This window comes from Flavobacterium sp. Arc3, from assembly GCF_041431375.1.
GTDB lineage: Bacteria > Bacteroidota > Bacteroidia > Flavobacteriales > Flavobacteriaceae > Flavobacterium.
The window spans coordinates 115,344-173,014 of the sequence record NZ_JASMRI010000005.1 but is presented as its reverse complement, the minus strand read 5'-3'; the positions used below and the strand labels follow the sequence as shown (position 1 = coordinate 173,014).

Genomic DNA, 57,671 nt, shown 5'->3' with positions numbered 1-57,671 from the left:
TACGCCATCACAGTCAAAAATAATGCACTTGTATTTCATATTATCGGGTATTTATATTTTTTTTTGCTTCATCGGTCAGTAATTCTTGCGTCGATATGTAACCCCATGAAACTCCTACGGCATACATCGCTGCATTATGCAAGGTTTGAATTTGAATCAATATTTGACTAAGCAATACCCTAGTAGTAATTAAAGCGAAAAGATACATTCCCTTTAATTTTTTGAAATTTAGATTTTCGGTAGACTGCTTAATTTTGTTTTTCATAATGAAAGCAAATTATACTAGCTATATTAATTCTATAGTCTCTACTTTCTTGTATAATAATGAATGCTTAATTAGTATTACAATCCAATGGCCTCTTTTATCAGTTGAAGGTTTGTAGCAGAATAGCTGATTTTTAAGGCTTGCTGATGTCCTTTTTCAGACATTTTATTCCAAGTTTTAAGAATGATATTTTTTAGTTTTTCAGCATCGTGTTTTTCAACAAAAGGCTCTAAGTAATAGTCCATGAAAACTAAACAAATCACATCTTCCAGCAATTGGGTTTCTTCGTCTTTTTTAAGTTGCTTTTTTTCAATCAAGAAGGAAACTCTGGCGATAAAATCCTCATCGTATCCTACTTTTTCTAAAATTGCAGCTGTAGTTTGAGCATGAAATTTTTTCAAATCTCCCCTCCATGTTAAATAACCCACACGATCCATCGGGTAGGAGTCTCGCGCGATTTTCCAACGGCAGATGTGTTGTGCTTTTGCCGCAATTTGAACTGCCTCAGAAGCATTTGGTTCAAACTCCATTAGTTTAGTATACATTCTGTTTGAATATAATAATTCTTTTGGATGGCTTTCTGATTGAAATATTTCACTATTTGGATCTTGTCCGTTTTGAACATCAATTAATTCACTAGCGTCAAAAAAGGCTGTTTTTGTCATTTTGAAAGTTATATTATCAAAGGTACATATTTATTCTAAAATGCCTACGAATACCTCGTTTTCAACAATTTTAACGAGATATGTTGCAATTTGTTTTTCATTGTATTTAAAACAACTTCCTCTATTGGATAGGGAATCTGTCATTTTTCCTGCTTTGAACTAAACCGTAACTGATTATAATTATAGGGTTTAATATTTGTCGCTATTGTTTTTTATGATTGTGTTTTTTATTTGCAAGTCGGAATCTATTAATAATTGACAGCTAAATACTAATGTCTTAGTTTAGCCCCTTAATAGTTCGGAGTTTTATTTTAAATTTTGAATTCGTTTATATTTCCAAGATTTTGGTATTTTCTGATCTCTCAGTGAAATAGACTCTATACTGTCCTATTTAATAATAATTTACAAAATTATTGAAGCGATCCATTAGTCCTGGTTTCTCAATATCCTCTTTGCACTCACAGAAGAAAGTATCAAGTAGTTTTTACACTTCAAGTTCTAATGTTTCTGCGATTCCTAGATAATCATTGATTACATGGGTTTTTCTGATAATGGAATATGTAAGACGTATAATTGGGAATTTATAGGTGGGGTTTTTATAAATAAGTAATTCAAATTTTCTTATTCGGGACTATAAAAAAATTTATTTATCGAATTTTTAGTAACCAGGCGAACATCTTCTCAAAGGCGATTTCTCTAACTGGTTTTGGAGATAGAAATATATCATGCAGCGCATTATCTATTTGCATTAGGGTTACCTCATCGCCAAGCGTGACTCCAACTCTTTTTATATCTTCAATATTTAATACAGTATCTCTAGACATCGCTACTTCTGAGAAAGTACTAATCTTTTTGGAACTAGAAGAATGCATAACAAGAATAGGTACTTTGATGTTAGAGTGTGCTAGTTTTTTTTGTGCGCTACTTATCGCGACCACCCATTTAAAATAGGTAGGGAATCCTTTTATCGGTTTCCATTCGAGGTTATAATCCCACTCTCCATGATAGCTTTTATTTACACTTTGTGCATACACGGGTGGTAATGCACCTTCAATTTTGGCATACGGAGCAATAGTCGAAATGATTTTTGAACCCCAATAGCTGAAGAACTTCTCAAATTTAGATTGATAAAAGTCAAGAAATGGTGAATTTAGAATAAGAGCGCTTATAAGGTTTCTTTCAGCGCCACTATTCATGTAACTGCTTGCTGTCAACCCCCCGGTGGAATGGCCTAACAGGTAAATAGGTTCTTTACTAAGGTCATGAATCTCACGGATTGCAATTGATATTTCCTCAAAGTATTCTTCAATGTCTTTGCAGAAATTAGGGTGCTGGTGTTTCAAAAGTGATCGGCCGTATTTTCTAAGATCAAGGGCATAAAAATCAAAGTTGTTTTCATTGAATTTTTCAGCCACATGGGCGTGAAAGAAATAGTCGTTATAACCATGTATGTACAATACACTCTTTCTATTACCTAAATTGTGTTTTGAAGAAATTAATGTAGCAATGGCTTCTCCATCGTAATCAGGAGCTAGTTCTATGGTTTGAAAAGTAAAGTCTCTATCTAGATTCATGTCTGCTTTATTAAAATGATTAGCATTGTGTTTAATGCTTTAGAACTGGGTAATAATGGGTGTGAGTTGACAGTTTTTTTACTGGATTTATTTAATCCATCTTCTCCTTTTAAAATAAATTAAAGCGATTACAAAACTAATTACCATTAGTCCTATTGCTGCTGGATAACCATATTCCCATTCTAACTCAGGCATATATTTAAAGTTCATTCCGTATACTCCCGCAATTAGTGCTGGTAAAGAGATACATACGGTTATAATGGTCAATGTTCTAAATATTTTATTTTGTTCTAAATCAATTTTACTGTTTATATTGTCCTCTAAGTCATCAAGCCTTTCAAAATTAAATTGAATATGGTCTGAAATCACGGCAATATCATCTAGTTCTAAGTTGATTTTAGTTGTTATCGTCTTCAACTCAAATTTACTTTGTATCAGTAAATGAAGTATTCTTTGGAAATTACTTATCGATTCTTTTATCAATAGATTATTGAAGTTAAGTATCATTATTAAATCTAAGTCTTTTTCACTATACTCTTTTGAGTTTAAAATGTTCTCATAAAAACGCTTGATCTTTCTGGATATTATTTCAGTCAAATCGGCATAATAATCTGATATTATTCCAATTTGAAAAACAAAATGTTCTAAATGAGAACTAAAATGGATACTCGTGAAATCATATCTCGTTTTGGTTAGTTTTAAAAAATCGCTATCAATGTTTGAGGATAAAAAATAAAATACTACTTCTTTTTTTATGATTATAAATATTTCTTCCTCTTTAAAAAGAGTCTCCGAATTGTATTTGGGGATTGAAAAATTAAAAGATAGTTGATCATATGATTTTAGGTAATGGGAACTTATTTCGATATCCTCTTTTTGCTTAAAAATCGATATGTTGATTCCAAATTTCTCAGAAACCTCATTTAATATTTTGTCAGTATAATCAATAATCCGAATGTTAAATAAATCGATCGCTTCAATATCAATTTCGCTAACGTGATCGAACTTTTTTACTTCATTTGTCTTTAAATATAATTCTATCATAAATTTTACAATTATTATATGAACTTCAGGGCTGTTACTTATTATGTTCTATTTATTTTGTCCTGAAGTAGAGTGGGTATTTAAGTCCCATATAATTTCGTCTTTACGAATATATGAATTAATATGATAAAATTAGTAAAATGCCTGATCTTGCTAGATGAGACCGTGATACTAATTTATTCATATCAGAAATTGATTAAACTTTTACAGCGTACTCAAGCTAATGGTAGTTGTAGAATAAATAGTATATCTTTAGGACTTATTAAACTGATGTCAATATTATGAAAAGTAGAATAGTTAAAACCCGAATATTAGAAGCTTGTATAGAAAAGCAAAATGAATTGATTGATAATTTTAAGAAGCGAGAAGCTGAAATGAATGACGATACATTCAGCCAAAATGAATCTGCCAGCCAAAGTGAAGATCGCAGGGCCGGTAAATATGAATTGTTGAAAGCCATCGGTGACGAACTTGCTTTTGCGCAAGAAGAATTAACGTACCTGAATAATCTGGATGTCACAAAAGAAAAGACAGTTGTTTTACCCGGAGCAGTTGTTGTTACTGAGCAATTCGTTTTTTTTATTGGTGTATCTAGTGAAAAAGTAGAAGTTGATGGAGAAACAGTTTTTGGTATTTCAACCAAAGCGCCTATTTATGCAAACATGAGAGGTTTAGAAAAAGGAAGTACCTTTCAATTTAATGAAACAAATTATGTGATTGAAGACGTATACTAATGCGTAAAAGTTGCAGAAGTGCTATGTTAAATAGCACAGAATTTTTTATTTTCCTTTTAGTAGTTAAAAGATAAAATCGTATTATTTAGACAATAAGAATTTTTAAAAAAAAAACAGCCTTTAGTCCAATCAGGATTAAAGGCTGTTTTTGGTTATAAGATGTGCAAATCTCCCACAATTTAGTAAAGAGAAAAGCCGTTGTATTCTTATATTGTAATAAGGGACTAAAAGTAGTACCCGATATTCATATTGAAACGTACTTCCCAATTAGCATTGTCTGTTCCGTTTGCCAATGCGTTTTTCCAAACTGGACCTAGCCAAGGTTGATCTCTACCTGCCGCTACATCAAAGTAAGTATAAACATTACCGGCAGAAACTAAAACACCAGTGACATTCATAGCCGAATCTTTAAAATCAGAGTTTATTTTTTCCAAGTACCCATAATCATTATAGAATTGTAAACTTGATACTGGACCCCATTTTACAGGTACTGTATATTGTACTCCTAAAGTATAGGTGTTTCCTTCCGCTGCAACCAAATATGGGGCACCGTAAGCTGTCATCGCAATAATTTCGTCGCTTTCTCCGTTCGGGTTTTTAGGGCTTTTTTTGTAGGTTGACACCTGAGCTTTTACTCCAAAACGTTTGTACTTTAATTCATAATGCAATGCCGCTGCATAATGTGATCCCATTTCTTGGGTATCTAAATTATACAATCCGCCATATTGTACCGAAGTACCTATTTTATGATTGATACTGTCGTTTCCTATTGTATAGTTAAGTTTTCCATTAACTTGGTTCGTTTCTTTATTTCGTAAATCTAAAATTCCATCACCATCTAAATCAATAGAAGCAACATCATAAGAGTAGCGACTATCTGAAACATCAGAATTGCTGCCAAATTTTAACTCTTCTGCATTTTTGAAAAAAGCCAAAGCATAATTCCATTTTTTATCAGTATGCGTGAACTTAACACCCATGTCATGATCGTCTTCTAGACCTATATAATAATTGATACTAAAAAACCAGTTGTTTGAATTGTAAGTAGTAATACCAAAAGGTACTTGAGTAAGTCCTACTTGAATCTCATTTTTAGCATCAAAATCATAAGCTAACCAACCCTGTTTTAGCATTCCGCCACCAAAACCCTCTGAATACAAACGATATTCAGCATTTAGTTTGATTCCTTTATATTTGGCTTTAGCATTAATGCGAAATACATCATAGCCAAAATCACCACCACGTTTTTTTTGTCCTTCTTTCCAAGAAGATAAATTATAATTGAATCGTAAAGCACCACCTATGGTTACTTCAGGTTTGTCTTGCGCATAAATAGCTCCGGTCGATAATAGCATTAGGCTAAGTATCAAAGTGATTTTTAAATACATAAAATGTTTTTTGGGAATTAGAAAAAGTGAAAAATTAAAGGAATACGAGTAAAAAACGATTTTTTTATGATGAAATTCGCTTCCCAGGCGAGCAACAAAATAAGGATGAAACGTCTGACAATTCATTTTGCATGAGTTGTCTTATAATCCTGAATTTTCATTTTACAAAGTTATAAAAATATTATAACTAACCTATTTTAATCGCAACAATCTATTTTCTAGGTATTTAGTAATGGAAGTGCATCTTGTAGGAAATTAGATCTGCATCTCTTCTGCCTTACTTTTGATCAAGGCAAGTTGTAATTGAAACTTAAACAAGCCTCTTCTAGTTGTGGTTTGTCTTGGGCATGAATAGCTTTAGTGAAAATAAAGTAAGGCCAATTATCAAGATAATTTTTGAAAACGGGTGGATTATAGTTTAGTAGATTTTTTATTCTGAAAAGTGTATTTTTGAAAAATATAATGTAGCCTGATACATAGCTGGAATAGAAGAAAGCTAAAAAATTAAAAGCTATTGTCAGGATTAGTATTTCTATTCGTCATATTGTGTATGAATTTGGATCGTAAACATTCTTCGTCGACAGCAATTCTCCTTTTTGCCCAAAGCAATAAGGTGGAAAGTGCTTTAAAACCAATTGCTTATAAAAAAAAGCAGAATGATTTACTGTGGCAAAAAATGAATGAAAGAGTTTTGACACTGGTTCAAAAAACGAAACTCCCTTATTTTATTTCTAATGAAAATGCACAACAAGGTGATTCGTTTGGAGATAAGTTAAGTCACGCTATTCAATCCGTTTTAGATAAAGGGTATGATAAAGTTATCGTTTTAGGAAATGATAGTCCGGGATTACGGTTGCCTCATTTGCAAGAAGCTTTTAAAGAATTACAAGTTAAAAATTTAGTACTTGGACCTGATTTTAAAGGCGGTACTTACTTGATGGGAATAGCAAGAGTTTCTTTTAACAAGGAGGCTTTCGCCAAAATTGATTGGCAAACACCCAAAGTATTAGAACAATTACAAGCGCTTTATTTGGATGAAGATTTAGCAATCATGGCTCCTTTAGCCGATTGTAATACTAAAAGTGATTTTGAGAAATTACTGCAAGACCTTCCATTTTATAGTACTTTTAAAAGTGTCTTAGCCTCACTTCTTTACTACGTGCTTTCTACATACTCGTTTTTACAACACAGTTATACGAATGCGGTTGTTGGAATTAATTTTAATAAAGGCTCTCCCGTTTTGGAGTAGTTTTCTAGCTTTTATTTTAAAATTATTATCCAAAACCATATTTTAATGAAACAATTTTTCCTGCTTTTATTATTGAGTGTCACCACATTTGCTGTCGCTCAAGAGGACTTGTCCGTCTCAATAATCGATTTTAATACACAAAAACCTGTTGGTGATTTGGAGGTACTATTAATAAATAGTTCTCGTAATAGTAGTCTACAACAAATTTCTAATAGTCAAGGGAAAGTTACTTTTAGAGGAATTCCTGCCTTAGATGGTTACCAAGTTATTTTTAAAGGAACAGCCGTATATGCTGCTCAAAAATCAGAATTAATTAGTGTACGTTCAAATCAAGCGCCAAATGTCACCTTGGTTTTAGCCCCAAAAGAATCCAACGAGTTGAATGAAGTTGTAATTACTAAAGGAGCTACTGCAAGAATTAATCGCCGGGATGCCGAAGTTTCATTCGAAATGAAAGCTGCTGAGATTCAAGAGATCCCAGTTGAAGGTCGGGATATTACGAGAGTCTTATTTCGTTTGCCCAATGTTTCACAAGCGACAGGCTTTTTTCCTGAATCGGCTAATGTGAGTATTAACGGCGCAAGTTCGCAATATACTTCATACTTAATTGATGGCTTAGACAATAACGAACGATTTCTAGGTGGACAAAAATTTGCTATTCCGTCTGGATTTGTAAAAGACGTTACGGTTTTAACTAGTAATTTTTCGGCTGAATATGGCTTGACAGGGAGCGGTATAATCAACATTACACCTCGTTCTGGATCTAATGAAACTACTGGAGAAGTGTTCTTTATTACAAGACCTGGACCATCCATTGATGGAAAATCTAGTTTTGCTCAGAGAGATTTATCAGGTAACCAAGTTAAGAATGGCTTTGCTCGTTATCAAGCAGGTGCAGGAATTGGGGGTGCTTTCGCAAAAGACAAAACCTTCTATTATTTTAATTTTGAACACACGACAGACATAAAAGACAATTTATTAAATGTACCCGAATTAGGAGTTTCAGAATCAGTAAGAGGAACGAATACATTTGATTATTTTTCGGCTAAAATTGACCAGATTTGGAATCCTAATTTTAACTCGTCCTTGCGTGCAAACGTTGGCGTGATTGATGTTGAAAGACAAGGTGGCGGACTCGATGGCGGTTCTACTTTTAAGTCAGCAGGAAACACACAGCAACGCAATAGCATTTTATTGGCTTTAAAAAACAGTTATAAATTTGGTAATTTTTCTGGCGAGACTAATTTTCAGTACAGCCGTTTTAGATGGAATTATGCAAAGCCATTTAATCCAAATAGTTCGCAAGTAACGGTTTTAGGCGTCAATGATGAAACATTAGGTGTTATTGGAAATCCAGGTTATGTTTTTGATGCGATTGAAAATACGATTCAGTTGCAACAAAAAGTCAAATATTACATAGAGAATCATACTATTAAAGCAGGTGTGAATTTTATTAGAGGGGATCACCAATTATTTGGAGGAGGAAATCCAGTAGGTAATTACCGTGTGAAATTAAACCAAAGCCAAATAGATATCATTAAAAATAGTGAGGTAGGAGATGCTATAAATGTAAATGATATTCCACTTGATACGCGAGTATTGAATTATAATGTCGAATTGCGCCCTGCTTCTTTTGGAACTAATCAAGATATTTACTCCGCTTATGTAGAGGATTTGTGGTCAGTTACAAATCGATTGAATCTTACTTTAGGGTTGCGTTATGACTATGATAATTTATCAAAAGGAGGTAGCGATAAAGGAGATTACAATAACCTAGCACCGCGATTTAATTTCAATTATAAATTGGATAATTCAAGTAGTTTACGTGGTGGATACGGAATCTCATACGACAAAGTGAACTATGCCGTTTATAGCGATGCTTTGCAGCAAAACACGACTTCTCAAAGCTATAAATTGCAATTAGAAGAGTTGAAAAGATTAGGGATTTTACCCGCTAATACTAATATTGACCGAATTACATACAACGGAAATTTAATAGCTTCGCTTTCTGGAGTGAATTATTTAGAAGGGCCGTCTGCAGCAGATTTACAAGGACAAAGAGAGAATATATTTTCGAATGAACGCAGAATTTTAAACCCTAACGGATATAAAAATGCGTATTCTCATGAGTTTGCTCTGGGGTACCAATTGCAATTATCGGACGAAAGATTGTTTTTTGTAGATGTGGTTCACAATAGAGGAGAGAACTTAACGCGCTTGCGTAACTTAAATGCGGCTGCTGAATATCCTATTGATCCTAATAATGTAGTGATAAGATCTCCCGCTGAAGCCGATGCTTCTCGACCTATTCCTATTACTAACGGAGGTGCTACTATAAACGGACAAAGGGTTACCGGAATTGCTAGAAGTGTTATTGTAAGTGAAAATGAAGGGAAGTCTAGGTATTATGCCATGAGTTTTAATTACCAAAAAGCAAGAGGTGCTGATGATTACTCGTACCGATTGAATTATACCTTGTCATCAAGTAAAAATGACACGGACGGAATCAACTTTAGAGCTTCTGATGGGAATAATTATGCAAATGAATGGGGACCGTCTGTAAATGATAGAACACATAATATTAACGGAATTTACAGCTACTATCCTTTTCCAGGAACGACGGTTACACTAGCTGGTTTACTGCAAAGTGGACAGCCTATTAACAGAATTCCACTTGGTTTTGGAACTACTGATTTGAATGGTGATGGCGCGAGTTTCTCAGATGCATATCAAGGAAACAGTGATCGCTTTCCGGGAGAGAGTAGAAATAATGATCGTTTGCCGTGGAGCACTACATTTGACTTAGGAATCCAACACCAATTTGCGATTACTGAAAATAATAAAATAGAAATACGAGCTGATATCTTTAATGTATTGAATGCCGAAAATTTAAGTGGATATAGTAATAATGCGACTCAAAGTAACCAAATTCAAGGTGGCTCAAGTGCCAGCGGATTGTTTACACAAAGAAACGCTTCGCCACCAAGACAATTCCAGTTTGGGGTTCGTTATTTATTCTAATAAAAAGTAATATCCTGCGAGTGATAAGCTTTGCAGGATGTTTTTAATTTGCGTTAGGGATAGGAGTGGTATATCCCGATTTAATAAAACAAGGTTTTTTAGCTGTAGTTTTTATTTAGCGGGAATATAACGGATGGCCCGACCCTTGTGGTAACGCCCAAATAAAATAAAAAATATGTTTATACTAAATGCAAATGAGCCAAAAGAATTGGCTGCTTATTTACACCAACAAAAATGGTTAGAGAATGACGAAACGGTTGTTTCTATATCAAAACCAGGCGATGGAAATATGAATTGTGTATTGCGGATAGAAACCGCTGCGGGCTCTTTTATCATCAAGCAATCCAGAGGCTATGTAGAGAAATATCCACAGGTTCTGGCGCCTGCAAATCGTGTACTTACCGAAGGTGCTTTTTATGAAAAAATAGCCAGTTCTAAGGAAGTACAAGATATAATGCCTAAGCTTTTAGGTATTGATGCAGTGAATAATTTGATTGCTTTAGAGGATTTAGGTAAGTCAAATGACTATACGGTTTTGTATGATTTAAAGCAAAAAATGCAAGTAGGAGAGTTACAACAGTTGGTGAATTATTTGAATGGTTTGCACCAAAGTTTTCAGAAAACGGTTATTGATGATGAACTGGCAAATACAGAAATGCGTACCTTAAACTATGAACATATTTTTGAATATCCTTTTAGGGAAGAAAATGGTTTTGATTTAGATCAAGTTCAAGAGGGTTTGCAAGCAGTAGCGAAGCCTTATAAAAAAGATTTAGAACTGAAATATAAAATTGAGAGATTAGGGTCTTTATACCTGTCAAAAGGGAAATACTTATTGCAAGGTGATTTTTACCCAGGCAGTTGGTTAAAAGCCGCTGATGGCATTAAAATTATCGATCCTGAGTTTTGTTTTTATGGCTTACGGGAGTTTGATCTAGGAGTTTTTATAGCACATATGTATTTGACCCAGCAAAAGGAATCAGCTATTGCTTTTATAAAAGAAAACTACTATTCTTTTGAGGAATTAAACACGACCATTTTAAATGGCTTTATAGGTACTGAAATCATGCGTAGATTAATAGGTTTAGCGCAATTGCCTTTGAAAATGGAATTGAAAACCAAAGAAGACTTATTAGCTTTTGCCAGAGTTTTAATTTTAAAATAAAACAATTATGAAACATAAAATACTGCTTTTTGCATTACTGCTTACGGCAGCAGTGCAGGCACAAACTAAAGTATGGTTTGATACAGACCTAATGATTGGAATGCCTGATAAGACGCCACGTGAGGTAGATGACGGAATCACATTGATTATGGCGTTGAAGCAACCTCAAATCGAAATTGTAGGAATCAGCTCGATTACTTATGTTGATTATAGCTATAACGTGATTAATAAAATCCTAAAATGGCATAACAAAGGCGCTGCAATTCCAGTATATAAAGGATCTCCAAAAGCAGATGACTTGGGTGTTGAAAATGATGGAACTAGGGCGTTATATGCCGCTTTAAAGAAAGAGAAGTTGACGATTTTGGCCTTAGGGCCCATGACTAATATTGCAACTTTGATTCAGAATCATCCCGATATTATTCCGCAGATAGAGAAAATTTCGATTTGTGCGGCTAGAACTCCAGGGCTGCCTTTTAACCCAGGAAACGGAAAGCTAAATGTTTTTGATTACAACTATGAGTTTGATTATAAATCTATGGACGTCGTTCTGAATTCATCTATACCGCTGGTTTTTGCGGGTTATGAACCAAGTTCTTACACTTTCATTGGTAATATTGATTTGGCTGGTTTAGATCAAAATGAAGAAGCTGATAAATGGTTGTTTAATGTAGTTCAGCCGTGGATGGAGAAAAATGAGAAGTTTTTTGGTGTGCGAGGATTTATTCCTTTTGACTGTTCGACTTTAGGAGTGATTACCCACCCAGAATATTTTACGTACTATAAAGACATACCCATTAAAGTAAATTATAAAAAGAACGATGCCTTAGAAGTACAGCCAAATGTTCCTTTTAAAAATTTCTTAGAGGTATCGTATAAATATAAATCCAAGAAGAAAGTGGATTATGCGATTAGAGCGTTACAAGGTTTTGAAGAGAAAATATTAGAAACGTTAAGTGTAAAAAACTAACAAAACTTTAAGGTTTGTTTCAAAACTAAATCTAGAAATCAAACGTATCTTACAATAGATAGAATTATGAAATGCAGAAGCCTAGTAGAGCTAGTAAAATCCATAATGATATTGAAGTTAAATAGATTAGATAAAACAAATAAATACAGCAAATGAAAATTAAATTAGCAAGTTACGTAGTCGTGTTGTTTACAATTTTAAGTTGTAATGCACAAACAAAGAAATTGTCTTTAGAACCGAATAATGGGAAAGCAGTTGCTGTTTTTGCCGAGGGTTGTTTCTGGTGTAGTGAACACGTTTTTGAAGCTGTAGTAGGAGTAGACGAGGCAGTATCTGGGTATTCTGGAGGATCAATGAAAAATCCTTCTTATGAGCAAGTGGGGTCCAATAAAACAGGACACGCGGAGTCAGTAGCAGTTTTTTATGATCCTAGTAAAGTTTCTTATAAAGAATTAGTAGATGTGTTTTTTGCATCACAGGATCCTACAACGCCTAACCAACAAGGACCAGACAAAGGTTCATCATATCGTTCTATTGCCTTTTACAAAAACGCAGCAGAGAAAAAGATAATTCAAGACAAGATCAAGGAGCTTACCGCCAATAAAGTTTTTGCTAATCCAATTGTTACAGAGGTGAAGCCAGTTATGGACTTTTATGAAGCGGAGGATTATCACCAGGATTATGTAAAAAATAATCCCAATCAGCCTTATGTGAAAGGGGTGTCAGTACCACGATACAACAAGTTCAAAAAAACATATAAAGGAAAATTAAAACCTAATCATTAAAATTATGAAACGATACCAACAACTCTTACTACTACCCGTAATTGCGTTTAGCTTTATGGCGTGTATGAAAGCAAATAAAAGTGATGAAACAATTGCGTCAACTGAGACAGCAATTCAACAACAACCGTTTTTGTCGCTGGCAGATACCTCGTTGAAGAAAGTGGTAAAAACGGATGCCGAATGGAAAAAGGTACTTACGGACAATCAGTATAACATTTTGCGTAAAAAAGGAACAGAGCGTCCTTTTCAAAATGAATTTAATGACAATCATAAAAAAGGAAATTATTTTTGTGCCGCTTGTCAATTACCTCTGTTTTCCTCTAAAACAAAATTCAATTCAGGTACAGGATGGCCTAGTTTTTATGATGTAATTAACCCCAATAGGGTTAAAGAAGTAGTCGATAAAAGTTTAGGAATGGTACGCGGAGAAATTGTATGTGCCCGTTGTGAAGGACATCTAGGACACCTTTTTGATGATGGACCTAGCCCTACAGGATTGAGATACTGCATGAATTCAGCTTCGATGTTATTCCAAGAGTCAAAATAAATTGTGGTTAATTATTTAGTTCAAAAAAAGGGCGTTAGTTTTATTTAAAACTAACGCCCTTTTTGGGTTTTATAATTTTACTATATTATCGATAAGCTAGAACTAATTTTTCTGCCATTGCTAAAATATCAGTAGCTTCAAAATCAGGCTCTTTGGATAATGCATATAATGATTGTCCTTCACGAGCAATAAATGCAGTTGCTAAACCAGCGTGTGAGGCACCTGCTAAATCCCAACCATGTGCTGCAATCATTAGCATTTCTTCTGGTTTTACATTTAGTTTTTTTGCTGCCCATAAATAGGTTTCTGCTGCAGGTTTGTATTTTGCTATAGCATCAATGCTTAAAGCTTGCTCAAAATAATCAGTTAAATTAGAGTTTTCTAACTGTTCTTTTAAAGCACTGTCAGGAGAGTTGGTTAAGGTTATTAGTCGGAAACCATTTTCTTTTAAAAGTTGCAAGCCTTTGATTACATCGGGATAGGTTTGCAATGATTTAATAATTGATAATGTTTTTTTGATTTCGTCTTCAGTTACTTTTTTATGCATTGATGTTGCGGCCATATCAAGTGTTGCAGCGGCTATTGTGGTAAAATTATGGTATTCATTAATGCTGTTTGAAACGGTGGAATAATGCAATAACATTCCAAACCAGATTCGGAATCCTTGCTCTTCATTCAGGAGTGAATTGACTGCTTTTTTCAAAGGAGTCATATCGAGTAAAGTCTCATTTACGTCAAAAACTAATAGGGGTTTGTTTTTTTGTATTGTCATGTTTCTAATTTTAAATTATTCGTACCATTTTTTTATGGTCTCTAGGGCAGGTTTGTCCTGAGGTGTGTAATCAACACTATTTTTTTTCTCTTTATGATAATCATCGGCATACCATTTCCAGGCAAATCCTCCTGCAAACCAAGATTTTTGAGTTAAGGTTTGAAATAAGGATTCATAGGCATTGGCTTGTGCCAAATCATTAATGTTAGTTTGATTTTCAGTCCAAGGCTCTTTGGCCGCTTGATCTGAATTTCTATAGCCAAACTCTGTAAAGAGTATTTTCTTGTTTATTTTGGCTTGAAGCTTTTCCATTTTTACAATGTGTTGCTCCCAAGCTTTATTAAGATCAGCCACTGCAGGTGTAGCAGCATCAGACAAAGGGAAATAAGCATCAATGCCAATGTAATCCAACTCATTCCAAAAAGGGACTTTGTCAAAATCATCCCAGTTTGCGGCATAGGTTAGTTTTCCGGTATATATTTTTTTAATTTTTCGGATTAATTGAAACCAATATTCAGGTCGTTTTGCAACCGAATTTCCTAGTTCAGTACCAAAACAAAAGAGTTCTATGTTTTCGTTTTGCGCTAGTTGAGCAAAGTCAAGAATATATTTTTCATAATCAGACTCCCATTTTTGCCATTCGGCATCAGTTGAAAAATTTAAGTTACCGGTATAAAAGTTATGGTTTACCCAAAGATGAGGTTTTAGCATTACAGTCATTTTATAATCATGGGCTAGTTGATTACTGGCGGAAATTCCTTCTGTTCTTTCGCCCCACCATTGTCTTTTGTTATTATAGTGTACAGAGGCATTTTCGACATCAACAAAAGCGTATGGTATTATAGATATCGAATTAATATGATAGGCTTTCAACTCCTCAAAAGTCGTGTTTTTTAATTCTTTAATAGGTGCGACCAAGTTCATTCCCTTGTATTCTAATTTTGCTAGTGGTGATTTCTCGGAAGCAGAATTAAAAGGATAAAATGAATATCCGCTACCAATTATGAGTAAAAATGCGGCGAGTATAAAAAAGGTTTTCTTCATAATCGTAAAGTTAATTATTAAAAATGCGGATACTAACTTCTACGCAAAATTTAAGGTTTTTTTGAGACTCTAAGGCATTCTCATAAATTTATTTTATCTCAGCTTTAGTACCTTGAATAGTATATTTTTAATTTTTTTACTGTGTCACTTGATTTAATAACACTAATTTTTTCTGCCACATTTTTGTAATGCGTTTTAAAATACTTGCCTTCATTAAACGACCTAAAAATGTATACTCAAGATACAAGCTCAAACTTACTTCAGTGGTATTTAAATCTATGCTATGTAATTTTACGAGGTAATAGAATTTTTTAATAAAAATCATTCCTTCGGTTTTTTCGCCATAAATCAAGCTGTCTTTTGAAGGCCTGCTAATTGTTTTAAACTTTAAAGTCCCTAACTTTAAAACACAATTGTGTTCTGTACCCACACGATTGACTTCATTTTCATTAAAATCAATTCTTTCAATTTCTTTATCCCAGATATGACGGTATTTTAATTCACTTACGTAACGGTGAATCTTTTGAATGTTTGCACTAAATGTTTTATTTATTACAGCATCAGGAATGGTAATATCCTCATTTTTCTCTGCTTCTTTCTGTGATTCTTCTTCTACTTTGAGTTTGATATTGTCTAAAACTTTGTAGTAATAATTTAAATTCTGTAGATCATATATCTCCGTTTTTTTTGTCCAATTTTTCCCTGCGGTATCCTGATATAACGTATGCATATTCTCAGTAAATAAAATATATTCTTTAACAGGGACTTGATTTTTTAATAATCTATGAATCTGTATTACTTCTTTACCATAGGGTTTAATGATGTTTTTAACTTTTATCATCGTTAGTTCGCCATAATGGACAAGAAATTTAAGGTCTAAATCGATAGTAGTTTTGCAGGAACCACAATTACAAATTCGTTTGGTATCATACTCTTTTGTGTGTTTATGAAATTCTTCCAACATTGTTTTTGTTTGTCCCAGTAACTCTTCATAGCTAGGAATTTTAGTACTGAACATGAACAAGGCATCACCTTCGATTTCTACGAGTTGCAGGTTGAGCGTATTGTTGTCAAGTAACAGTTCTAGCAATTCAGCTATTATATGGACGCTATGCTCTATTTCTGTATCATTTACAAATTGTGAAAAGCCACTAATGTCTGGCATAAAATAAAGAGCTTCTGCCATGTTTTATTTTATTAATTTGAAGTTAAAGAGTAGTAATTTAAGATTTTATTTACTTGCATTATCCTTTTTTAACTAAATATTTTGAAAGCAAAATGCAATATTTGTTTAACTTTTTTAGTTACAATTTTTTGTTTGTGTTCTGCAATAATTTTTTGATTGATCCTTGTCGCTACAGGATAAGGATATACTTTATTGACTATTGTATTAATAGATAGTCCAGCAGTATTAGCCAAAATCAATTCTTGAATTAGTTCTCCAGCTTTTGGAGCTATCATAGTTCCCCCTAAGATCTTTTCTTTTTGAAACCAGTTTCCTTTACTGATGTACAATTGAAGTTGTCCGTATTGATAATCATCGACTATGGCACGATCATCTTGACTAAAGCTTTGCTTTAATTTTTCGTAGCTAATATTCTGTTTTTTAAGTTCTTTCTCAGCGATACCAAAAGTGGCTAACTCCGGATCTGTAAAGGTTACCCAAGACATGTGTTTATTATTTAGTTTCTTTTTTAATGGAGAAAATAAATTATTAATGATTAACCTGCCATGCTGTTCTGCAGCGTGAGAAAATTGTAGTTTACCTGCTACATCACCGCAAAGCAATACGTTTTTGTTAGAGGTTTGCAAGTAATCATCTACCTTGATTCTGTTATTTTTGACAACGATTTCCGCTTTTTCTAAGTCTAAATTTTCAATGTTTAATTGTCTACCAATAGCAACAAAAACAGCATCAAATTCTATGGGAGTTATTTTTCCATCATTATTTTTAATAAACCCTTTATTAGCAGATTCAAAATAGGTAATTTCTGAATTAAAGTGAAACTCCATTCCTGATTTTTCTAATCTCTTAGTCAAGATAGTAGTTAAATCTGGATCATCATGTTGTAAAATAGTGTTGCCATGATGTACAACCGTTATTGTAGCACCTAATTTCTGGAATGCCTGAGCCATTTCAATTCCTATTGGTCCTCCGCCAATAAATAAGAGTCTTTGTGGGAACTCTTTTATTTTGAAGATACTTTGATTATCATAATATTTGACCATTTCTATGCCCGGAATGTTTAGTTTTCTAGGTCTAGATCCCGTAGCCAAAATTATTTTTTTAGCGGTGTAGTTTACGCCATTAACGGCAACTTCATTTTTCCCTGTGAATTTTGCACTACCTATAGCAATATCAAAACCTTCTTTTTCAAAGTGCGGTTTATTTTCATGTGCTCGTATGACTTCTTGGCTGTCATAAATGTATTTCACTATTTTTTCTAAATCAACTTCTTGAGTTATTTGAAGTCCAAATTCACTCGCTTTTCTAGCATTACCAACAATATTTGCAACATGAATTAATGCTTTGCTGGGCACACAGCCATCATTAAGACAGTCCCCTCCAATTTGATGTTCTGTTTTTGAAATCATCAGTACTTTAAAACCAAGCTTCACCATAAATCCGCCTACGCTTAGTCCACCAGATCCAGCTCCTATTATTATTAGATCGTATTTTTTCATGTTGTATTGCTTTAATATTTGTTAACGCTTAGTAATAATTTGTTCTATAAATATCTTTTAGACCAAGCAGCAATCATTAATCCAACAAATTCTGAATCTTCTTTATCGCTCAATAAATGATCTGCCTTGTCTAATGAAATAAATGATTTTGGGTGTTTTGCCGCTTTATAAATTTTGGCGGCGTTGTCAATTTCTACCGTTTGATCAATAGGTGAGTGAAAAATCATTATTGGAACATTTAAATTTGCAATGGCAACTTCGATTTTCTGACTTTTGATATCATTTAGAAAATGTTCTTTTATTTTGAATGGCCTTCCGCCAATAGATAATTCAGCAATGCCATTTTCTATAATCTCTGAAACGCTATCGCTGAATAAATGCGAAATATGAGAAGGGTTAGCAGGAGCACCAATCGTTACAATAGCTTTAATAGAAGGTATTTGATGCTTAGCAAAAAGTACAGCGGCGCCACCGAGTGAATGTCCAATTAATATGGAAGGAGCTTCATAATTACTTTTTAAAAAATCAGCAGCAGCATTTAAATCATCTACATTACTCGTGAAATTAGTGTCTTCAAAATCGCCTTCACTTTCGCCTAATCCAGTAAAATCGAATCTAAAAACGGCAATTCCTTTACTATTTAAAGCTTTTCCTATATTTCTAACTGCCGTTAGATTTTTGTTGCAGGTAAAGCAATGGGCAAAAATGGCATACCCCAATGGTTTTTCATTTGGCAGCTCTAATAATGCCGCCAAATGTTGTCCTTGACTATTTTTAAATTTTATTTTTTCACTCATCTTTTTCTAATTTTTTTGTTGGGTTTTTATTTTTTCAAGTATTCTTTGATTCCAAAACTTGCTACAACACCTTCACCAGTAGCGGCAGCAACTTGTGCAATGGCTCCAAATCTACAATCACCAGCAGCAAAAATCCCAGGAACACTTGTTTGATTTAATCCTTTAGTTAAAACATGACCGCTTTGAGAAAGATTGATCAATCCTTCAAAAGGTTTTGTATTGGGTATTAACCCTATAAATACAAAAACACCATGGGCTATTATTTCTCCATCATTTCCAGTCTTATTATCGGTGTAAATCATTTTTTCAAAACTGCCGCTTTCGTTTGCTATAAATGCTTTTGGAGATTTATTCAAATAGATTTCGATGTTTGGAAAGGATTCTAATTTCTCGGTATATATTTCATTTGCTGAAAATTGTTCACTTCGATGAATAATGCTCACTTTTTTACAAAATCCAGCTAAAAACATGCCTTCTTCTAAGGCGCTATTTCCACCACCAATTACAATTACTTCTTTGTCACGATAGAAAGCACCGTCACAAGTAGCACAAAAGTGAATACCAGAACCAATAAGTTCCTCTTCTCCAGCTATACCAAGAATTCGATACGTACTTCCTGTTGCTATGACAATAGATTTTGCCCGATATTCTTGTGTTTTAGTAAAGACTTTAAAAAAGTTTTGTACTTTTTCTATATTCACTATTTCCTCACCAGTTTCAATTTTTGCCCCTAATGTTTCGGCTTGGTCTGCCATTCGATCCATTAAGTCAGGTCCAGAAACTTCCTTGAAACCAGGGTAGTTTTCTATTTTTTTAGTTATAAAAGCATTACCACCTATATTTTTCTTTTCGAGTATGATACTATCAAATCGATCTCTTTGCGCATAAATAGCTGTAGTAAGTCCCGCTGCTCCTCCACCTACGATAAGCACATCATAAACTCGGGTATCAGCTACTTTATCTATTTCTAACAATGTCATAAGGGTCGCATTGTCAGGATTAGAATAGGCTTCCTCGTTGAACAAAATGGTAGGGATAATTCTTTTTCCATTATTTGCGTTCATGACAAATTCACTTGCTCCCTCTGTACTTTCTACATCAATAAATTCAAAATTAATTTGATTGTCTTGTAAAAAATGTTTGGCTCGCTGACAATCAGGACACCAATCAGCACCAAACATTTTAAGCCTTCCTTGCTTGTTGACGCCCAGCTGTTGTGCTAATTCAAAATTTTGAGGATTACTAAATGCCACATCGTTAATTAAAACCGTTGGTATGATTCTTTTTCCTTTGTTATAACTTTCAACAAGTTGAGAGGCTTCGGGAGTGATGTCAATATTTATATATTCGAATGCGATATTGTTTTTAGTAAAAAATTCTTTGGTTCTTCGACAATCCGGACACCATTCAGCACCGAACATTTTGATTTCTTTATTCATCTTTTATATTTTTTATTTAGTGAAATTAAAGTTTTATTTTATTGTTTTCTCTTTTCCTTATTTTAGGGTTTTACAATCTTATTTTACTTTTTACGTTAAGTAATAAATTATTTTTTAAAATAAATTTTACCGTTTGTACCAAAGCTAATAATAGGAATAGAGTCATCAAGATGGGGGTAAGATAAGTACTTATTTTTATTTGATTTGCCTCAATTAAAAATTGTCCAACATGGGCAAAAAGAAACATTCCCAAACAAGTTCCCAGAATAGCTCCTATAATGAATGTGTTATTAGCTGTTTTCTGAATCTCTAATTTAGCCGTTCTGAAAAGATAGACATAAATCCCCGACCAATAAGGCCATTGAATAAAATTTAAACCATTTAGAAATAAGGCTAATAGAAAGGGGTGTTGTGCCAGTTTAAAGCGAGATATACTACTGCTGTCATAATTAGTAGTATCACTCATAAAGTATAGGCCAATTCCCAAAAGGAATAGGATAGTAAAGACATCAATTAGCAATAGTAATCTCTGTTGACTAACGAGCCATTCTGCAATTTTATTTACTGTTTGTAACACAAAATATTGCACAGTAATAATTCCTAATATAAATAGAAGTGAAGCCCAATTTCCTTGTTCTAATAAAATTTGTAAGCTAATTACATTGATATAACCCAAAGGTATTGCACCTATTAGACTTATCATAAAGCCCAATAAAAGCGGATTGTTTTTTTGTGAATATTTATCTAATAATCTCATTTATCGGGAAATTGCTTTTAGGTGTATCGTATTATACTTGATTATTACTATTTGTCTAATTAAGCTTTCCTCAAAATGTTATTTTTTCAATTGTCTCATTGTTTATTCTATCAACATAAGTCATTTGTACGTTTTTGTTTGTCAATAATAATTGAGTTATACTAACTGTTTTAGTTTTGTCTTCACGATTGATTACTAAACCATTTTCAGTATTATCCTCTTCTTTTGTAGCGTGAAATAAAAGTGCTTTTTCCATGGAAAGTGGTTCATTGTGCCTACAAAAATCTTCAAACCATTGCTTTCTTAAGTTTTTCTGTTTTCTACTGTATAAAGTAGCTGATGACCATATATGTGGTTTTCTAATTGATTTTTCAAATACATGTTTTTCATTTCCGTCCCATTTTACCTCTGTTAAAGTATGGAGTTGGAAAATTATTAATGTGAATGGTTCAATGTTTTCCAAATCCATTTCTTGAAAATAAAATAGCGGAAATTTAGCCTGAACGATTTCAATTAAAATAATACCTCGACTTTTATTATAATTGGATTGTTTTGTATGATTAGTAAATGCACCATTAAGCAAAATAATACTCGTTCCGTCATTTCGAGCTACGATCCAAGTTCCACCTGCTTTTTCATCTTTTGGATATAAAAGCTTAATTTCATTTTCAGAATAGACCTGAGGTGAAATAGTAGGGCGATAGCTTTTTTCGTCTCTATTTGAGGTTAAAAGAAAGCCCTCTTTAAGGGGAATAAAACTTACTGTGCACATGTTTTTCGGTATCTGATTGTTGCGGGAGCAAGCCCAAAATTTTCATCAATGTAGGACATGCAGTTTGCTTCTAGTAAACCTACTTTTATAAGTGCCTGGTGGTGGATACTATGTTCTAAGCAATACCCTAACTCTCTAAAAAAGGAAGTTTTAATTTTCATCTTTTCGCCTTCTTCTATACGAAAATTCCCTTCTAAAACAAGAGTTTTATCATGAGTACTTAATGCTAATTGACTATTTATTAAATCAATAATTTCAATAGCGTAAGCACTGTCAGTCTCAATTAAAAGGTTTCTTTTTCTATTGTCATAATTTATAACTCTAGTTTCTAAACCATCAAATACACTTTGATAGAATTCTAATATATGTCTAACATGCTGACCAATGGTAGCTCCAAACAAAGTTAATGATGGATAGGCGTATTGTTCATTTGTTAGTTGAAGCAGCACCTTCTTTATTTCGTTTAAATTTTCTTGACAATAGATTTTCATTTTTCTTATTTAGTAGTTATAACCACTTCTTCCATCACTTTCTAAAGATACTCTTAGTCCTAAAACGGTTCGATTGACAAAATTATAATAGGAGATTACTACTGTTGTATCGATAATGGCAGCATCAGATAATAATCCTCCGGTTTTAAGTTTATTCATGTATTTAGGTTCTTTAACATCATCAGGTTTATTGGTAAGGTCTTTTTCAAACAGGCAAAGAGGTATTTCTATGTCAGTTAGTTCAGCATCATAAAAAAAGGTTCTTAATCGAATTGTTTTTTGCTCCTCTTTCCTAATGATTAATTTGATAGTATAGACGCAAGAGTCTTCATTTCCTGACAGTATTTAAAATAAAAAAACCAACACAGAAATTAATCTGTATTGGTTTTTGAAAAACAAGAATGCTATTTATTTTATCTATTTTCTTCCTCTAAAAGCAAAAGCAATCTCAGGATTTGTAATAGAAAGAATTGTTCAGCAGGGCATAATATGAAATGACTTTAAGATAATTATTTTTTAAGGTTTGTATCGCTTATTAAACTTTAAAAATTACTCCAAAATTAATTAATCTTTCGAGAAAGAAGAAACTTTGAGATGCTTTGTCATCTGGACTTTGAGTTGTTCTTATGTCTTGCATATTTATATAACCTTCTTTTAGTTCTCCTTGAATATAGAAATGTTTGAAAAAAGTTATATTCAAACCTTGTTTCAATGACATTCCATAGCCTGAAACATGAAAATCATCGTGACGCAGTTTACCCAATAAAGTGGTGTTTGTTTTAGGATATAATACTCCGGCACCAGCACCTCCCGTTAGATTGATCTGAACTTTATCGGTATTGTTAATGCCAAATAAAGATGAAATATCATCGTTTCTTGAAACCTCAAGATGTATATAATTTAGCCCATCTGTATGCTCATATTTCAGGAAATCCTCTGTTGTGACGATTGGAGTGTTATTATATACATTGTCAAACGGTGTATTAGCGTCTATTGTACCAGTTATATTAACAGTTTGGTTTTGAGTCATAACATATTTCATATGATCTAAACCAATTGCAATACTATAATGGTCGTTTAGAAAGTAACCCAATCTAAAGTTAGTTTGTGGAATTGTCATTCTGGAAGGATTGATATAATCTATATTCCAACCTTTTGGTTTGTCGTGGGCTTTAAGATTGTCTAATGTGAAATTATAATCTTTCCCTGTAAAGGTAACATCTGATTTAGAATAAACCTCTCTGTTTCCACCCCAAGAGATAAAAAATTTCCCCTTGTTGTGTTTAGTGTATTGCTCTTTAAATTGAATTTGTTTTTGTTCTTGTGCAAATGCGAAATTAGTAAATAGAAGAAATAAAAATGAGTAATGTAAATAATAATGTTTCATGCAATGTTTAAAAAAATTTGTTAGTGTAATACGATATAATCTACCTTGTGTAGATTATTTTTAAATTGATTTATAATTTTTTAATGATACCAATAATCGTTGTTTGAAATCGTAGATTTCTTTTAATATATTCTTTGGCTTTGTGATACTAGTTTATGGGGCCGCCCCAAATTGTTAATTGAATTAATGTGGTAGTATAAACGGAAGATTTTTACTGGCTTCGAAATTGAATCAAAAAAAACTATATTCATTTGCTGTTTTTTAGTCGAGTGACTTAGCAATTATGACTTATTTATCTCTTCAATAATTTTATTTTTTTTCTCTTCGTCTAATTTAGATTTTTTTTTATTGGGGTCAGATACAAACCATTTTTCTAGAAGGGCATCAATTAATTTGGATTGGGTTTCATAGGCGTTACAAGTTTTGCACATGGCTTTGTGAGCCTTTAATTGCATCTTTTCTTTTAACGTTAAAGGAGCGAACATTTCTTTGTCGATTAACTCTGTTGTTTTCTGACAGGTTCTCAACAACATTCTCATTGCTGTATTCATTTTCTTTGAATATTAAAGTTTGGTTAAACCCATTTTAATTCCAGACATTTTTTTAAAAGCAGCTTTGATCTATGAACAATCTGCCAATAATTAGACGCAGTGATTTCTAACTCCTGACAAATGGTTTCTGCTTTTTTTTCGGTTAAGTATTTGGATGTAACGGCTAACTTCCATTTCTGTGGTAAATCATCCATACACTCTTCCATGATTGCATTAAAATCAGGATTGTCTAATAATTCCTCCTCTTGACCCCATAGGGATTTGATCTCATTACTATTCCAGCAACCATACATATTAAAGATTCCATCAGTAAGATCGTTACCGCTATTTTCGGTCAAACTGAAGTTCTTTTTAGTGGTACGCGCACTTAAACGATAATGGTCAATTACTTTATTGTTGAGTATTGAAAACAACCAGGTTTTAGGTTGGCTTTTACCTTGAAAACTATCTATTTTATGAAATGCAGCCAAAAAAGTATCTTGTACTAAATCCTCGGCAACTTCTTTAGAAGAGGTTTTAAAAAATGCCCAAGAATAGAGTTCATCACTAAATTGATTGACCCACTGCTCTAAAACGGATTTTGAATTTTCTTTAATCAGGCCCATGAATTTTTCCTTTTATTTTAAAAGCTCAAAGGTACTCTTTTTTAAATCTCTGAAATCTTACTTTTTTCATAAAATAGATAAAGGATAACTGTACTATATTCGATAGCAATTAACCAATAATTTTCAGAAAATTCTATTTGAGAATAGGCGCTATAGCTTAAAATTATAGTGTAACTCCATATAAAAGGGTATTTGTAGGATGTAAAAACAGCAATCAAAATAAGGTTAATAACATACCAAGGATGTACTGTTGTAGCAGTAAAAAAATAAACAGTCAATACTAATAACATACTGTTAATTAGGATGGTACTGTTTTTATTTTTCTCCTTTAAACTTTGAAAAGCAATATAGATAATAATAAATACAGGGATGATTTTGCCGGTGGTATGAATAATATTGTACCCAGTAATCCAGAAACCAATCTGACGAATGATATAATAAATACTAGCATTGAATTCAAAATTAGTGAACCATAGACCTATGGTTTCGCTATAATTCTGAATTAATTCCTTCGAAAGAAAGGGGAGGAAGAGCAATATATTTACTGCAATAACGATAGTATAAAAAGAAATTGCTTTTTTCCATCCTAATTTTCTTAAAAAAAGCGGTAATAGTAATAAGGGCAATAATTTGACAGAAATAGATAAGGCTAAAACAAAGGCAGCTAATTTCCATTTGTTTTGTTCTAGTAAATACATGGACCAAACAAAAAAGAAGAGCATGATCCCTTCAAAATGTAAATTTCCAGTAAGCTCAATAAGTACTAATGGATTAAGTATGTACCAGAAAATACGGTGTTTCTCCATTCCTAAACGGACAAGTAATTTACCACCAAAATAGATTGTTCCAAAATCTGCCAGAATAGTCAACAGTCGCATCATTATAACTGTTCCAAGTACTGATTGTGCACTGAAAAAGGCTGCTACAGCAAATAAGAATTGGTTAAAAGGCGGATAATTAGAGTAATGTCCAGCACTCAAACTTCCCATTCCGTTATACAATTCAGTGCCATTCGGAATAATAAAATTGCTTTGACTGATTAGGTCCTTTGGCAACTGTAAGTAGGGATTTATATTTTCGAGTATGAGGTTTCCGTCCCATATAAAACGAAAGTAATCCTGAGATAAATTGGGTAATGCTAGCATAAAAACTAATCGAAAGACTAATGCGGCTCCTATTAAAAAAGGAATATTGTCTTTTTGTAGTTTTATAATTTGATAAAAGCACACGAACAATAAACTATAAGAAATTACTAAATATAGAAAATCAGCTCGCTTTAAAACATAAGCGATATAGGCATAGATCAATAAGCTCAGTATAAGAAAGCCATAGGACTTCATGTTCTTTGAAGCGTTCAAATTCATTTATTAATTTGTATTGATTTGACAAATACAAAACTAAAACCTAAGAAAAGCATTAAATGCAAAGCAATCAAGCTGTAATCATTCAATAAAAAAGCACTATACATTGCAAAAATAAAGTAAAGGATTAATATTCCTTCAACAATGATGTTTTTTGAAATTGTATGCGAGAGATAACTATTCTGTTTCCATTTTTCTTTAAGTCCTTCAATATTCAACTTTGGAGTGCGCACGAATTCGCTTTTTTTACCCCATAAACCTTCTAGCACTGCTATAGTGTTGTGAAATGAAAATCCCATTGCAATGGTATAAAATGTGATAAATAAAGTAATGTATTTTATAAAGTTCTTGAAACCGCCTCCATGGATACTTTTGTAGGTTGCCCAATAGCTGATAAAAAAGAGAATGGAAGTAATAACAAAAAATATTAATATGTCAAATACCTTTTCAAAAACGGGGAATTGATTCTTGATGTAAAGCATAGGTACGCTTAAAATAGCCATTGTAAAAATAGCCAAAAACATAGTGCTATTCAATAAATGCAGCATTCCATGAGCTTTTGTCTTGAAGCCAATAGATTCTGATTGTAATACTCGAATGGCATTTTTACTAAAGTTTTCGGCGCCTCCCTTATTCCATCTAAATTGTTGGGAACGTGCTGCACTAATTATTGCTGGTAATTCAGCAGGAGTAACTACATTTTCGAGATATTTGAATTCCCAGTTTTTTAACTGTGCACGATAACTTAAATCTAAGTCTTCGGTAAGTGTATCACTTTCCCAGTTTCCCGCATCGAGAATGCATTGCTTTCTCCATACTCCAGCGGTTCCATTAAAATTGATGAAATGCAATTTAGAATTTCGACCTACTTGTTCTAAAGTGAAATGGGCGTCTAAGGCAAAAGCCTGAATTTTTGTTAATACAGAGTAATCGCGGTTTAGGTGTCCCCATCGGGTTTGTACCACTCCAATTTTCGGATTTTTAAAATAGGGAATTGTTTTATAGAGCCAGTCTTTTTGAGGAACAAAATCAGCATCAAAAATAACTATAAATTCACCTTTGGCGGTAAGCAAACCTTCTTTCAAGGCACCTGCTTTAAACCCTTTTCTATCAGTACGTTGAATGTGTTTTATATCTAATCCCGATTGCGCTAATTTTTTTATTAACTCTTTTGTTTCCAGTACGCTATCATCAGTGCTGTCATCAAGAACTTGAACTTCAAGTCGGTCCTTTGGATAGTCCATTTGTGCGACGGTAGTTAATAAACGTTCTACTACATACCTCTCATTATAAATAGGAAGCTGTATAGTTACAAAGGGAATTTCATTTGGTTTTGAAAGGTCAAATTGTACAGACTTATCCGTACTCTTTTTACTTTTTAAATAATTCAACAGTAAGTTAAAATGTGCTAAACTGTAGAAAAATAAAAGTAAAATCGAAATGCTGTATAGAATTACAATGATATATGAAAGTAGTAGCATGCTATTATTTAAAGGTATATTTGAAAATCCATCCTATTATTTTTATTCCCGCCATAACGCTTCCTTTTACAGTTCCTGATACCTTTGAAATTCCTATTCTGTTTTTATAGCGAACAGGAATTTCTACGTAAGTCATTTTTTGTTTTAGAACTTTAAGTTGCATTTCGACCGTCCATCCATAGGTTTTATCTTCCATATTTAAAGCGAGTAACTTTTCATATTTTATGGCTCTAAAAGGACCCAGGTCTGTAAATGTTGCGTTAAAGAAGATTTTCATTAAAGTTGTTGCCAGCCAGTTCCCAAAAATTTGCTGTGGCGTCATCGAATTTTTTTCTCGTAAACGAGCCACTCTGGAGCCAACAACAAAATCAATATTGTCTTCTAATATCGGAGCAATAAGTTGAGTTAATTCGTCAGGGTAATCAGAGTAATCACCATCTAAAAAAACAACAATATCGGGTTTTATTTCTTGTTTCGAAATGTACTCCATTCCTTTTAAGCACGCATAGCCATAGCCTTTCCTGTTTTCTGAAAGTACGGTGGCACCAGCTGCTGTTGCCACTTTAATAGTATTATCAGTCGAGTTGTTAGAAATAATAATAATTTCATTAACTGAATTTGGAATTTCCTTAATAACGTGTGCAATAGCTTTTTCTTCATTATAAGCAGGAATAATTACTTTTATCTTACTCATTAGAAGCTTATTTTATTGTCTTTTTTGAACTCAGTTATTGAATTCCATTCTTTTATTTTGATCCCCATAGAATATTTTTCAGCTTTAACGAGTTTATTTTTTTTGTAAAATAATGAATAACCATTTAATTGATCGTTTTCAAATTCACTTTTTTTATTGATTGCCTCATTTGATTTGTAAAAAATCCACCACTTGCATTTTTTATTAGCGGTATAGTGACCTTCTTCTTTCTTATTTCCATTTTCGAAATAATAAAACCAGTAATCTACTTTTTGATTTTGGTTTAACCAACCCTCTGATTGTAATTGTCCGTTTTTAAAATAGCTTTTTTGATAGTTTCTTTGAGCGGAAGCTTGAAAAAAAGTAAATATAATCAATAGGTAAATTACTCTCATCATGTTATTTTTGGTTAATTAAATCCATTAAATCAACATCGTTTCCTAATAAAATTTCATTCGAATTGATTCGACCTGTTGGTGTATCATTTTCTAATTTCAATACTCCTCTAGGACATACGGCCGCACATATACCACAACCCACACAAGAAGAACGAACAATATTTTCTCCTTTTTCAGCATAACTACGAACGTCAATTCCCATTTCGCAATAGGTAGAGCAATTTCCACAAGAAATACATTGACCACCATTAGTGGTAATTCTGAATTTTGATAACAGGCGTTGTTGCAAGCCCAATATTGCAGCCATAGGGCAGCCAAAACGACACCAAACACGATTTCCCATAATGGGATAGAAGCCTACGCCTACAACCCCACTAAAAGCGGCACCGATAGCGAAACCATACCATTCTCTCAACGAATTACTGTCAATAAAAAGAATATTTTGATTCCCTGAAAAATAATTAATAAAAAGAGAAATAATAATAATCGCTACTAAAGAAAGCATAGTATAAATGGCATCTGTATCTAATTCTTTGCGTTTAAATAGATATAAGGCTCCTGTAAAAACGATTAGGAAAATAACGATGCCCCAAATAAAATGGTCTTTAGTAACAAAGCTCATTTCAGGATTATTAGATAAGAATGAAAATATAACGGCGATGGTCATCACAAATGAGAATACTAATACGGAGTGGATCATCCATCGTTCAATTTTCCAAGATGTATCTGTCTTACTGGATAAATGTCTATAACTATCACCAGCAGTTTCTGCCAAACCTCCACAACCACAAACCCAAGAACAGTACCAGCGCTTTCCATAGAAATAAGTTAGAATAGGAGAGATGATGAAAATCATGGCTATTCCGAAAAACAACATGAACATTCCTAAATTCCCGCCTTCAAACATATTTTTTAAGTGCCATTCATTGAAGAAATAATAATTAAGAGGCCACATATTTTTTAGATCCTTAGCAAAATAAGCTTTCTCGGGATTCAATTTTTCTAGTATTTCAGGAATTAAAAAAGCAAATCCCAATTGAAAAAACATAACCGAAAGGGTGCGTACCAACTGGTATTTATTATGAAGGTATTTTAAAATAAACTTATAGCCTAAACCCAAAATGGCTATGGTATAAAGTGTCCCATATACAAACCATTGGCTAGCGGCTTTACCATTTAAAACGTAACTTAATGGATCAAAAAAGCCAACAATTCCCGTACTTTTTCCGCCGTCTTGATTCAGTCCTAAGTATTCTGGATACCAGTACAAAACAATATAAAATGTGGTTAGTATAACTCCCATCATCCAAGCCCAATTTCCTCTATTAGTGAAGTCCCTGTGCCATACACCGTTGTTTTTTATTCCTTGAGGCTTGTTGAGATAGGTTCTATTAGCATATACTACAATACCCGTGAAAATGGATATTATAGATCCTGCTAACCAAAATCCTTTGTTGGGGAAAGAGACATTAAATAAGGCTAGTGTCATAATGAATAGTCCCAGTAATCCAAGTGTAATACCTAATTTCTGGATGCCGTCCATCTGTATGTTCTCATGAGAGGCGATGGAAATATTGTCAATTGATTTGCTCATGTTATGTTGTTTTTGCACCAACGAATTGGTTAATAAATTGTTTACGGATTTCTTTTTCGTATGATGTAAAAAACTCGGGGTCAAAATTAGCTGCTTCTAAATGATCAATGACATAATCCACGGTTTCTTTGTTGGTTAGGACTTTGTCAAAGAACCCATGACGCATTCGTATCCCAAAGGTGTTGATGCCTAAAAAAGTGCGGTCCTTTTTGTCAAATGAGATTCGGATTGCTTTTTTACCCGACTTATGCTCCCAGTAAAACTGTTCCTCGTTGTCTTTAGCTTTAGCCCAAACCCATCCGTATGTTTGATATTCAATGTCTAAAAACTTGGCAGAATTGAACCAATGTCCCGGTTTGTAAGCGGTGGGTGTTCCTGTTAATGTTTGTGCCAATACTTCTCCCATCATGCGACCAGTATACCAAACGGCCTCTATTGGTCTTCGTAGATCAATGGCGTCATGCTGTTCAGCGCAATCCCCAATCGCATAAATATCTTTAAAATTTGTTTCTAAGAAACGGTTCACTTTAATTCCTTTTCCTAGTTCTATTCCGGAGTCTTTTAAGAAATCAATATTTGGAGAAACACCTGCTGTCAGGCCAACGATTTCACAATCAATGGTCTCTCCTTTATCGGTAACAACTGCTCTTACATGTCCTTTTTCATCCGAAAGAATTTCAATCAAATTAGTATCTAACCTTAAATCAATATGGTGTTCTTCTATGTGACGGTTGATCATTTGGCTTTCGCCGAAAGGTAAAACACCACCCCAAAATGTCTTTTCACGTACTAAGAAAGTGACAGGGATATTACGGGAACGCAGCATTTCAGCCAACTCGATACCAATTAAACCTCCACCCACTATTACAGCACGCTTTGTATTAGGTGCCCAGCGTTCTAAAGCCTCTAAATCCTGCTTGTGATAAAGACCGGTAACGCCTTGTAAATCTTGTCCAGGCCATCCATATTTATTAGGTTTTGAGCCTGTTGCTAGTACTAGTTTATCATAGCCTATCTTTTCATTGGTAGATAAAATAATTTCTTTAGAAGCAGGAACTACAGCGGTAACTAATCCTTGAACCAAATTAATCTTATTTTTTTTCCAAAAATTGTTTTCATAGGACTGTGTGTGCTCAAACTTCATGTGCCCCATAAACACGTACATCAAAGCGGTACGAGAAAAGAAAAACTCAGTTTCAGAAGAAACAATAGTAATTTTTGAATCTGATTTTTTTCGAATATGACGTGCAAGCGTAACCCCAGCAATTCCGTTACCTATAATGACAATATGTTCCATATAAAATGAATTTATTCGTTATGTATTCAATAAAAAGAGACGCGATTGACTTTAAAGTTAAGCATTTAATACCATTATGTTTAATATAGTCTAGGAAAATAGACCGTTTTAAAACTTAATCTAAAAGATAGCATAAGATTATTATACTTTATAAAAACTCCAATTAGTATAACATCAAAGCGTAAAGGTTCTATTTCGTTTTAAAGTCGTTTCCAGGTATAAAATAGTCAGCATCCTCTTTAACAAATTTGATATCGGTTAGTGTTGCATGTCCTAATTCATCGGTAAGACCTTTTCCTTCTTCCCATCCCCAGAAAACCCATTTTGTAGCGATAGGAATACCATCAACTTCTTTGTATTCTAGATATTGAATTGCATGTGGATTTTTCTCTGCAGCTTCTTTACCACCATTTATTGAAACAATGTATGCCGCTTTTTCTATTAAATTGGTTGTTTTATCGGCATAAACTACATACCAGTCATCTGGTGCGTCTCCAGTTCCTGATTTAAATGTTAGCTTTTCTGTTAGGTAATTTGTAGCGTCTTTTTCTTTATTATCGTATTCATTCCATATTGTTCCTGGATCACTTAATTTATGTGGAAAAAGGAAAAAATATTCCCATGTAAAAGCATCAAATCGGACAGATTCTTCATTAGGAATCGTAGTAGAGTAGTAGACTTTATCCTTGTTGAATACTATTTTAGATCCATTTTTATACTCAATAACTCCTTTCGTAGAGTTGGTCAGAATTGTAAATTTGGCATCCATCCTATCTTTACCGCCAAACTCTAATTTAAGATTAAACTGCACTGCTTCCTTAGCTGAAAATTCTTCTTGATGGTGTGCTTTTTCTACTTTCTCTGTAAATTTTAAGTTTTCTTCATTCGATTTACATCCTACAGCGGTAAGAATGATCGCTGTTAAAGCTAGAGCAATTTTTTTCATTATGAATTGTTTAATTATTGTATTGATTATTTTTAAGATGTCTAATTTATAATCACTAGACACTACCTTTTATCGGATGTTTTTTTTGTAATACTGAAGCATACTTTCAGTAGAATGTCCTAATCTGCGTTTAAGATGAATAATAATAAAATGGTATTGTAAACGCCAAACCCCATTTTGTTGATACCTTCTAGCCGAAGTAATTATATATTCAGGAATCACGACAAATTGTTTTTTGGCGTAAAGCCTTGAAATAATTTCATTATCCTCATAAATGATAAATTGCTCATTGAAACCTTTTATTTCATCAAATAATTTTTTGGTAACAAATAGCGATTGATCTCCGCCACGGCAGGAAATATGATTGAATCGAGTGAACCACTGTGAAACCATTAAAACGGGATGTGCGTAATCAAATTTCATTCTGAAACAGCCCGCCTGCCTTCCTTGTTGAATGGCATCATTGATAATGCGGTCAAAATGATGGGGCGGATAACTATCGCAGTGCAAAAAATAAAGGACGTTTCCTGTGGCCACTTTAGCTCCTACATTCATTTGTATCGCTCTCCCTTTTCCAGCTTGAACTAACTTCACGTTTGAACTAGCTTTTATTTTATCTTGAGAACCATCTGTACTGCCTCCGTCAACAGCTATTATTTCAATTGTTTCTTTTTGAAAGGCTTTATTTTCAAGATGCGATACTAACTTAATAATGCTGTTTACTTCATTAAAAACTGGGATTATTATCGAAATTTTATTCATTCAAACTCCAGTTGTACTCTTTGTAATTGACCTTGGCTTTGCTGCTAATTTTGATAGTACTGTATTGGTTTAAAAAATCAATAACAGAACCTTTTTTCTTAAAGTCACCCGCGAACCAATCGAATATTTTTGAAATTTCGATTTTATTCGTTGTTATAGTATTCTTTGTTTTATCGTTAATGAAACTTTTTGCTGCAGCTGCTAATTGTTTGTCTAATTTTGCTGCAGTATAAGCTTCATTTAGTAAATTAGGACAAGAAAAAGAAGCACAATTAATGGCGAAATGTATTCTTGGCTCATCCATTTTGCGAAGTATCTCATGTTCGATTTCTTCTAAACTGTATTTTTTATTTCCTAACGTAAAGAATTTTTTACCCCAAGGGTCATTAATATCTTTGATGCTTTTAGTTGGATAATTATCTAAAATTAATTTTACTGTAAAAGCGTTATATGCATTAATCCAATAGGCAAGTGTAGCATTTTTTGACCATGATTTTGTAGGGACATTTGACGATAATTCATTAAGGTAGGCCTGCAATTCTTTACTGTCTTTTTGAAAACCTTTATAATTTACATTTCCGTCTTTAGAAACATTTTTTTGCAATAATGTATTCCATTTAGCATGATTCATACTTTGATCATCAGCTGTGGTCGTAGTTTGGTATGCTTTTGTTGGAATTTCTGGATTTGTTTTATTTTTTCCACATGAAAGCAGAGGCAATAAAAGTAGAGTTAAGAAATATTTTTTCATCATTGCTATTTTTAAATTATACAAGTTTAGACAGTCATAAAAGTAGTTCCTGACAAAAAAAAAAGAAACTATTTTTTTAATGGATATATTTCTTGTTCAATAAAATCTTTTGGGAACTCGTTTTCATCGTCAAAACCAAGTTCGATATCTCTTCCATCTGTAGGTATGTAATTGGTTTTAAATATATAATCCCATAAACTTAGTGAAATTCCAAAGTTGACACCATATTTGTTCGGTATTTTTTTACTGTGGTGCCAGATATGCATTTTAGGATTATTAAATATGTATTTTAAGAAACCGTAGTCCCAACCCACATTTGCATGATTTAAATGACCTATCGCAATCGCAATGAAATGCACAATAAAGACATCTTCAAGGTTTACACCACCAACGAGAATAATAGGAATATACAGTATTGATTTGTAAACAATAGGTTCCATCCAATTGTACCTAAAATGGGCAGCAAAAGCCATTTCCTTCACGCTATGATGGGTTTTATGAATTTTCCATAAAAAGGGAATCGTATGCAACAAGCGGTGCACATTCCATTGCAGGAAATCACTAATGATGAAGAATAGGAACAAAGCCAAGGGTTTAGGCATCTCAGATATAGAGAACAGCTGAATAGATGTTAACTCAAACCCAAATAAATGGAGTATGTCATTAAGAAACTGTTCCATTACATTAGATAATGCAATGAGAAGAATTAAATTGAGTAAGAAAAAATTAAAAAACAGATAAAATAAATCCAACCAGAAATCTTTACGAAAAATGGCTTGTTGCTTTCTCCAGGGAAAAACAATTTCAAGGAACCAGACTACCAAAGAAATGGCAATTAGTCCATAAAAATAGTTATCCCAGTTCCAATATAAAATCTCGTTTTTCAGGTAATTAAAATAACCTCTATAGGAATTCAGTAGTATGTCAATGTATTTTTTCATTTTTGCCAATCCGTATTTCAAGGTTTAATGATATTTTTTATCTCCTTTAGTTTAATTTTTCGAAGTTGTGCTTCGTTTCTTTGCCACCCATTCTAGGCTTATAAAGAAGATCTGTTACTATTCTTTTTTTAGCTAGGATAATAGTTTTAAGCTAGCGATGTCATAGGAGCTTTGTTCTAAATCTTCATAGGTATCGATATCATTTAAAGTGTCTAGAAGCGATACTTTCTGATTCTCTAAATCCTTCATGGTCATTTTAAAAACTGTAGCTGTTCCCCAGTCTTTATTTTGAAAAATAGCAGGCATGCCTTTTTTTAGTCCTAATAAATAATAACCACCATCTTCAGCCGGACCAATTACTACATCGTGATCTACAAGCTTTTTAAATGCTGTTTTAATAACAACGGCTTTCAAGTCAAATAAGTCACTCCCTACAATGATACAATTTTTGTAACCCATTTGAAAAAGTGTAACAAAAGCTTGATGCATCCTTTGTCCTAAATCACCATTGGCTTGCACTTTTTTTTGATAAAATGCTGGAGACCAAATATCATTCTCAATAATGGTAGTATCATAAAATACAAATTTATCACAATCAATGGAATAGGTTTCATTCCTGGTATGTAAAAGTAAGTCCTTGTAGACAGCTAAGGCTTTTTCATTACCAATTGTTTTTGCGAGTCTGGTTTTTACTTTTCCTAATTCAGGATTTCGAGTAAAAATTATTAAGGCATCAGTCTTCATAAACCTTAATTCCTTTAGTTAAGTAAACACTCCATGCTTTATTATAAGTATGTATACTGTCTGTTACTTTATTTTGGTTGTTCACCACTTTTTCGCCAGTGTTTTTATATTCAAATATACCTCCATATAAATTAAAAACATTCTTGTAACCTAATTTTTGTAATTTTTCACCTACTCGCTCACTTCTTACACCAATAGAACAATAGACAATTATTGTAGCGTTCTTGTCTTTGACATTTGCCAAAACAGTATCAGACTTAAAATGATCGAAGCCTGCGGGAAGAGCACCTTTAATGTGACTAACTTTGTATTCTTTTGGTTCTCTGGCATCCAAGAAAATCAAGTTTTTTTTATCTTTGAGATCATTTACTTTGATATAAGGGACCGTTTCTTTATTCATTTTTTTCAAAACCTGCGGAATGCTATTCTGTGCAGAGAGTACAATTGAAAAAAAGAAACTAATAAAATAGATATAAAGACGCATGGTATTTTTTTTATAAAGATATTTAATTTATTAGACGTCTAAAAACTTATTTCCTGACAAAATGGCCCTAAAAAAAATAAAGATAAAAGCTCTAGAAGTGTAAAAACAATGATGTTTGAATAGGTTCTGCTTTTCCATTAAAAGGAAAACTAGCAACTGCTTCAAATTGTTTTGCATCAGTATTAAACCTTCTTAAAATGACTGCGTCACAAAGAAAATGCATCGCAACCGTAGTAAAAAGTTCATTTGCAATTATCATTTTTTCGGCTGTTAATTTTCTAGCGATAGATACATGGGGGGCCACACTTTTATGGGTAATTGTAAAACGAGTCTCTTTTTGAAAACGCTTCATAATAGGAACCAGCCTTATTTTCGAATCCGTATTTGGAGCTATAAAAAAAGCACCGTTAGGATAGCTTCCATAATGATCTAAAGTTATGGGCACTTCCATAACCGAATCGGCTATTCGAGTCAATTGTTTTTTGATTAGTTCTAATTGTTCTACAGATGCTAAAAATTCTCCGATGGTAATGTGTGCCAATGAATTTTTGCTATTGTACCATCCAATTTTATCTGCTAAACGCTCTTTTAAAATTTTCACTTCTTCCACTATTTCTGGAGGTGGTTGAAAAACAATAGAGTAGGTGCTTTGCATCATTTTAATTTTTGATAAGTTAGTATACAAATTTTCAACTAGAAAGAATGCGGCGTCTTTATGCCATTATTTTATAATAATCGAATTAAAGACAATTTAGAAACTTAAAATTACCTTTTGTCTAAAAAAATCTTTAACCCCCCCCTTGTTTAACATATAAAACCAGCCAAACAAGTAATTTAAAACTACAATTAATAATATAGTCGGAAATCAAGTAGCTTGCATTGATCATAGTTTTTTTGAAACAATGTTTCTACAATGTCAAACACGTTGTCATCTTCTTTAAAAAAGCTAAAAAATGCCTGGTCAAGATTAATACTGGTCAGGCTGTTAAATGGCGTTCCATACCCTGAAATGGCTTTTGCTCCTGTAACATCTATGAAATATTGTGCTTCTTCCTCAGTCAAATCTAGTATTTTTGTATTGGCAAAGTGCAAAATTTTGCCCGTTAACTTTCCTTCAAAAACCTCTGCAATTTCGTCTAAACTGTAAAAGTAATCGTTAAGGCAAATGTTATTTCCTTCGCCTTTCATGACAAAATAAATGATTTCATAATCCTTGAAACCATGATCATCATATAATAGAGTACTCAAGCTTTCCTCAAATCCTTCAATAGTATCGCAGGTTTTGTAGATACTAGCCAAGCCGTAGTTTACAGCTAATTGTTCTAAATTAACAACTACTTCAGTCTCGGTTTCAGTTTCTATATCACGGACTCCTTCAAGGCAAAAGATAAAGGTATCTTGTTCGATGAAATTGGCTTTGTCAAGATGATTCATTAATAAAAATAGATTTTAGGGAATAATTAATTTCTGTACAAAATTAATCAAGTCATTTTTAAATCTACCTTTTATTAACAAATAAATAGCTTGTGTGTAAGAGTAAATAGGGGTTAATTTTTGGCATATTTATTAGCGATTATACTAATAATGAAAATTTGCAAGCCGTGAAAAAGCATTAAGGGCAATATAATTATTCCCATTGTTGCTGCATTTTGAAACAATATTTTCGAGAAAATCGTTCCGTGAACGAGCGACTTTTTTGTTCCACAAAACTGTGCTGTAATACGATCTTCACGATCGAAATTAAGTTTTTTGACTATAAAACCGATTAAGTAATATACAAAATAAAATAAACTCAATACACAAAGTGCAATTACAATAAGACTAGATGTGTTTAAAATACTAAAAACTTTTTCCTCAAATGAGGTTGCAAAACTTTTATAAATAATTAATAAAATGACTGATTTATCAAAGGTCGTCAAGTAGTTATTGTACTTAATGGCTAACTTTCCTAAATAACGATGTAATAGTAGACCCAGAATCACCGGAATCAAAACTTCAGTAATTAACTTGATGTAAATGGCGCCTAAATCAAAGTTTGCGTTTTTGCTATTTAGGAACAAACCCATCCATAGCGGAGTAAATACAATTCCTATTAAACCAGAAATACTGGCATTAAATATGGCTGCGGGAATATTTCCTTTCGCAATGGAAACCATGACTACACTGGATGAGACAGTAGATGGGAGTGAGGCTATAAAGAAAAAAGCCAACCAGATTGTTTTGTTATGCTCTGTTTGCATAAATGGGTAAAACAGTAATACAATTATGGGAAATAGTAAAAAAGTAGAAGCTTGCACTAAGAGGTGCAGTTTCCAATTTACTAATCCGCTTTTTATTTTCTCTGGACTTAGTTTTAATCCGTAGAAAAAAAATAAAAGCGAAATACCCACACTAGCCATAGTATCTAAGTCAAGCGGACTTGATTTACTCCCGTACTGCGGAAATAAATAAGCTAAAAACACTGTAATAGTTATGGCGAGAACGAATTTATCAATCTTTATTTTCATTTTTTTGTGCGCTAAATAATAAATTTGAGGAAGTACCATCAAAGATAGTAACATACAGAATATTAATTCTCCTGGAATCATAATTGTTAAAGGTTTTTGAATCTCTGATCTCATCAAAGCAATCATTTAAATAGGTCTTTTCAAGTATAAATAGCATCTGAGATGGCTTTTTTCACGGTTTCAGGGGCCACTCGACCGCTAATGGTCATTTCAACAACAACTTGCGCATCGGTTTTTTTCATTTCAATTACATAATGAATCTTTAAAATATTGTTTTGACTTTTCTACAGAAACTTTTTCGAGCGCTACTAATTATTCGTGTCAGGGTAGAAATAGTTTTTACAATATAAAATAAGTACAATGATGACTAATAAATTTCCTTTCAATTAATTTAGAGAAGTGCCAATAATTCTATTTTATTAGGATAATTACACTTGAAATTTTATATCAAATCTTTATTATTACACATTAATTATGCGTAAATTAGCATTGGCTACTGCCAAAATTATTAACTAAAAGAAACTATTATGAAAAACCTAGGCCTTTTCTGTTTGCTGTTGACTTGTATTGGACTCGTAAGTTGTAAAAATAATCAAAGTGAAAAACTCATTAAAGCTAAGGAAGCTGTAGAGATAGTAAACGTACAGTGCTATAGAGCATTTTATGAAGAAGACACGCTTGATTTAAAAATTAATACTTTCAAAAATGGAGATATAACGGGTAATATGGAGATGGCAATTTCTAATATGCCCAAAAAGGTTGGTGAAATCTCCGGAGAATTTCGTGGTGACACCTTATTTGCCAGTTATACGTTTATCCAAGGTGGATATAAAGAAAAAACATATAAAAATCCAATGGCATTTTTAAAACGTGGAGATCAGCTTATTTTAGGGGACGGAAAAATACAAATTACTTTGGGAGCTTCTCATTTTGTTAAAGGTGAGCCTATCGATTTTGAGAGTGTAAAATATAAATTTGACGCTGTTGACTGCGTTGACAAATAATAAAGAAATAAGGGGAGAGTAATTTCCCTTTTTTAATTATGCACCTGATTTATTTGTCGGTGCTAATTATAAAAGATCCCCCGCTATCGCGCGAATCTTTTTGCGTGGTAGCGGGGGTAAATATTTTAAAAACATTTTGGCCCCAAATTAATATTGACGTGACGATAGAATATATTGAGTGAAGATTACAATTAATAAACTGTTTAAGCGTACTAATCATATTTCAAAGCTCCCCTTTAATGACTTTTAAATAGGCTGAAATTTGCCCGCGATGGTATACTTCATGTTCGATTATCTTTTCCAGAATAAACCATGCCAATATCATTTCTTCTCCGTCATCACTATGGATTGTTTTGGTCAGTTCCTTCTCCGTTAAGGTCAAAATTAAATTTGCTCGTTGCTTTTGCAAATGTTTGAGATGGATGATTTTTTCTTCATACTCATGACGCTCAAGAATTGGATGTGACTCTTCGGTACCAAGTACCCAAATGTATAGGTCTGTAGAAGACTGTACCATTTTTATAAATAATTCATCAGCATTAATAAGGTGTTGAGCGATATGCCCAAAACTCAGAGAAGTATTGTTCAATCTCCAATTAATAAAATCCTGAGGAACAGATTCGAGTCGTTTGATTGTACGTTCTCTGATTGCTTCTGAAAATACTGCTATGTCAAAAGGTTTAAGAGAGATTACATTAAAGCTGGCATTCTTTTTTTTGTGACTTTCTATATGGTTGTGCAATAGATTCTTTAAGGAATCTAGGTAATCAGTCATGACCTGTTTAGTAATTTGAGGGTCCAAATAGGAAGGGATAGTTATGGGGTTTTCACTCAGGAATTTATATAAATCAGGATAATTAGTATTAATATTCGAAGTTAAACGAGTTACTTCATCTAGTAATTGTTGTAAATCTTTCATATTAAATTAATTTTGGATAGAAGACAGTTAGATTAAAAAGTAAGTTAAACAAAGACTTTGATGACTATTAGGATTGACAAGGGATAACAAGGTACAATTAAAAGGACGTTATATTATCTAGTTTTACTATGGCTTAATATTCAAGCGCAGTGGCATCAATTTTCACCATACTAATTATTTTGTGTTCGGAATTTTCTTCCATTTACCTATTTTTATAGGTGATAATGAATAGAAAACTATAATTTATATTTAGGACTACAGCTATCACTTTTGCAAGAAAGTGTTCTCCGCTAGATAACAAACTAAGTTATGAAATTTATTGTTTATGTGTACTGCAAATGTCGTAAATAGCTTAAAATGAGATTCAAAGTGGAATTACAAATGAAAATAAGTTTCTATTTTTCTGTTTCTGCGAATTATTTGGTGGTTTTATTTTGTTTTTTAAGCCGATTTATCAGCACAAATTTAAGAGAATCCATAAGGTGCTTCATCTAACTATTTTATACAGTTATGTCTAAAGTTTTTTATTTAATTCCGTAAGGTTTGATTGGTAATTCATCCTGCCATTTCGCTCCATATTTTTTATTTAAATATTCTGAAATCATCTGATTATTTTTAGACGCTCTTCTAAAGGAAAAAGGGTCGATTGCGCAATTCTCTATGATCAGCCCAATTCCATATTTCTCTTTAAAATTCAAATATTCTTGTGGTATTTTATTATCAATTCCGTGAATAATAAAATTTAAATTTCTGTCAATATCATATAAGTTCATTGCTTCATTTTCATTGGTAAAAGTATCTTTATCAACTTTGTGACCTTCTTCATCGTAACGAGATATGATGCTAGTTAACTTTCCATTATCCCATTCTGTTTCTGTATAAATTGTACCATTAGTATGATATGATTTCCATATTCCATGCTTCTTGCCCTCTATGAAAGTTCCAATAGCTTCCCGATTACCATTCTCTTGAAATATTTCCCATTTGCCAGTTTTCTCTCCATTCGAGTATTTTCCTATTTGAAATAGATTTCCGTTATCATAGAAATGTTTCCATTTTCCATTTTTTATTTCATTGGTAATTTTTCCTTGAGCTTTTAGCTTTCCATTTTGATAAAAGTCTTTTTGTATCGTGCAAGAAATGAATGTCAAAGAGGTTATAATTATAAGGAAAAGTTTTTTCATAATTTTTTCGGTAACGTTATACTAGAATAAATGCCACGAGTTATAAATTATTACACTAGCTAAGGTAAAAATAAAAGAACATAAACTATCAAAAGGTTTTTTTATTTTTTATAACCGTACAATATATTGTTTTTCAGTGTTTTAATATTATTTAGATGATTGTCATTATCTTGAATAATGTGCCCTTTTAGCACGAGAGTTGAGTGCCTTGGCTATAGCTGGTTTAGCAATTATATTTATGAGGAGTAAGACAGTATTCAAGTTCTCCAAATTCTTTTTTAGGAGTTGCCTAGATAAAAACGCTTCGTTTTCTTTCTTATTCATTATAGGTAATCTACAAAAGCAAGCATTGTAAATTAGAAGTAGTTATATATGCTTGTTCCTTGACTGATTTTTCGTCTATGAAATCATACAAATCTTATAGGAACTTTAGGCAAACTTCTATTTCGATTTATTAACGATGGAATTAGTTTGACCTTTGTTTTATAAAAATTAAACATTTATAAAATGAAAGTATATATTTTAGTGATTAGCCTTTTCTTTTTAGAATTTAGTTTTGCTCAAGAAAAGCCAAGCGAGAAAGTATGGTCTTTACAGGATTGCATCACTTATGCTCTAGAAAACAATATAACAATAAAGGAAGCTTCTTTGAATACAAGTATTGCAGAGGTTGATTATAGTAAAGCAAAATCATCGCGTTTGCCTAATTTATTTGGTAGTGCCTCTCAAAATTTCTCTAATGGGAATGCCATTGATCCTATTACAAGTAGTTATGTCACGGATCAAATTTACAATACTAATTTAGGGATTAACAGCTCAATGACGCTGTTTCAAGGAAACCAAATTAATAATCGTATCAAGCAAAATAAATTAGTTGTTGAGCAAAATACTTTTTTAGAAGAAGAAGCTAAAAACAATATTGTGATTAGCATTCTTCAAACATATTTGCAAGCCTTGTATAATAAAGAGGGGATTGTAATTGCCGAAAATAATTTGGCTGCTTCAGAAAAAGAAGTGCTACGAGCAAAATCAAGATTTGATGCGGGATCGATTGCTTTAAATGATTATACCGAAGCACAAAGTCAATCAGCGACAAATAAATATAATTTGATTACGTCCAAAAACACGTACCAACAATATTTAATAACATTAAAACAGTTATTAGAATTGCGTCCGACAGAAGATTTTGAAATTTCAGATCAAAGTAATTCTTTAATGAGTGCAGGATTTGATAAAATGGATATTTACAATAAAGCTTTGAATTATTTGCCAGAAATAAGTTCAAGCAATACAAATATTGCAGTAAATAAAAAGGAATTAGACATTGCAAAAGGAGGTTACTTGCCCACATTATCACTTGCAAGTAGTATAGGTTCTGGGTATACGAGTATTAATGATAGTAATTTCACAGATCAATTGAACTTGAATTTTAATCAAAAAATAGGTTTGTCACTAAGTGTTCCCATTTTTAATAGAAACCAAACAAAAGCTGCTGTACAAACTGCATCAAGTAATATCGAAAAAGCAGAAATTCAAAAGCAAACTGTTGTTAAAGAAGTGTATAAAAAAGTTGAAACAGCTTATCAAAATGCTATTTCAGCACAAGAACAGGTTGTTGCTGCAACGGCTTCAAAAGAAGCCGCTACCCAGTCGTATAAGCTGGCGCAAAAAAAATATGAATTGGGAGCGCTAAGTACTACAGATTTAGTGATTAGCCAAAACACATTTACAAATGCAGAACAGAATTATTTACAGGCCAAATATTTAAATATTTTATACTATCAACTATTGCAATTCTATCAAGGAAACGACATCAAACTTTAATATTAAAAAAATGAATAAAAAGAAAATAATCATAGCAGGTATCGCATTAGTAATTTTGATTGGTATTGGGTACACCATTTTTAAAACCGATGATAATGTGCTTATCGAAGCAAAAACTGTTGAGGCAAAAACTGAAAATGTAACCACAAGGGTAACTGCAACTGGAACCGTTGAACCTATTATACAAGTAGAGGTGGGGACACAGGTTTCTGGAGTGGTAGAAAAAATCTACGTGGATTACAACAGTGTAGTAAAAGCAGGTCAGCTAATTGCAGAGTTAGATAAAACAAATCTTAATTCCTCTTTATCACTAGCGCAGGCAGCTTATGATAATGCGGTGAGCCAAAGGTTTTACACCAAAACTATTTATGACAGACTAAAAACTTTGTTTGACAATCAGGTGATTAGCAAATCAGATTTTGATGATGCCCAATATAACTATCAAACGGCAAAAGGTACGGTAACGCAACGTTTATCAGACTTACAAAAAGCAAAAACAAATTTAAGCTATGCCAATATTTATTCGCCAATTGATGGCGTTATATTGTCTAGAGCTATTGATGAAGGACAAACAGTAGCAGCAAGTTTAAGTACACCAACCTTATTTACCATTGCAAAAGATTTAAAAGAAATGCAAGTAGAAGCAGATGTAGATGAAGCAGATATAGGTCAAGTAAAAGAAGGACAACGTGTTGAGTTTACTGTAGATGCTTACATAGGTAAAGTTTTTGATGGAGTTGTAACACAAGTTCGTTTAGATCCTACAGTAACATCAAATGTAGTAACCTATACGGTGGTTATTAAAGCTGATAATCCAGATTTAAAATTAAAACCAGGATTAACAGCGACCATTTCAATTTACACATTAGAACTTAAGGATGTGTTAAGTATTGAAGCTAAAGCTGTTAATTTTAAGCCCGAAGATGCGGTGTTATCAAGTTACAATGCACAGCATAATTTACCTATAAGCACAACCAAACAAGCAGATAACGCTAGTACAGTTTGGGTGTTGAATTCTGATAGTTCCTTAAGTCCAAAAACAGTTAGCTTGGGTGCCAGTGATGGCGTAAATGTACAAGTTTTAAGCGGTATCAGTAAAGGAGATAAACTAGTATATAGCCTAAAAGAAACGACAGAAAAAGTAGCAAAACAAGGCGCAAGTGAAAGTCCTTTTATGCAAAAACCACCAGGAGCTGGTAAAAAATAAGTAAATCATCATGAGTAAAGAAATTATTAAAATAGAAGATTTAAAACGAGAGTTTATTATGGGAACCGAAACGGTTCATGCGTTGAGAGGCATTTCGTTTACCATAAATGAAGGCGAATTTGTTACCATAATGGGGTCTAGTGGTTCTGGTAAAAGTACGTTGCTAAATATTTTAGGCTGTTTAGATCAACCTACATCAGGAATATATGAAATTGATGGTGTCAAAGTAAAGGACCTCAGTAGAGATCAGCTGGCAACTATAAGAAATGAAAAGATTGGATTTATTTTTCAATCCTATAATTTATTGGCTAGAACATCTGCTATTGAAAATGTAGAATTACCACTTTTATACAACAGTAAGGTTTCTACTGATGAACGCAGAAAAAGAGCCATTAAAGCCTTAGAGATGGTTGGTTTAGCAGATCGAATGGATCATACCCCTTCGCAACTTTCGGGGGGACAGCAACAACGTGTAGCTATTGCAAGATCGTTGGTTAATAATCCGGTTATGATACTTGCAGATGAAGCAACAGGAAATTTGGATACAAGGACATCTTATGAAATTATGACCTTGTTTCAAGATCTAAACAAACAAGGGATTACGATTGCTTTTGTAACACACGAACCAGACATTGCTACATTTAGTGGTAGAACAATTGTATTAAAAGACGGGCATATTACGCAAGATTATAAAAATGAAAATATACAATCTGCTGCTGAGCAACTTGCAAAATTACCTAAACAAGACGATTAATTATGAGACTATTAAATTTACTAAAAATCGCTACTAAAGCTATTGTTCTAAATAAAACAAGGACTTTGCTTACTATGTTAGGAATAATTATTGGAGTCGCCTCAGTAATTGCAATGTTGGCTATTGGTGAAGGTTCAAAAGAAAGTATACGTTCGACTATTTCAAGTATGGGGTCCAATATGATTACCATTAGACCCGGAACTGATGTACGTGGAGGAGTGCGACAAGAACGTAGTGCTATGGAGACTCTAAAACTAAAAGACTATTTAGCCCTAAAAAAAGAAGCTACCTTATTGACCTATATCTCTCCTTTGGTAAACGGGGGTGGTCAAGTTATAAACGGATCGAATAACTGGCCGTCTACAATTTACGGTGTGAATCAAGATTATTTAGAAATTAAAATAACAGAATTACAAAGCGGGAGTATGTTCACAGATGCCGAAGTGCAGTCTGCTTCTAAAGTAGCTTTGATTGGTCAAACGGTTGTAGATAATATATTTCCAAATGGTCAAGATCCAATTGGACAGATGATTCGTTTCAATAATATTCCGTTTACAGTCATAGGAGTATTAGAAGAAAAAGGAGAAAATACTTTTGGACAAGATCAAGATGACGTAGTTATTGCACCTTATACAACCGTACAAAAAAGAATTTTAGCAATAAATTTTTTGGAATCTATTGTTGCCTCCGCTGTGAGTGAAGAAGAGGCTCCTCAAGCTGTGATTCAAGTAAGCGAAATTATGCGTTCTCAACACAACTTAGAAGAAACCGCAGAAGACGATTTTAATGTACGTTCTATGGAAGAATTGATTTCGACCTTTAGTTCTACAAGTGAAATGCTAACGGTGCTTTTAGTCGCAATAGCTAGTATTTCATTGTTAATTGGTGGTATCGGAATAATGAATATTATGTATGTTTCGGTAAAAGAACGTACTAAAGAAATTGGTTTACGAATGGCAGTAGGGGCAAGAGGGTCTGATATTTTAATGCAATTTTTAATTGAAGCTATACTAATAAGCATAACAGGAGGAGTCTTAGGAGTAATGTTAGGACTTGGTGCTACTGTTTTTATCGAAAAATTCTTAAATTGGCCCACAAGTGTTGCTTTGTATTCAATAGTAATTTCATTCATAGTATGTGCTGTAACCGGAATATTCTTTGGATGGTATCCTGCAAAAAAAGCAGCAGCTTTAGACCCAATAACCGCTTTACGTTACGAGTAAACAATTATGAAAAATAATAAAAAAATAACAATCGCTTCGCATTTGCTAGTTTGGATATTTCTGTTTAGCATGCCATATCTATTGACATCACAACAAGAAGGTGTCAATAGAATTATAGCACATTTTTGGGTTCCATTAGTATTTTATGCGATAATTTTTTATACAAACTATTTCCTTTTAATTAATCGATTTCTGTTTGCTAAAAAAAACATAGAGTTTATTAGTATCAACGTTTTATTAATTGTGGCTTTTATATTTTTAAAAGAGCAAAACGAAATTGCTTTTTTTCAAGAGCTTATACGGGATAAGCCAGTGAACAAGGACGGGGAAGGGGGGCCGCCTTTTCAATTATTTATTTATATGCAAATGTTACCGTACTTAGCTTCAGTTCTTTTCTCTGTAGCGGTAAAAACGACTAATAGATTAACAAAAAAAGAAGCTGAAAGTAAAGAAGCAGCTAATATTAAATTAGAATCAGAGTTGCAGCATTTGCATTATCAGTTACAGCCACATTTCTTTTTTAATTCATTGAATAATATTTATTCTCTTGTAGACACTTCTCCTGAGCAAGCTAAAAAAACAATTCATAGCTTGAGCAAACTAATGCGTTATATGTTGTATGAAACAAATATGGAGCTGGTGCCACTTTCTAAAGAAATCGATTTTATGAAAAGGTTTATCGATTTAATGAAGTTGCGCGTTTCAGATAAAATAATTGTAAATTATAATTTTCCCACAAAAGAAACAGGAATTCAATTAGCCCCATTGTTATTCATATCGTTAATAGAAAATGCTTTTAAACATGGAGTTTCCGCTAGCAAAGAAAGTCAGATTTCTATAAATATGACTATAGAAAATAAGAAAGTATTATTTATAATTGAAAATGATAATTTTCCTAAAAGAACAGATGATAAAAGTGGTTCTGGTATTGGGTTACCAAATTTAAAGAAACGACTAGAATTACTTTATCCTAACAAACATATTTTTGATATTACAATAAAGAATAATTATTTTTTAGTAACTTTAGAAATAGAAACTTCTTAATAATAAACAATTCAAAATTTAGAAAAAACAGATTGAAAACAGAAATATTAAAATATGATATATGAAAAATTTAATTTTAATTGTAGCTTTTTTTCTAATAAATAGTAATCTCTTTGCGCATGAAGGTGGACATGGAGTCTCACTAAAAACATGGAAAGTAACTTCTACAAATGAACAAATAAGTGCAGACTTTATAAAATATGAAAATAATAAAGTTTGGCTTCTGGACGGCAATCATAATATTAAAGCCTATCTCATTTCAGATTTTTCTAATGAAGACCAAAAATATATCCAGACTAGAACCGAATTAATTTATTCTTTGAATAATACAAAAAACACAGACTTGGATACAATTTCATATTCAAAATGGGCACTGATACTTTTAGGTTCTATCCTGCTGTTACTCTCCATTATTCAATTGATTAAACTAAAAAAAATAATTCATTTATCGTATGGTTTTATTGGTGCTTGCTTGATTTTATTCGTTTCGTGCAAAAATGGTAGTTCCATTAAAACGACCACTCTAAACGTTCCTTCAAATAATGTTTCCTTGATGCAATCTTTTTTTGAAAAATTTGAGGGAGTTACAACTCATTCAGATAATAACTATCTATATATTTCATCCAATGGTTTGCCTAATCATGAGATGATGGTAGGAATAACAAATTGGCAACAACAAGTGCCAATTAATCAAAACTATACTGGCGAAAATAGTTGGGCAATACCGTTGCATCCAAAAATGGCTGCAAATCCGCTATCTACAAAAACCAATTTACTCAAAGGTGCCATTGCAGTTGCTGTAAATGGAATCCCGATTTTTAACCCTTTAAATAACAGAGGTGAAGATGCAAATGCCATTGGTGAATTAGACAAATGGGGCGGACATTGTGGCCGCGCGGATGACTATCATTATCATTTGCCTCCTGTGCATTTACAAAAACAAGTTGGAGCAGGAAATCCCATTGCTTATGCTGTCGATGGCTTTCCAGTATATGGTGAAACAACTGAAAAATTAGATGAATATTTAGGTAAAATGAATGCTAATGGTTCTTATGAGTACCACACTATTAAAGAGTATCCTTATTTTATTGCTGGCATGAGAGGTGAAGTGAACTTAGACCCAAATACAAAAGCTCCTGAAAATCAAGTTTTACCACAACCAAGAACACATGAACTTAGACCTGCCTTAAGACCTTTAAGAGGAGCTGAAATAACTGATTTTAAATCCTTAGGTACTAATTCGTATGCTTTAACTTACCGCTTAAATTCGGAGGATTACATCATAAAATATAAATGGGACAGCTCAAACAATTATACCTATGAATTTATAAATCCAGATGGTACCTCAACAATAGAAAAATACAAACCCAGAAAATAATGAGAATAATAAAATTTATAGTACCACTTTTAATCCTCTCTGTTTTTTCTTGTAAAAATAATAGGACAGATTTGACTAAAGTAAATCATGATGATTTCAAAACCATACATCCTAATTTCACTCTATCTAGTAGTGCGGTAGATCATGGCATTTTATTAGATGCTTTTAAATGTGAAGAGAAGGTAAATGGTGTAGAAAATTCAATACCTTTATCTTGGAAAAATGTTCCCGAGGGCACTAAATCGCTAGCTGTTGTCATGTATCATTATCCTAAAAAAGACGATAAAACTGAAATAAATTCTTATTTACTGTTATGGAATATTAGTCCGGAAATTACTGAGATTCCGTACAAAATGGCAAAAAGCGGTACTTGGTATATGGGCGCTAACAAAGACGGCAATGCTATATCCTATACTTCTCCGTGTTCACAAGGAAAAGGCAAACACACCTATATTATTGCGCTTTATGCCTTAGCCGAAACGCCTAGTTCTTTACCTACGCATCACTCTGTAGAGGTTGATTACAATGTATTTATGAACGCTATTGGTAAAACAAAAATTATTGACAGAACAACTTTGACATTTATAGATACTAAATAATTTACGATATGAAAAATATACAAAAGATAACTCCAGTACTTATTTTGGCGCTTCTTTCTCTTGCTGCTTGCAAGAATGGAACGAAAGCAGTTCAAACGAATATAGAACAATATAAAGGTACGGCAAATGTATCTCAAGGACCTGCTGAAATACTAACAAAAAACATATTTGAATGTGATCGTGGTCGTAAAGCACCTATTGGAAAAGCTACGGCACTTGATGGTAGCGTTTGGACTGTTCCGGCAGAAGTGAATTTTTCGAATACTGATTTTCCATTTGCATCTGATTTATACAATCCTTGTACTAAAGTGGAATTTAAGTCAGCTGATGAAGCACTAAAAGCTTTGGACGGATCAGACATAGTCGAAATTGATGCTGATGGAGAAATCATAACCGCTTTTGTATTTGCCGATAACTATTTTGAAATGTACATTAATGGTACTCCAGTAGGAAAAGATAATGTACCTTTTACAGAATTTAATTCTAACATTGTCCGTTTTAAGGTAAAAAAACCTTTTACAATTGCCATGAAATTAGTCGATTGGGAAGAAAATAGTGGTTTAGGTTCTGAGAATAATAGGGGAAAAGCATTTCATCCAGGTGATGGTGGAATGGTTGCGGTTTTTAAAGATGCTAAAAATGAAATCATTGCCACAACTAATTCAAATTGGAAAGCACAAACATTCTATACGGCTCCTCTAAAAGATTTATCTTGTGCTACTGAAAAAGGGACTTTAAGATTAAGCGAAAATTGTAATACAGAAGATTCTGATGATGGAACAACTTATTATGCTTTACATTGGAAAACACCTTCAGATTGGCAAACTGCAGCATTTGATGACAGTGAATGGCCTAATTCGACAGAATTTTCAAATCAAACTATAGGAGTTGATAATAAACCTTCGTATACTAATTTTACTGATATTTTTGATACTACTGCAAATGATGCTAAGTTTATTTGGTCAACTAATGTAATATTAGATAATGAAGTAATTGTTAGATATACAGTGAAATAAAAATAGAAAACAACGTAAATTATGAGCAACTTAAAAATTAGCTGTGTTATTGTAGATGATGAACCCATGGCTCTTAATTTAGTCGAAAGTTATGTTGATAAAACCCCTTTTTTAGTGCTTAAAAAAAAGTGCAGTAGTGCTATTGAAGCGCTGGAGTTTTTAAAAACAACTCCAGTAGATTTATTGTTTTTAGATATTCAAATGCCTGATTTGTCAGGGATTGAATTTTCTAAAATGCTACCTAAAGAAACCCGCATAATTTTCACCACTGCTTTTGATCAATATGCATTAGAAGGATTTAAAGTAGAGGCTTTAGATTATTTATTAAAACCGTTTGATTATGCTGAATTTTTAGCTGCATCGAATAAAGCCAATACTTGGTTTGAACTCGTAAAGGGAAAACAGCACAATGAACTTCCAGTAGAAAAAGAATTTCTATTCGTAAAATCTGAATACAAACAATTGCGGATTAAATTAGCAGATGTCCTTTATTTTGAAGGTCTTAAAGATTACATAAAGATATGGTTAAAAGATAATCCAAAACCTATATTAACACTTATGAGTTTAAAATCTTTGCAAGAAGAATTACCTGAAACTCAATTTATGAGAGTGCATCGTTCTTTTATTGTGGCTCTAAAAAATATTGAGGTTGTTGAGCGTAGTCAAATCGTAATAAATAATCAACGTATTACAATTGCAGATCAATATAAGAGTAAGTTTTTAGACTTTATAAATTCAAATTCCCTAAATATATAATCTTTCATACTTTTTAGTTTATGGTATTCATGTAAAGCGATTTACAGTAGTTTACTAGAGTATAAATTTAATGAAGGTTCAACTTCTTTTAATAAAAAATTATAGATGAAATTGTTCCGTAAGTTAAGAAGGAATTTAATCGCCTTAGGAAAGTTCAAGTCGTATCTGGTTTATGCTTTAGGCGAAATAGTGCTTATTGTAATTGGTATATCAATCGCATGGAAAATAAATGAGTTAAATGATATTCGAAAAAATAACATAGTACAAAAGAAAATCTACGCTAATTTAAACGAGGAATTGCATACAAACTTGCGTTTACTAGATGGTTTAATTGATGAGTACCCTCAAAAAATAACTTATTTAGAAAACACTTTAAATTATGTTGGTAAAAATCCAAGTGAAATAACACAGGGAGCAAAAGACACCATTATCAATTTATTTGATAAAGACGTGAATCTATTAGACAATTCAATAAATTCGATTGTTAGTACTACGAAATTCGAATTTATCGAAAAAAACGATTTAAAGGATTTGATTATTTTGTACCCAAATAAAATTTTGCTGTATAAAGAACAAAATGAGAAAATACAAGCCATAGTTACTAATCGGATTAAGCCTGTTTTAGTAAATTATATCTCATTAGCAGATAAGTTCCCTGATGGAAAATTAAAATATGAAAGAATAAAAAAAATGGGAACTAAATCTGATTATATAGGTTTACTTGCCAATAAAGAATACCAAAATAGTATTATTGATCGCATATTACAAACCCAAATTCAATTAAATAACGTCAAAACCTTACGTGGTAAAACCAGTACATTAATCACTAAATTAAAGCTGGAATTGGATTAGTGTATTTTAAAAACTTCAAAAATTTAAATATCTTCAAAAAATAATCTCTAATCAATTTAGCATCTAAGAAGCGCATGATGGTTTAGGAATGGCCCAACTCTAAATCACGGGGTTTGTAATAATAGAAATAGGGCGTAAGTATCAGTATAGTAATATGTTGAGGGTTTTTTTGTAAGGATTTTTTAAACGTTCTTATTGACATTGATTATAGCGCTATAAAAAGGAATGGCAAGTATACGAGCGACACAAATTTTAAAATAAAATTTTAAGCTTTACATCTTGGTTCTTTCAACCTGTATTTGCCCATTATTTAAAATCTACCCGATATAAGATATTATCCAGTCTTCTATTGTGGTGTTTACTATATACCGTCAAGTTAGTTGTGTCTAGAATTTTTGTGAGTGATATTAAACTTTTGTTCGTGAGTATGCATAAAAAAACCGTTACAATACTGCAACGGTTTTTAAAATAAGAAGTTAAAACCTTATTTTGGCATAACCACGGTATCAATTGCATGAATAACTCCATTTGAAGCAGCTACATCAGCAAGAACCACTGTTGCAGTTCCACCATTTGCATCTGTCAACATCACTTTTCCGTCCTTCAAGCTTAGAACAATAGTCCCTCCTTGAACAGTTGTAACACTGTATTTTCCATTATTTTTGTTAATTGCATCAATTACTGTTGCAGCGTCAAATTTTCCTGCTACAACATGATACGTCAACACTGCTTTCAGCTTATCTACATTTTCTGGTTTCAGTAAGCCTTCTACGGTCCCTGCTGGTAGTTTTGCAAATGCAGCGTCATTTGGTGCAAAAACTGTAAATGGACCTTCTCCGCTTAATGTTTCTACTAATCCTGCTGCTTTTACTGCTGTTACAAGCGTCGAGAAATCTGCATTTGCAGCTGCTACACCTACAATGTTTGGTGTTTCAACAACTACAGGCGTGTCCATTGCTACTGAAGTTGAGTCAACAACCTCTACAGACTCAGCTTCTTTTTTTTGACCACAAGAAGCAGTGATTACTCCCACTAATACGAATGCACTAATTGTTTTTGCTAATTTCATAGTTACTTTTTTTAGTTTAAAATTAATTAAGATATTCAAAGATAAGCATTTATACTATTTGTTCATTATTTTTAACAATTAATTAAACAAAACGTAAAATTAAAAGAGAGTAAGTAATGCTTTTTTTCTTGTATTATTACTATAAACTTACTTTAAGCCAAAATCTATCAATTTAATATACGTAGAGGTATCTCTGCTTTTTCTTGCTTCATTTCTATTTTTAGCGATTTTTTTATTAGGAGGTATAGATAGAAACTTAGTTATTTCATAAAATCCTGTTACGGGTAATTTTATAGGATTGAGGTATGGATTAAAGTTGCCAATTAGCTAATCGGCACCAGTATTAATAGTGCTCTTAAAATCTAATTGCTTTTCAATCTATTATTTGATATAACGATCGTATTTTTTAATTTATCTTTTTTGAGCGTATTTTAATTTCTCGAAATTCGAAGGAAATTCATTAGTTACTTCTAATTTATTAGATGTTACTGTTGGTTTAATTTTGATGACTTTGGTATCTGTGTCGATATTTACGTCGTGTTCACTTTTCATATTTACAACATCCACATGAACAACTTTAAAATGGTGTTGTCCTTTTTTAACGTTAATAATTACATATTCAGTAGGTCTTATTTGTCCTAACGCTTTATTATCAATCCAAATATTTAATCTTGCTGTATTATCTAATTTATGCATAAGAGTTGCACCATTATAGATTAGAATATTTCCATCACCTAATTTGTCTAATTCAACTTTTGCTAAATCAGTTTTAATAAAAGTATATTCTGACGCTATTGGTTGTAAAGCACAAGAAGCCATTGCTAGAAATAATGTAAAGCCAATTACTAATTTAATTTTTTTCATAGGAGTTAATTTGATTAATTGATTTTTCAGGTTGTTTTGAAATAATAAATAAAGTTTGGCCGCTTCGCTATCTACAAGGAATCCTGACTATGTATTTTCTATTGCACTTATTCTTGCTTGTGCTATTGCAATTTGACTAAAGCCTTTTGTATAGCGCTACTGATGTTCGACTAAACCTTCATTACTGTATTGTCTCAAACACAGTACTTTTGTAAAAATAATTAAAAACCATTTACACTGATGAAAAAAAACAAAACTTTAATTCCTTATGTGTCATTTTAGTATACCTACATAGAGTTGCAAGTAAGACAGTTATGTTTATAAATCCGAAGTGGTAGTTTAACTAAGTATTCATTGTTTAGTGCGTTCGCTATCGTGAGGGTGTTGGTTTTTCAAGTCCCTAGACTATTAAGCTGTTGGCATTAGTTTTTATTTGGTTTTTACTATTCTAAACCTGAAGCTATCATTTCTTATAACACGAGGGAAATGGTACCTTTTTAATCTTCTGCAATAAAAGTTCCAAGTTGTTTTGTAATCTCGTTTGATATTTTCAATTTATTTTTCGATTTTAAAATGGGGTATAATTTATAAAGAAGTCTGATAAATACCAGATTTCTTTAAAAAGCTAATATAGAACTGAAATTATATAAATCGTTTAACAGATGCAGGTTGTGCGTAAGGGATAGAAGTGGAAATCCTTTTTTAATTTATGAAGCGACTAGCGGAATAAAGAAAAAAGATTGCAACAAATAGCCCGACCGAGGTGCAACGGAGTGGAAGTGAGGTTACGCCCAAAAGAACAAGAAATAAAAAATCCGACTGGCATACACCAATCAGATTCTGTAGTAGCGTGCCATAAACAGCAACGGCTTCTATAAGTACTTAATTGTTGCGGGCTGCCATTAATCGTTTATTCTAATTAACCGCTGTTTGTTTATATAAGTTTCCCCTCAGCAAAAAGTCTTCTAATCTCTTTTTTGTCAAATTTACCAACGCTTGTTTTTGGCACTTCAGCTAAATATACATAATCTTTAGGGATTTGATATTTTACAAACTCCCTTGCTAAAAACTCAATTAATTCTTCGTCTGAGACTCTGTCTTCTGGATTTATCAAGACTATAGAGGCCAAAGGTTTTTCTACCCATTTTTCGTCTGGTATTGCAATAACCGCAGCTTCTTTAATTTTAACATGTGACATTAATGCCGATTCTAAGGCAACACTTGAAATCCATTCGCCACCACTTTTTATAAGGTCTTTTGTACGGTCTTTAATTTCCATATAACCATCTGCATCGATTGTACTGACATCACCTGTTTTAAACCAACCATCTTCAGTAAAACCATCGAGATTATTCGTTTTAAAATAGGAATTGATAACCCATGCCCCTTTTATTTGTAATTCTCCCATAGTCTTACCGTCTGCGGGAGCCAAAGTGCCTTCGTCGGTCATAATCCTTATTTCCACACCTGGAAATGCAGTACCTTGTTTGGCACGAATGTCCAGCTTTTCGTTTTCTGAAAGTTGAGCATGCTTTGGTTGTAACCTGGAAACGGTACCTAAGGGAGATGTTTCTGTCATTCCCCATGCTTGAACTCCTTTTATCCCAAAATCTTTTTCGAAACCTTCAATAAGACTTTTAGGTAGGGCAGAACCTCCTACAATATATTCTTGAAGTGCCAGCTTTTCTTTTGGTGGGTTTTCCTTCATGGCATGATAAACCCCTAACCAGATCGTAGGTACTCCGTTTGCTTTAGTTACTTTCTCTTCTTCTAGAATTTTAATAATAGCTTCTGGATTTAAATTAGAAGACGGTAGCACCATATTTGACCCAGACAAGAGACATAAATATGGAAATCCCCAAGCCATAACATGAAATTGGGGTACCACTAATAAAATGGTGTCTTGGCTACTGTAATTTCCCGCATTAGGTGATATAATGTTAGAAGCGTGCAAATACGTAGATCTGTGGGAATATAAAACTCCCTTAGGTAAACCAGTTGTTCCGCTGGTATAACACATTCCGCTAGCATCATTTTCGTTTAACGCGGGCCATTCATATTCTTCTGATTGTTCTGCAAGTAAATCTTCATAGTGTATTGTGTTTTGTAAAGAGGTTTTAAAATCTTTAGAGGCATTTATTAAGACATAACACTCTACAGTTTCAAGTAGAGGAGCAATTTTTTCTAGTAGCGGAACTAAAGTAGCATCCACAAAAATGACCCTGTCTTCAGAGTTGTTGATTATAAATTCTGTTTGATGGCTGGTTAATCTAATATTTATAGGATGGCAAATGGCTCCAATACCTGAAATACCATAGTATAATTCTACATGAGGTGCATGATTCCATGCAAAAGTACCCACCATGTCGCCTTTATTGATTCCTAATTTTTGAGTTAATGCATTAGCTAACTTTTTACATCGTTTATACATATCACCAAAGCGATACTCGTGTCGTGTTCCATCAGGTAAATAAGTTATTATTTTTTTTTGATGATAGACGCTATTTCCATATTCAAGAATAGTTGTAGTTGTGAGTGGATAATTCATTATTAAGCCTTCCATACTAAAAATTTTAATTGTTCATTTAATTTTATTCGCTTAATCGGTGCGGGAAATTCAATTTATTTCTTTTTTAGAAGATATTGAACTTCTATAGGAATACACTCCTCAAAACCAATTTTTTAAGCCTTAGCTAATATATAGCTATTTTATTTCAAATCATGACAAAACGATGATTTCATACTAGGTTTTTTATGAATAATATTCAGGAATAGATATAGTTAGCTAGTATGTAGTTCAGATTTAAAAGACATGTTAAATTGAAAAACGGTGAAGGTTTTACATAGTAAACAAGGGCTATAAATTGATTGTAATTAAGATTCCATTTTGGGAGGGAAAATATAGGGGTAAAAAATAGAGTAGTGGTACTGCAATCTTTAAGTATAGATTTTGTTAGGAGCAGGTCTTATTCGATTTCAATTTCATTAAAGAGAATCCATCGCTTTAAATTGCCTACAACTCTTTTTAAATGGTCTTCATTTAAAAATATATTTGTCCAATAATCATATCTGTCACATTGCATGCTGATATAGTAAGTCATAATTGCTAAACAAGCGAGAGGTAGAAGTCGTTTTTCCTCTTTATTAATTTCGGTTACAGTTTCGTAACCTGCAAGAAAACTTTCTGCTTTTATTTTGTAATCATTCTCATTTAAATTTGTTGAGAATAGTTGAAATAGAAAGTAGGAAATGTCTAAACACAGCCAACCATTACCACAGAAATCAAAATCAAAAAGGGTTACTTTATCTTC

At 32.7% G+C, this 57,671-nt stretch carries 58 protein-coding genes (2 of these 58 cut by a window edge); 18 read left to right on the top strand and 40 right to left on the bottom strand.

Annotation, left to right across the window (positions count from 1 at the left end):
* The 5 genes from QO200_RS05360 to QO200_RS05340 all read right to left on the bottom strand — a co-directional run.
* Window positions 1-39 carry the 5' portion of an HAD family hydrolase gene (locus tag QO200_RS05360; RefSeq protein WP_371537318.1) on the bottom strand. The gene continues 597 nt to the left of window position 1, outside the view, so 39 of the gene's 636 nt are visible here — the first part of the coding sequence; its start codon is at window positions 37-39; its stop codon lies off the left edge, out of view.
* Between the two features lies 1 nt (window position 40).
* Window positions 41-265 (bottom strand): hypothetical protein, encoded by a 225-nt coding sequence (locus QO200_RS05355; protein ID WP_371537315.1) that lies wholly within the window; start codon window positions 263-265, stop codon window positions 41-43.
* 77 nt (window positions 266-342) lie between these two features.
* The gene (locus QO200_RS05350) at window positions 343-930 is read right to left on the bottom strand and encodes a DUF4202 domain-containing protein (RefSeq protein ID WP_371537313.1); all 588 of its coding nucleotides are present in this window, start codon (window positions 928-930) and stop codon (window positions 343-345) included.
* A gap of 647 nt (window positions 931-1,577) precedes the next feature.
* Window positions 1,578-2,504: an alpha/beta hydrolase gene (locus tag QO200_RS05345; RefSeq protein ID WP_371537310.1), complete on the bottom strand. Its 927-nt coding sequence runs from the start codon at window positions 2,502-2,504 to the stop codon at window positions 1,578-1,580.
* A gap of 87 nt (window positions 2,505-2,591) precedes the next feature.
* Complete coding sequence (locus QO200_RS05340) at window positions 2,592-3,548, bottom strand: CorA family divalent cation transporter (RefSeq protein ID WP_371537307.1); 957 nt, start codon at window positions 3,546-3,548, stop codon at window positions 2,592-2,594.
* A 281-nt stretch (window positions 3,549-3,829) separates the two neighbouring features.
* Here QO200_RS05340 and QO200_RS05335 point away from each other — a divergent pair, with 281 nt between their 5' ends.
* A complete protein-coding gene (locus QO200_RS05335) occupies window positions 3,830-4,282 on the top strand; it encodes a hypothetical protein (protein ID WP_371537305.1) in 453 nt (150 codons plus the stop codon).
* A gap of 224 nt (window positions 4,283-4,506) precedes the next feature.
* Here the strand turns inward: QO200_RS05335 and QO200_RS05330 are convergent, their stop codons facing one another.
* Complete coding sequence (locus tag QO200_RS05330) at window positions 4,507-5,670, bottom strand: hypothetical protein (protein WP_371537302.1); 1,164 nt, start codon at window positions 5,668-5,670, stop codon at window positions 4,507-4,509.
* 676 nt (window positions 5,671-6,346) lie between these two features.
* On the opposite strand from QO200_RS05330, the gene QO200_RS05325 reads away from it, so the two are divergent.
* From QO200_RS05325 to msrB, 6 genes are all read left to right on the top strand, one after another.
* Entirely contained in the window at window positions 6,347-6,919 is a 573-nt protein-coding gene (locus QO200_RS05325; protein WP_371537300.1) for a DUF2064 domain-containing protein, read from the top strand.
* 45 nt (window positions 6,920-6,964) lie between these two features.
* On the top strand, window positions 6,965-9,940 hold the full coding sequence (locus QO200_RS05320) for a TonB-dependent receptor plug domain-containing protein (protein ID WP_371537298.1): 2,976 nt from the start codon (window positions 6,965-6,967) through the stop codon (window positions 9,938-9,940).
* Window positions 9,941-10,115: 175 nt separating this feature from the next.
* Window positions 10,116-11,105, top strand: a complete 990-nt coding sequence (locus tag QO200_RS05315; protein ID WP_371537295.1) for an aminoglycoside phosphotransferase — start codon at window positions 10,116-10,118, stop codon at window positions 11,103-11,105.
* Between the two features lie 7 nt (window positions 11,106-11,112).
* Entirely contained in the window at window positions 11,113-12,075 is a 963-nt protein-coding gene (locus QO200_RS05310; RefSeq protein ID WP_371537293.1) for a nucleoside hydrolase, read from the top strand.
* Window positions 12,076-12,227: 152 nt separating this feature from the next.
* On the top strand, window positions 12,228-12,860 hold the full coding sequence (msrA, locus tag QO200_RS05305; RefSeq protein WP_371537291.1) for a peptide-methionine (S)-S-oxide reductase MsrA: 633 nt from the start codon (window positions 12,228-12,230) through the stop codon (window positions 12,858-12,860).
* A gap of 4 nt (window positions 12,861-12,864) precedes the next feature.
* Window positions 12,865-13,407, top strand: a complete 543-nt coding sequence (gene msrB / locus QO200_RS05300) for a peptide-methionine (R)-S-oxide reductase MsrB (RefSeq protein WP_371537289.1) — start codon at window positions 12,865-12,867, stop codon at window positions 13,405-13,407.
* Window positions 13,408-13,492: 85 nt separating this feature from the next.
* Here msrB and QO200_RS05295 read toward each other — a convergent pair whose 3' ends face one another.
* The 28 genes from QO200_RS05295 to QO200_RS05160 form a co-directional block, all read right to left on the bottom strand.
* Window positions 13,493-14,179, bottom strand: coding sequence for a haloacid dehalogenase type II (locus QO200_RS05295; protein ID WP_371537287.1), 687 nt, complete (start codon window positions 14,177-14,179; stop codon window positions 13,493-13,495).
* A gap of 15 nt (window positions 14,180-14,194) precedes the next feature.
* Entirely contained in the window at window positions 14,195-15,223 is a 1,029-nt protein-coding gene (locus tag QO200_RS05290) for a hypothetical protein (protein WP_371537285.1), read from the bottom strand.
* A 136-nt stretch (window positions 15,224-15,359) separates the two neighbouring features.
* On the bottom strand, window positions 15,360-16,409 hold the full coding sequence (locus tag QO200_RS05285; RefSeq protein ID WP_371537281.1) for a DUF2652 domain-containing protein: 1,050 nt from the start codon (window positions 16,407-16,409) through the stop codon (window positions 15,360-15,362).
* Between the two features lie 68 nt (window positions 16,410-16,477).
* Complete coding sequence (locus tag QO200_RS05280; RefSeq protein ID WP_371537278.1) at window positions 16,478-17,908, bottom strand: NAD(P)/FAD-dependent oxidoreductase; 1,431 nt, start codon at window positions 17,906-17,908, stop codon at window positions 16,478-16,480.
* A 44-nt stretch (window positions 17,909-17,952) separates the two neighbouring features.
* The gene (locus QO200_RS05275) at window positions 17,953-18,705 is read right to left on the bottom strand and encodes an alpha/beta hydrolase family protein (protein ID WP_371537275.1); all 753 of its coding nucleotides are present in this window, start codon (window positions 18,703-18,705) and stop codon (window positions 17,953-17,955) included.
* Window positions 18,706-18,731: 26 nt separating this feature from the next.
* The gene (locus QO200_RS05270) at window positions 18,732-20,144 is read right to left on the bottom strand and encodes an FAD-dependent oxidoreductase (RefSeq protein WP_371537272.1); all 1,413 of its coding nucleotides are present in this window, start codon (window positions 20,142-20,144) and stop codon (window positions 18,732-18,734) included.
* A gap of 70 nt (window positions 20,145-20,214) precedes the next feature.
* Window positions 20,215-20,901 (bottom strand): hypothetical protein, encoded by a 687-nt coding sequence (locus QO200_RS05265; protein ID WP_371537269.1) that lies wholly within the window; start codon window positions 20,899-20,901, stop codon window positions 20,215-20,217.
* A 70-nt stretch (window positions 20,902-20,971) separates the two neighbouring features.
* Window positions 20,972-21,673 carry an NRDE family protein gene (locus tag QO200_RS05260; protein ID WP_371537267.1) on the bottom strand — a complete coding sequence of 234 codons (702 nt, stop codon included), beginning with the start codon at window positions 21,671-21,673 and terminating at the stop codon, window positions 20,972-20,974.
* Window positions 21,661-22,164, bottom strand: coding sequence for a DinB family protein (locus tag QO200_RS05255; RefSeq protein ID WP_371537264.1), 504 nt, complete (start codon window positions 22,162-22,164; stop codon window positions 21,661-21,663). Before QO200_RS05255 ends, QO200_RS05260 begins: the two co-directional genes overlap by 13 nt.
* A 9-nt stretch (window positions 22,165-22,173) precedes the next feature.
* Window positions 22,174-22,323 (bottom strand): hypothetical protein, encoded by a 150-nt coding sequence (locus tag QO200_RS05250; protein ID WP_371537262.1) that lies wholly within the window; start codon window positions 22,321-22,323, stop codon window positions 22,174-22,176.
* Window positions 22,324-22,699: 376 nt separating this feature from the next.
* The gene (locus tag QO200_RS05245; RefSeq protein ID WP_371537260.1) at window positions 22,700-23,551 is read right to left on the bottom strand and encodes a hypothetical protein; all 852 of its coding nucleotides are present in this window, start codon (window positions 23,549-23,551) and stop codon (window positions 22,700-22,702) included.
* 281 nt (window positions 23,552-23,832) lie between these two features.
* The gene (locus tag QO200_RS05240) at window positions 23,833-24,102 is read right to left on the bottom strand and encodes a hypothetical protein (protein WP_371537258.1); all 270 of its coding nucleotides are present in this window, start codon (window positions 24,100-24,102) and stop codon (window positions 23,833-23,835) included.
* 23 nt (window positions 24,103-24,125) lie between these two features.
* Window positions 24,126-24,707 (bottom strand): sigma-70 family RNA polymerase sigma factor, encoded by a 582-nt coding sequence (locus QO200_RS05235; RefSeq protein ID WP_371537256.1) that lies wholly within the window; start codon window positions 24,705-24,707, stop codon window positions 24,126-24,128.
* A gap of 41 nt (window positions 24,708-24,748) precedes the next feature.
* Window positions 24,749-26,071: a glycosyltransferase 87 family protein gene (locus QO200_RS05230; protein WP_371537254.1), complete on the bottom strand. Its 1,323-nt coding sequence runs from the start codon at window positions 26,069-26,071 to the stop codon at window positions 24,749-24,751.
* Window positions 26,068-27,549 (bottom strand): cellulose synthase family protein, encoded by a 1,482-nt coding sequence (locus tag QO200_RS05225; RefSeq protein WP_371537251.1) that lies wholly within the window; start codon window positions 27,547-27,549, stop codon window positions 26,068-26,070. The genes QO200_RS05230 and QO200_RS05225 overlap by 4 nt, the downstream gene beginning before the upstream one ends.
* A gap of 4 nt (window positions 27,550-27,553) precedes the next feature.
* Entirely contained in the window at window positions 27,554-28,243 is a 690-nt protein-coding gene (locus QO200_RS05220) for a glycosyltransferase family 2 protein (protein WP_371537249.1), read from the bottom strand.
* Window positions 28,243-28,641, bottom strand: coding sequence for a toxin-antitoxin system YwqK family antitoxin (locus QO200_RS05215; protein ID WP_371537246.1), 399 nt, complete (start codon window positions 28,639-28,641; stop codon window positions 28,243-28,245). Before QO200_RS05215 ends, QO200_RS05220 begins: the two co-directional genes overlap by 1 nt.
* Before the next feature lies 1 nt (window position 28,642).
* Window positions 28,643-30,235 (bottom strand): 4Fe-4S binding protein, encoded by a 1,593-nt coding sequence (locus QO200_RS05210; RefSeq protein WP_371537243.1) that lies wholly within the window; start codon window positions 30,233-30,235, stop codon window positions 28,643-28,645.
* Window position 30,236: 1 nt separating this feature from the next.
* Window positions 30,237-31,532 carry an NAD(P)/FAD-dependent oxidoreductase gene (locus QO200_RS05205; RefSeq protein WP_371537242.1) on the bottom strand — a complete coding sequence of 432 codons (1,296 nt, stop codon included), beginning with the start codon at window positions 31,530-31,532 and terminating at the stop codon, window positions 30,237-30,239.
* Between the two features lie 190 nt (window positions 31,533-31,722).
* Window positions 31,723-32,478 carry a hypothetical protein gene (locus QO200_RS05200; RefSeq protein WP_371537239.1) on the bottom strand — a complete coding sequence of 252 codons (756 nt, stop codon included), beginning with the start codon at window positions 32,476-32,478 and terminating at the stop codon, window positions 31,723-31,725.
* Between the two features lie 69 nt (window positions 32,479-32,547).
* Window positions 32,548-33,240, bottom strand: coding sequence for a TIGR04283 family arsenosugar biosynthesis glycosyltransferase (locus QO200_RS05195; RefSeq protein WP_371537237.1), 693 nt, complete (start codon window positions 33,238-33,240; stop codon window positions 32,548-32,550).
* Window positions 33,233-33,994 carry a DUF547 domain-containing protein gene (locus QO200_RS05190; protein WP_371537234.1) on the bottom strand — a complete coding sequence of 254 codons (762 nt, stop codon included), beginning with the start codon at window positions 33,992-33,994 and terminating at the stop codon, window positions 33,233-33,235. The genes QO200_RS05195 and QO200_RS05190 overlap by 8 nt, the downstream gene beginning before the upstream one ends.
* A gap of 65 nt (window positions 33,995-34,059) precedes the next feature.
* Entirely contained in the window at window positions 34,060-34,932 is an 873-nt protein-coding gene (locus QO200_RS05185) for a sterol desaturase family protein (protein WP_371537232.1), read from the bottom strand.
* A 132-nt stretch (window positions 34,933-35,064) separates the two neighbouring features.
* Complete coding sequence (locus QO200_RS05180) at window positions 35,065-35,676, bottom strand: TIGR04282 family arsenosugar biosynthesis glycosyltransferase (RefSeq protein ID WP_371537228.1); 612 nt, start codon at window positions 35,674-35,676, stop codon at window positions 35,065-35,067.
* A complete protein-coding gene (locus tag QO200_RS05175) occupies window positions 35,666-36,076 on the bottom strand; it encodes a rhodanese-like domain-containing protein (RefSeq protein ID WP_371537225.1) in 411 nt (136 codons plus the stop codon). The genes QO200_RS05180 and QO200_RS05175 overlap by 11 nt, the downstream gene beginning before the upstream one ends.
* Window positions 36,077-36,251: 175 nt before the next feature.
* A complete protein-coding gene (locus tag QO200_RS05170; RefSeq protein WP_371537222.1) occupies window positions 36,252-36,818 on the bottom strand; it encodes a 2'-5' RNA ligase family protein in 567 nt (188 codons plus the stop codon).
* Window positions 36,819-37,006: 188 nt separating this feature from the next.
* Window positions 37,007-37,594 carry a DUF6642 family protein gene (locus tag QO200_RS05165; protein WP_371537219.1) on the bottom strand — a complete coding sequence of 196 codons (588 nt, stop codon included), beginning with the start codon at window positions 37,592-37,594 and terminating at the stop codon, window positions 37,007-37,009.
* Window positions 37,595-37,707: 113 nt separating this feature from the next.
* On the bottom strand, window positions 37,708-38,667 hold the full coding sequence (locus QO200_RS05160) for a bile acid:sodium symporter family protein (protein WP_371537216.1): 960 nt from the start codon (window positions 38,665-38,667) through the stop codon (window positions 37,708-37,710).
* Between the two features lie 527 nt (window positions 38,668-39,194).
* On the opposite strand from QO200_RS05160, the gene QO200_RS05155 reads away from it, so the two are divergent.
* Window positions 39,195-39,671 (top strand): hypothetical protein, encoded by a 477-nt coding sequence (locus QO200_RS05155; RefSeq protein ID WP_371537214.1) that lies wholly within the window; start codon window positions 39,195-39,197, stop codon window positions 39,669-39,671.
* A gap of 223 nt (window positions 39,672-39,894) precedes the next feature.
* Here QO200_RS05155 and QO200_RS05150 read toward each other — a convergent pair whose 3' ends face one another.
* Entirely contained in the window at window positions 39,895-40,590 is a 696-nt protein-coding gene (locus QO200_RS05150; RefSeq protein WP_371537212.1) for a DinB family protein, read from the bottom strand.
* Between the two features lie 524 nt (window positions 40,591-41,114).
* A complete protein-coding gene (locus tag QO200_RS05145; RefSeq protein ID WP_371537209.1) occupies window positions 41,115-41,774 on the bottom strand; it encodes a toxin-antitoxin system YwqK family antitoxin in 660 nt (219 codons plus the stop codon).
* Window positions 41,775-42,281: 507 nt separating this feature from the next.
* Between QO200_RS05145 and QO200_RS05140 the strand changes: the two genes are divergently transcribed.
* The 10 genes from QO200_RS05140 to QO200_RS05095 all read left to right on the top strand — a co-directional run bounded on the left by QO200_RS05140 (window position 42,282) and on the right by QO200_RS05095 (window position 52,427).
* Complete coding sequence (locus tag QO200_RS05140) at window positions 42,282-43,598, top strand: TolC family protein (protein WP_371537207.1); 1,317 nt, start codon at window positions 42,282-42,284, stop codon at window positions 43,596-43,598.
* A gap of 10 nt (window positions 43,599-43,608) precedes the next feature.
* The gene (locus tag QO200_RS05135; RefSeq protein WP_371537205.1) at window positions 43,609-44,805 is read left to right on the top strand and encodes an efflux RND transporter periplasmic adaptor subunit; all 1,197 of its coding nucleotides are present in this window, start codon (window positions 43,609-43,611) and stop codon (window positions 44,803-44,805) included.
* Between the two features lie 10 nt (window positions 44,806-44,815).
* Window positions 44,816-45,559: an ABC transporter ATP-binding protein gene (locus tag QO200_RS05130; protein ID WP_371537202.1), complete on the top strand. Its 744-nt coding sequence runs from the start codon at window positions 44,816-44,818 to the stop codon at window positions 45,557-45,559.
* Between the two features lie 2 nt (window positions 45,560-45,561).
* Window positions 45,562-46,782, top strand: coding sequence for an ABC transporter permease (locus tag QO200_RS05125; protein ID WP_371537198.1), 1,221 nt, complete (start codon window positions 45,562-45,564; stop codon window positions 46,780-46,782).
* Window positions 46,783-46,788: 6 nt separating this feature from the next.
* Window positions 46,789-47,826: a sensor histidine kinase gene (locus QO200_RS05120; protein WP_371537196.1), complete on the top strand. Its 1,038-nt coding sequence runs from the start codon at window positions 46,789-46,791 to the stop codon at window positions 47,824-47,826.
* Window positions 47,827-47,887: 61 nt separating this feature from the next.
* A complete protein-coding gene (locus QO200_RS05115; protein ID WP_371537194.1) occupies window positions 47,888-49,204 on the top strand; it encodes a YHYH protein in 1,317 nt (438 codons plus the stop codon).
* Window positions 49,204-49,803: a YbhB/YbcL family Raf kinase inhibitor-like protein gene (locus tag QO200_RS05110; RefSeq protein ID WP_371537191.1), complete on the top strand. Its 600-nt coding sequence runs from the start codon at window positions 49,204-49,206 to the stop codon at window positions 49,801-49,803. Before QO200_RS05115 ends, QO200_RS05110 begins: the two co-directional genes overlap by 1 nt.
* Window positions 49,804-49,811: 8 nt before the next feature.
* Window positions 49,812-50,819: a hypothetical protein gene (locus QO200_RS05105; RefSeq protein ID WP_371537188.1), complete on the top strand. Its 1,008-nt coding sequence runs from the start codon at window positions 49,812-49,814 to the stop codon at window positions 50,817-50,819.
* Window positions 50,820-50,840: 21 nt separating this feature from the next.
* The gene (locus QO200_RS05100; RefSeq protein ID WP_371537186.1) at window positions 50,841-51,575 is read left to right on the top strand and encodes a LytR/AlgR family response regulator transcription factor; all 735 of its coding nucleotides are present in this window, start codon (window positions 50,841-50,843) and stop codon (window positions 51,573-51,575) included.
* A gap of 105 nt (window positions 51,576-51,680) precedes the next feature.
* Window positions 51,681-52,427: a hypothetical protein gene (locus tag QO200_RS05095; protein WP_371537183.1), complete on the top strand. Its 747-nt coding sequence runs from the start codon at window positions 51,681-51,683 to the stop codon at window positions 52,425-52,427.
* Between the two features lie 484 nt (window positions 52,428-52,911).
* Here the strand turns inward: QO200_RS05095 and QO200_RS05090 are convergent, their stop codons facing one another.
* The 4 genes from QO200_RS05090 to QO200_RS05075 form a co-directional block, all read right to left on the bottom strand.
* The gene (locus tag QO200_RS05090; protein WP_371537180.1) at window positions 52,912-53,496 is read right to left on the bottom strand and encodes a fasciclin domain-containing protein; all 585 of its coding nucleotides are present in this window, start codon (window positions 53,494-53,496) and stop codon (window positions 52,912-52,914) included.
* Window positions 53,497-53,907: 411 nt separating this feature from the next.
* Complete coding sequence (locus QO200_RS05085; RefSeq protein WP_371537178.1) at window positions 53,908-54,360, bottom strand: hypothetical protein; 453 nt, start codon at window positions 54,358-54,360, stop codon at window positions 53,908-53,910.
* 934 nt (window positions 54,361-55,294) lie between these two features.
* Window positions 55,295-56,923 (bottom strand): long-chain fatty acid--CoA ligase, encoded by a 1,629-nt coding sequence (locus tag QO200_RS05080; protein WP_371537175.1) that lies wholly within the window; start codon window positions 56,921-56,923, stop codon window positions 55,295-55,297.
* A gap of 403 nt (window positions 56,924-57,326) precedes the next feature.
* On the bottom strand, window positions 57,327-57,671 hold the 3' portion of the coding sequence (locus tag QO200_RS05075) for a phosphotransferase (protein ID WP_371537172.1). It continues 648 nt past the right edge of the window; only the last 345 of its 993 coding nucleotides appear in the window; its start codon lies off the right edge, out of view — the gene reads right to left on this strand; the stop codon is at window positions 57,327-57,329.

Coding starts and splice junctions, on each gene's coding strand:
- QO200_RS05210 (WP_371537243.1), bottom strand. CDS start 30,235: ATGAGCAAATCAATTGACAATATTTCCATCGCCTCTCATGAGAACATA.
- QO200_RS05330 (WP_371537302.1), bottom strand. CDS start 5,670: ATGTATTTAAAAATCACTTTGATACTTAGCCTAATGCTATTATCGACC.
- QO200_RS05215 (WP_371537246.1), bottom strand. CDS start 28,641: ATGATGAGAGTAATTTACCTATTGATTATATTTACTTTTTTTCAAGCT.
- QO200_RS05235 (WP_371537256.1), bottom strand. CDS start 24,707: ATGGGCCTGATTAAAGAAAATTCAAAATCCGTTTTAGAGCAGTGGGTC.
- QO200_RS05295 (WP_371537287.1), bottom strand. CDS start 14,179: ATGACAATACAAAAAAACAAACCCCTATTAGTTTTTGACGTAAATGAG.
- QO200_RS05260 (WP_371537267.1), bottom strand. CDS start 21,673: ATGTGCACAGTAAGTTTTATTCCCCTTAAAGAGGGCTTTCTTTTAACC.
- QO200_RS05135 (WP_371537205.1), top strand. CDS start 43,609: ATGAATAAAAAGAAAATAATCATAGCAGGTATCGCATTAGTAATTTTG.
- QO200_RS05340 (WP_371537307.1), bottom strand. CDS start 3,548: ATGATAGAATTATATTTAAAGACAAATGAAGTAAAAAAGTTCGATCAC.
- QO200_RS05155 (WP_371537214.1), top strand. CDS start 39,195: ATGAAAAACCTAGGCCTTTTCTGTTTGCTGTTGACTTGTATTGGACTC.
- QO200_RS05345 (WP_371537310.1), bottom strand. CDS start 2,504: ATGAATCTAGATAGAGACTTTACTTTTCAAACCATAGAACTAGCTCCT.
- QO200_RS05165 (WP_371537219.1), bottom strand. CDS start 37,594: ATGAATCATCTTGACAAAGCCAATTTCATCGAACAAGATACCTTTATC.
- QO200_RS05175 (WP_371537225.1), bottom strand. CDS start 36,076: ATGAATAAAGAAACGGTCCCTTATATCAAAGTAAATGATCTCAAAGAT.
- QO200_RS05170 (WP_371537222.1), bottom strand. CDS start 36,818: ATGATGCAAAGCACCTACTCTATTGTTTTTCAACCACCTCCAGAAATA.
- QO200_RS05150 (WP_371537212.1), bottom strand. CDS start 40,590: ATGAAAGATTTACAACAATTACTAGATGAAGTAACTCGTTTAACTTCG.
- QO200_RS05335 (WP_371537305.1), top strand. CDS start 3,830: ATGAAAAGTAGAATAGTTAAAACCCGAATATTAGAAGCTTGTATAGAA.
- QO200_RS05120 (WP_371537196.1), top strand. CDS start 46,789: ATGAAAAATAATAAAAAAATAACAATCGCTTCGCATTTGCTAGTTTGG.
- QO200_RS05310 (WP_371537293.1), top strand. CDS start 11,113: ATGAAACATAAAATACTGCTTTTTGCATTACTGCTTACGGCAGCAGTG.
- QO200_RS05205 (WP_371537242.1), bottom strand. CDS start 31,532: ATGGAACATATTGTCATTATAGGTAACGGAATTGCTGGGGTTACGCTT.
- QO200_RS05090 (WP_371537180.1), bottom strand. CDS start 53,496: ATGAAATTAGCAAAAACAATTAGTGCATTCGTATTAGTGGGAGTAATC.
- QO200_RS05190 (WP_371537234.1), bottom strand. CDS start 33,994: ATGATGAAAAAATATTTCTTAACTCTACTTTTATTGCCTCTGCTTTCA.
- QO200_RS05180 (WP_371537228.1), bottom strand. CDS start 35,676: ATGAAGACTGATGCCTTAATAATTTTTACTCGAAATCCTGAATTAGGA.
- QO200_RS05225 (WP_371537251.1), bottom strand. CDS start 27,549: ATGCTACTACTTTCATATATCATTGTAATTCTATACAGCATTTCGATT.
- QO200_RS05285 (WP_371537281.1), bottom strand. CDS start 16,409: ATGGCAGAAGCTCTTTATTTTATGCCAGACATTAGTGGCTTTTCACAA.
- QO200_RS05315 (WP_371537295.1), top strand. CDS start 10,116: ATGTTTATACTAAATGCAAATGAGCCAAAAGAATTGGCTGCTTATTTA.
- QO200_RS05290 (WP_371537285.1), bottom strand. CDS start 15,223: ATGAAGAAAACCTTTTTTATACTCGCCGCATTTTTACTCATAATTGGT.
- QO200_RS05230 (WP_371537254.1), bottom strand. CDS start 26,071: ATGAATTTGAACGCTTCAAAGAACATGAAGTCCTATGGCTTTCTTATA.
- QO200_RS05095 (WP_371537183.1), top strand. CDS start 51,681: ATGAAATTGTTCCGTAAGTTAAGAAGGAATTTAATCGCCTTAGGAAAG.
- QO200_RS05100 (WP_371537186.1), top strand. CDS start 50,841: ATGAGCAACTTAAAAATTAGCTGTGTTATTGTAGATGATGAACCCATG.
- QO200_RS05200 (WP_371537239.1), bottom strand. CDS start 32,478: ATGAAAAAAATTGCTCTAGCTTTAACAGCGATCATTCTTACCGCTGTA.
- QO200_RS05085 (WP_371537178.1), bottom strand. CDS start 54,360: ATGAAAAAAATTAAATTAGTAATTGGCTTTACATTATTTCTAGCAATG.
- QO200_RS05355 (WP_371537315.1), bottom strand. CDS start 265: ATGAAAAACAAAATTAAGCAGTCTACCGAAAATCTAAATTTCAAAAAA.
- QO200_RS05220 (WP_371537249.1), bottom strand. CDS start 28,243: ATGAGTAAGATAAAAGTAATTATTCCTGCTTATAATGAAGAAAAAGCT.
- QO200_RS05115 (WP_371537194.1), top strand. CDS start 47,888: ATGAAAAATTTAATTTTAATTGTAGCTTTTTTTCTAATAAATAGTAAT.
- msrA (WP_371537291.1), top strand. CDS start 12,228: ATGAAAATTAAATTAGCAAGTTACGTAGTCGTGTTGTTTACAATTTTA.
- QO200_RS05195 (WP_371537237.1), bottom strand. CDS start 33,240: ATGAATAAAATTTCGATAATAATCCCAGTTTTTAATGAAGTAAACAGC.
- QO200_RS05270 (WP_371537272.1), bottom strand. CDS start 20,144: ATGAATAAAGAAATCAAAATGTTCGGTGCTGAATGGTGTCCGGATTGT.
- QO200_RS05240 (WP_371537258.1), bottom strand. CDS start 24,102: ATGAATACAGCAATGAGAATGTTGTTGAGAACCTGTCAGAAAACAACA.
- QO200_RS05140 (WP_371537207.1), top strand. CDS start 42,282: ATGAAAGTATATATTTTAGTGATTAGCCTTTTCTTTTTAGAATTTAGT.
- QO200_RS05105 (WP_371537188.1), top strand. CDS start 49,812: ATGAAAAATATACAAAAGATAACTCCAGTACTTATTTTGGCGCTTCTT.
- QO200_RS05275 (WP_371537275.1), bottom strand. CDS start 18,705: ATGAGTGAAAAAATAAAATTTAAAAATAGTCAAGGACAACATTTGGCG.
- QO200_RS05245 (WP_371537260.1), bottom strand. CDS start 23,551: ATGAAACATTATTATTTACATTACTCATTTTTATTTCTTCTATTTACT.
- QO200_RS05130 (WP_371537202.1), top strand. CDS start 44,816: ATGAGTAAAGAAATTATTAAAATAGAAGATTTAAAACGAGAGTTTATT.
- QO200_RS05250 (WP_371537262.1), bottom strand. CDS start 22,323: ATGAATAAACTTAAAACCGGAGGATTATTATCTGATGCTGCCATTATC.
- QO200_RS05185 (WP_371537232.1), bottom strand. CDS start 34,932: ATGAAAAAATACATTGACATACTACTGAATTCCTATAGAGGTTATTTT.
- QO200_RS05325 (WP_371537300.1), top strand. CDS start 6,347: ATGAATGAAAGAGTTTTGACACTGGTTCAAAAAACGAAACTCCCTTAT.
- QO200_RS05145 (WP_371537209.1), bottom strand. CDS start 41,774: ATGAAAAAACTTTTCCTTATAATTATAACCTCTTTGACATTCATTTCT.
- QO200_RS05280 (WP_371537278.1), bottom strand. CDS start 17,908: ATGAAAAAATACGATCTAATAATAATAGGAGCTGGATCTGGTGGACTA.
- QO200_RS05350 (WP_371537313.1), bottom strand. CDS start 930: ATGACAAAAACAGCCTTTTTTGACGCTAGTGAATTAATTGATGTTCAA.
- QO200_RS05255 (WP_371537264.1), bottom strand. CDS start 22,164: ATGAAAATCTATTGTCAAGAAAATTTAAACGAAATAAAGAAGGTGCTG.
- QO200_RS05160 (WP_371537216.1), bottom strand. CDS start 38,667: ATGAAAATAAAGATTGATAAATTCGTTCTCGCCATAACTATTACAGTG.
- QO200_RS05125 (WP_371537198.1), top strand. CDS start 45,562: ATGAGACTATTAAATTTACTAAAAATCGCTACTAAAGCTATTGTTCTA.
- QO200_RS05265 (WP_371537269.1), bottom strand. CDS start 20,901: ATGAGATTATTAGATAAATATTCACAAAAAAACAATCCGCTTTTATTG.
- QO200_RS05320 (WP_371537298.1), top strand. CDS start 6,965: ATGAAACAATTTTTCCTGCTTTTATTATTGAGTGTCACCACATTTGCT.
- QO200_RS05080 (WP_371537175.1), bottom strand. CDS start 56,923: ATGGAAGGCTTAATAATGAATTATCCACTCACAACTACAACTATTCTT.
- QO200_RS05110 (WP_371537191.1), top strand. CDS start 49,204: ATGAGAATAATAAAATTTATAGTACCACTTTTAATCCTCTCTGTTTTT.
- msrB (WP_371537289.1), top strand. CDS start 12,865: ATGAAACGATACCAACAACTCTTACTACTACCCGTAATTGCGTTTAGC.